The sequence below is a fragment of the Bacillus sp. EE-W1 genome, assembly GCF_009760835.1.
Lineage (GTDB): Bacteria > Bacillota > Bacilli > Bacillales > Bacillaceae_G > Bacillus_A > Bacillus_A wiedmannii.
This window is the reverse complement of the sequence record NZ_WIPE01000020.1, coordinates 1-49,829: the sequence shown is the minus strand read 5'-3', so window position 1 is coordinate 49,829 and position 49,829 is coordinate 1. Positions and strand designations below refer to the sequence as shown.

General features: G+C 35.7%; 41 protein-coding genes, 3 pseudogenes and 1 riboswitch. Of the genes and pseudogenes, 17 read left to right on the top strand and 27 right to left on the bottom strand.

What is annotated here, in order from left to right:
• Positions 1–201: 201 nt before the first annotated feature.
• A complete protein-coding gene (gene topB / locus GFJ36_RS01765; RefSeq protein ID WP_157349435.1) occupies positions 202–2,391 on the top strand; it encodes a DNA topoisomerase III in 2,190 nt (729 codons plus the stop codon).
• A gap of 41 nt (positions 2,392–2,432) precedes the next feature.
• On the opposite strand, the gene GFJ36_RS01760 is transcribed toward topB, so the two are convergent.
• The 4 genes from GFJ36_RS01760 to GFJ36_RS01745 all read right to left on the bottom strand — a co-directional run bounded on the left by GFJ36_RS01760 (position 2,433) and on the right by GFJ36_RS01745 (position 10,018).
• Positions 2,433–5,408, bottom strand: coding sequence for a YhgE/Pip domain-containing protein (locus GFJ36_RS01760; protein WP_098082088.1), 2,976 nt, complete (start codon positions 5,406–5,408; stop codon positions 2,433–2,435).
• A 306-nt stretch (positions 5,409–5,714) separates the two neighbouring features.
• Positions 5,715–6,506 (bottom strand): endonuclease/exonuclease/phosphatase family protein, encoded by a 792-nt coding sequence (locus GFJ36_RS01755; protein WP_075311954.1) that lies wholly within the window; start codon positions 6,504–6,506, stop codon positions 5,715–5,717.
• A gap of 4 nt (positions 6,507–6,510) precedes the next feature.
• The gene (locus GFJ36_RS01750; protein WP_000705549.1) at positions 6,511–8,148 is read right to left on the bottom strand and encodes a PTS transporter subunit IIBC; all 1,638 of its coding nucleotides are present in this window, start codon (positions 8,146–8,148) and stop codon (positions 6,511–6,513) included.
• A 205-nt stretch (positions 8,149–8,353) separates the two neighbouring features.
• Entirely contained in the window at positions 8,354–10,018 is a 1,665-nt protein-coding gene (locus tag GFJ36_RS01745; RefSeq protein ID WP_060486900.1) for a glycoside hydrolase family 13 protein, read from the bottom strand.
• Between the two features lie 196 nt (positions 10,019–10,214).
• Here GFJ36_RS01745 and GFJ36_RS01740 point away from each other — a divergent pair.
• A pseudogene (locus GFJ36_RS01740) lies at positions 10,215–10,382 on the top strand (BBE domain-containing protein); the annotation flags it as partial.
• Here the strand turns inward: GFJ36_RS01740 and GFJ36_RS01735 are convergent.
• Together GFJ36_RS01735 and GFJ36_RS30160 are read right to left on the bottom strand one after the other, a co-directional pair.
• On the bottom strand, positions 10,374–11,300 hold the full coding sequence (locus GFJ36_RS01735) for a methyl-accepting chemotaxis protein (protein ID WP_407707385.1): 927 nt from the start codon (positions 11,298–11,300) through the stop codon (positions 10,374–10,376). The pseudogene GFJ36_RS01740 and the gene GFJ36_RS01735 overlap by 9 nt on opposite strands.
• Positions 11,301–11,315: 15 nt before the next feature.
• Positions 11,316–11,501, bottom strand: a pseudogene (locus GFJ36_RS30160) (HAMP domain-containing protein); the annotation flags it as partial.
• Positions 11,502–11,875: 374 nt separating this feature from the next.
• On the opposite strand from GFJ36_RS30160, the gene GFJ36_RS01730 reads away from it, so the two are divergent.
• The 3 genes from GFJ36_RS01730 (at position 11,876) to GFJ36_RS01720 (ending at position 14,300) form a co-directional block, all read left to right on the top strand.
• The gene (locus tag GFJ36_RS01730) at positions 11,876–12,598 is read left to right on the top strand and encodes an amino acid ABC transporter ATP-binding protein (protein ID WP_097889289.1); all 723 of its coding nucleotides are present in this window, start codon (positions 11,876–11,878) and stop codon (positions 12,596–12,598) included.
• Positions 12,599–12,719: 121 nt separating this feature from the next.
• A complete protein-coding gene (locus GFJ36_RS01725) occupies positions 12,720–13,514 on the top strand; it encodes an ABC transporter substrate-binding protein (protein ID WP_046953749.1) in 795 nt (264 codons plus the stop codon).
• Positions 13,515–13,607: 93 nt separating this feature from the next.
• Complete coding sequence (locus GFJ36_RS01720; protein WP_000461606.1) at positions 13,608–14,300, top strand: amino acid ABC transporter permease; 693 nt, start codon at positions 13,608–13,610, stop codon at positions 14,298–14,300.
• Positions 14,301–14,352: 52 nt separating this feature from the next.
• Here the strand turns inward: GFJ36_RS01720 and desB are convergent, their stop codons facing one another.
• A complete protein-coding gene (desB, locus tag GFJ36_RS01715) occupies positions 14,353–15,438 on the bottom strand; it encodes a Delta(10) desaturase DesB (RefSeq protein WP_157349433.1) in 1,086 nt (361 codons plus the stop codon).
• Between the two features lie 580 nt (positions 15,439–16,018).
• On the opposite strand from desB, the gene GFJ36_RS01710 reads away from it, so the two are divergent.
• Together GFJ36_RS01710 and GFJ36_RS01705 are read left to right on the top strand one after the other, a co-directional pair.
• A complete protein-coding gene (locus tag GFJ36_RS01710) occupies positions 16,019–17,545 on the top strand; it encodes an FAD-dependent oxidoreductase (protein ID WP_097889288.1) in 1,527 nt (508 codons plus the stop codon).
• 142 nt (positions 17,546–17,687) lie between these two features.
• The gene (locus tag GFJ36_RS01705; RefSeq protein ID WP_097889287.1) at positions 17,688–18,989 is read left to right on the top strand and encodes an MFS transporter; all 1,302 of its coding nucleotides are present in this window, start codon (positions 17,688–17,690) and stop codon (positions 18,987–18,989) included.
• Positions 18,990–19,004: 15 nt separating this feature from the next.
• Here the strand turns inward: GFJ36_RS01705 and GFJ36_RS01700 are convergent, their stop codons facing one another.
• Both GFJ36_RS01700 and GFJ36_RS01695 read right to left on the bottom strand, forming a co-directional pair.
• The gene (locus GFJ36_RS01700; protein ID WP_097889286.1) at positions 19,005–19,787 is read right to left on the bottom strand and encodes a nucleotidyltransferase domain-containing protein; all 783 of its coding nucleotides are present in this window, start codon (positions 19,785–19,787) and stop codon (positions 19,005–19,007) included.
• Between the two features lie 121 nt (positions 19,788–19,908).
• Positions 19,909–21,018, bottom strand: coding sequence for a PRK06851 family protein (locus tag GFJ36_RS01695; protein ID WP_048541970.1), 1,110 nt, complete (start codon positions 21,016–21,018; stop codon positions 19,909–19,911).
• 149 nt (positions 21,019–21,167) lie between these two features.
• Positions 21,168–21,280, top strand: a riboswitch (SAM riboswitch).
• Between the two features lie 84 nt (positions 21,281–21,364).
• On the opposite strand from GFJ36_RS01695, the gene GFJ36_RS01690 reads away from it, so the two are divergent.
• Positions 21,365–21,997, top strand: coding sequence for a cyclase family protein (locus GFJ36_RS01690; protein ID WP_046958871.1), 633 nt, complete (start codon positions 21,365–21,367; stop codon positions 21,995–21,997).
• 27 nt (positions 21,998–22,024) lie between these two features.
• On the opposite strand, the gene GFJ36_RS01685 is transcribed toward GFJ36_RS01690, so the two are convergent.
• The 7 genes and pseudogenes from GFJ36_RS01685 to GFJ36_RS01655 all read right to left on the bottom strand — a co-directional run bounded on the left by GFJ36_RS01685 (position 22,025) and on the right by GFJ36_RS01655 (position 26,800).
• Positions 22,025–22,405, bottom strand: a complete 381-nt coding sequence (locus GFJ36_RS01685; protein ID WP_097889285.1) for a hypothetical protein — start codon at positions 22,403–22,405, stop codon at positions 22,025–22,027.
• 220 nt (positions 22,406–22,625) lie between these two features.
• A pseudogene (locus tag GFJ36_RS01680) lies at positions 22,626–22,787 on the bottom strand (ATP-binding protein); the annotation flags it as partial.
• Between the two features lie 209 nt (positions 22,788–22,996).
• Positions 22,997–24,262, bottom strand: a complete 1,266-nt coding sequence (locus tag GFJ36_RS01675; protein ID WP_088061581.1) for an S-adenosylmethionine decarboxylase related protein — start codon at positions 24,260–24,262, stop codon at positions 22,997–22,999.
• Between the two features lie 236 nt (positions 24,263–24,498).
• A complete protein-coding gene (locus GFJ36_RS01670) occupies positions 24,499–25,167 on the bottom strand; it encodes an LSm family protein (RefSeq protein ID WP_001004279.1) in 669 nt (222 codons plus the stop codon).
• A gap of 163 nt (positions 25,168–25,330) precedes the next feature.
• Positions 25,331–25,780: a spore coat protein gene (locus GFJ36_RS01665; RefSeq protein ID WP_088061577.1), complete on the bottom strand. Its 450-nt coding sequence runs from the start codon at positions 25,778–25,780 to the stop codon at positions 25,331–25,333.
• A 20-nt stretch (positions 25,781–25,800) separates the two neighbouring features.
• Positions 25,801–26,325 carry a spore coat protein gene (locus GFJ36_RS01660; RefSeq protein ID WP_088061576.1) on the bottom strand — a complete coding sequence of 175 codons (525 nt, stop codon included), beginning with the start codon at positions 26,323–26,325 and terminating at the stop codon, positions 25,801–25,803.
• 235 nt (positions 26,326–26,560) lie between these two features.
• Entirely contained in the window at positions 26,561–26,800 is a 240-nt protein-coding gene (locus GFJ36_RS01655; protein ID WP_002006755.1) for a helix-turn-helix domain-containing protein, read from the bottom strand.
• A 179-nt stretch (positions 26,801–26,979) separates the two neighbouring features.
• Here GFJ36_RS01655 and GFJ36_RS01650 point away from each other — a divergent pair, with 179 nt between their 5' ends.
• A complete protein-coding gene (locus tag GFJ36_RS01650) occupies positions 26,980–27,348 on the top strand; it encodes a hypothetical protein (RefSeq protein WP_046953739.1) in 369 nt (122 codons plus the stop codon).
• Positions 27,349–27,606: 258 nt separating this feature from the next.
• Here GFJ36_RS01650 and GFJ36_RS01645 read toward each other — a convergent pair whose 3' ends face one another.
• Positions 27,607–28,656: an NAD(P)/FAD-dependent oxidoreductase gene (locus GFJ36_RS01645; protein WP_001070939.1), complete on the bottom strand. Its 1,050-nt coding sequence runs from the start codon at positions 28,654–28,656 to the stop codon at positions 27,607–27,609.
• 331 nt (positions 28,657–28,987) lie between these two features.
• Here GFJ36_RS01645 and GFJ36_RS01640 point away from each other — a divergent pair, with 331 nt between their 5' ends.
• From GFJ36_RS01640 to GFJ36_RS01630, 3 genes are read left to right on the top strand one after another with little or no spacing between them, the layout of a single operon-like run.
• Positions 28,988–29,905: an iron-hydroxamate ABC transporter substrate-binding protein gene (locus GFJ36_RS01640; RefSeq protein WP_000732569.1), complete on the top strand. Its 918-nt coding sequence runs from the start codon at positions 28,988–28,990 to the stop codon at positions 29,903–29,905.
• Between the two features lie 48 nt (positions 29,906–29,953).
• The gene (locus tag GFJ36_RS01635; protein ID WP_142293504.1) at positions 29,954–30,994 is read left to right on the top strand and encodes a FecCD family ABC transporter permease; all 1,041 of its coding nucleotides are present in this window, start codon (positions 29,954–29,956) and stop codon (positions 30,992–30,994) included.
• Complete coding sequence (locus GFJ36_RS01630; protein ID WP_088061572.1) at positions 30,991–31,998, top strand: FecCD family ABC transporter permease; 1,008 nt, start codon at positions 30,991–30,993, stop codon at positions 31,996–31,998. The genes GFJ36_RS01635 and GFJ36_RS01630 overlap by 4 nt, the downstream gene beginning before the upstream one ends.
• A gap of 40 nt (positions 31,999–32,038) precedes the next feature.
• Here GFJ36_RS01630 and GFJ36_RS01625 read toward each other — a convergent pair whose 3' ends face one another.
• The 3 genes from GFJ36_RS01625 to mtnK are packed head-to-tail and all read right to left on the bottom strand — an operon-like array spanning position 32,039 to position 35,020.
• Positions 32,039–32,680: an L-fuculose-phosphate aldolase gene (locus tag GFJ36_RS01625; RefSeq protein WP_000926561.1), complete on the bottom strand. Its 642-nt coding sequence runs from the start codon at positions 32,678–32,680 to the stop codon at positions 32,039–32,041.
• Between the two features lie 54 nt (positions 32,681–32,734).
• Positions 32,735–33,778: an S-methyl-5-thioribose-1-phosphate isomerase gene (mtnA, locus tag GFJ36_RS01620; RefSeq protein ID WP_142291663.1), complete on the bottom strand. Its 1,044-nt coding sequence runs from the start codon at positions 33,776–33,778 to the stop codon at positions 32,735–32,737.
• Between the two features lie 12 nt (positions 33,779–33,790).
• The gene (gene mtnK, locus GFJ36_RS01615; RefSeq protein ID WP_088061569.1) at positions 33,791–35,020 is read right to left on the bottom strand and encodes an S-methyl-5-thioribose kinase; all 1,230 of its coding nucleotides are present in this window, start codon (positions 35,018–35,020) and stop codon (positions 33,791–33,793) included.
• 589 nt (positions 35,021–35,609) lie between these two features.
• Between mtnK and ahpC the strand changes: the two genes are divergently transcribed.
• Together ahpC and ahpF are read left to right on the top strand one after the other, a co-directional pair.
• Positions 35,610–36,173 (top strand): alkyl hydroperoxide reductase subunit C, encoded by a 564-nt coding sequence (gene ahpC / locus GFJ36_RS01610; protein ID WP_000924420.1) that lies wholly within the window; start codon positions 35,610–35,612, stop codon positions 36,171–36,173.
• Between the two features lie 14 nt (positions 36,174–36,187).
• Complete coding sequence (ahpF, locus tag GFJ36_RS01605; RefSeq protein ID WP_000599491.1) at positions 36,188–37,714, top strand: alkyl hydroperoxide reductase subunit F; 1,527 nt, start codon at positions 36,188–36,190, stop codon at positions 37,712–37,714.
• Between the two features lie 49 nt (positions 37,715–37,763).
• On the opposite strand, the gene GFJ36_RS01600 is transcribed toward ahpF, so the two are convergent.
• Together GFJ36_RS01600 and GFJ36_RS01595 are read right to left on the bottom strand one after the other, a co-directional pair.
• Positions 37,764–38,372 (bottom strand): SAM-dependent methyltransferase, encoded by a 609-nt coding sequence (locus GFJ36_RS01600; RefSeq protein ID WP_088061567.1) that lies wholly within the window; start codon positions 38,370–38,372, stop codon positions 37,764–37,766.
• Between the two features lie 193 nt (positions 38,373–38,565).
• Positions 38,566–39,681, bottom strand: a complete 1,116-nt coding sequence (locus tag GFJ36_RS01595) for a M20 peptidase aminoacylase family protein (protein WP_088061565.1) — start codon at positions 39,679–39,681, stop codon at positions 38,566–38,568.
• A 276-nt stretch (positions 39,682–39,957) separates the two neighbouring features.
• Here GFJ36_RS01595 and nhaC point away from each other — a divergent pair, with 276 nt between their 5' ends.
• Positions 39,958–41,379, top strand: a complete 1,422-nt coding sequence (gene nhaC / locus GFJ36_RS01590) for a Na+/H+ antiporter NhaC (protein WP_088061563.1) — start codon at positions 39,958–39,960, stop codon at positions 41,377–41,379.
• Here nhaC and GFJ36_RS01585 read toward each other — a convergent pair.
• Complete coding sequence (locus GFJ36_RS01585; RefSeq protein WP_088061561.1) at positions 41,368–42,639, bottom strand: transcriptional regulator; 1,272 nt, start codon at positions 42,637–42,639, stop codon at positions 41,368–41,370. The two genes, nhaC and GFJ36_RS01585, sit on opposite strands and share 12 nt — an antisense overlap.
• 92 nt (positions 42,640–42,731) lie before the next feature.
• Here GFJ36_RS01585 and GFJ36_RS01580 point away from each other — a divergent pair, with 92 nt between their 5' ends.
• Positions 42,732–43,841, top strand: a complete 1,110-nt coding sequence (locus GFJ36_RS01580; protein ID WP_097889284.1) for a mandelate racemase/muconate lactonizing enzyme family protein — start codon at positions 42,732–42,734, stop codon at positions 43,839–43,841.
• Positions 43,842–43,855: 14 nt separating this feature from the next.
• Positions 43,856–44,551, top strand: a complete 696-nt coding sequence (locus tag GFJ36_RS01575) for a GNAT family N-acetyltransferase (RefSeq protein ID WP_097889283.1) — start codon at positions 43,856–43,858, stop codon at positions 44,549–44,551.
• A 201-nt stretch (positions 44,552–44,752) separates the two neighbouring features.
• On the opposite strand, the gene GFJ36_RS01570 is transcribed toward GFJ36_RS01575, so the two are convergent.
• From GFJ36_RS01570 to GFJ36_RS01555, 4 genes are all read right to left on the bottom strand, one after another.
• Positions 44,753–45,460 (bottom strand): M48 family metallopeptidase, encoded by a 708-nt coding sequence (locus tag GFJ36_RS01570; protein WP_097889282.1) that lies wholly within the window; start codon positions 45,458–45,460, stop codon positions 44,753–44,755.
• Positions 45,461–45,555: 95 nt separating this feature from the next.
• Positions 45,556–46,074, bottom strand: coding sequence for a YehS family protein (locus GFJ36_RS01565; protein WP_097889281.1), 519 nt, complete (start codon positions 46,072–46,074; stop codon positions 45,556–45,558).
• A gap of 490 nt (positions 46,075–46,564) precedes the next feature.
• On the bottom strand, positions 46,565–48,583 hold the full coding sequence (locus GFJ36_RS01560; protein ID WP_097889280.1) for a GAF domain-containing sensor histidine kinase: 2,019 nt from the start codon (positions 48,581–48,583) through the stop codon (positions 46,565–46,567).
• A 182-nt stretch (positions 48,584–48,765) separates the two neighbouring features.
• Complete coding sequence (locus GFJ36_RS01555; protein WP_097889279.1) at positions 48,766–49,755, bottom strand: tRNA dihydrouridine synthase; 990 nt, start codon at positions 49,753–49,755, stop codon at positions 48,766–48,768.
• Positions 49,756–49,829 lie beyond the last annotated feature (74 nt).

The following is a 49,829-nucleotide window of genomic DNA, read 5'->3' as shown; positions in this document are numbered from 1 at the left end:
GGTCTTACTGCCCGTTAATGCGGGATAAATAAGTATCTATTTCTCATAGTCTCATCATGGCGCATATTATGTTCTGTCGCCATCATTCACCCTCAAACAGATGTTATCCCACTAAAAAACGTTCAAATCTGGAGCGAAACTGAATCTCAAGAAGATGTATGCTATAGTTAACGTATGGAAATTTGAAAGGATGTTTTAAATATGGTAAAAAGCGTTGTAATCGCTGAAAAGCATTCCGTTGCACGTGATATTGCGCGTGTACTTAAGTGCGATAAAAAAGGAAATGGCTACCTTGAAGGTAGTAAATATATTGTAACTTGGGCTTTAGGTCATCTCGTTACATTAGCTGATCCAGAAAGCTATGATGTGAAATATAAACAGTGGAATTTAGAAGATTTACCGATGCTACCTGAGCGCTTGAAATTAACGGTTATTAAACAAACAGGGAAACAATTTAATGCTGTGAAGAGTCAGCTACTTAGAAAAGATGTAAATGAAATTATTGTAGCGACAGATGCTGGACGCGAAGGCGAATTAGTCGCACGTTGGATTATCGATAAAGTTAAAATACAAAAACCTATTAAGCGTTTATGGATTTCATCTGTTACTGATAAAGCAATTAAAGACGGCTTCGCAAATTTAAAACCAGGTAAAGCATATGACAATTTATACGCTTCGGCTGTCGCACGTTCAGAAGCTGACTGGTACATCGGTCTTAACGCGACTCGCGCTTTAACGACTCGCTTTAATGCCCAGCTGAATTGCGGCCGTGTACAAACACCTACTGTCGCTATGATCGCTAATCGTGAAGATGAAATAAAGAACTTCAAAGCTCAAACTTACTACGGTATCGAAGCACAAACAACGAATCAGTTAAAACTAACTTGGCAAGATGCAAATGGTAATAGCCGCAGTTTTAATAAAGAAAAAATTGATGGTATTGTAAAAGGTTTAGATAAGCATAATGCTACCGTTGTGGAAATTGATAAAAAACAGAAGAAGTCATTCTCTCCTAGTCTTTACGATTTAACTGAATTACAACGTGATGCAAATAAAAAGTTCGGTTACTCTGCGAAAGAAACATTAAACATTATGCAGAAATTGTATGAGCAACATAAAGTTCTAACGTATCCTCGTACAGATTCACGCTATATTTCATCTGATATCGTTGGAACACTTCCAGAGCGTCTAAAAGCATGTGGCGTTGGAGAATACCGTCCTTTAGCACATAAAGTATTACAAAAGCCTATCAAGGCTAATAAATCATTTGTTGATGATAGTAAAGTAAGCGATCATCACGCAATTATTCCGACAGAAGGATACGTTAATTTCTCCGCCTTCACAGATAAAGAACGTAAAATTTATGATTTAGTTGTAAAACGTTTCTTAGCCATTTTATTCCCAGCATTCGAATACGAACAACTAACGTTACGCACAAAAGTTGACAATGAAACGTTCATTGCACGAGGAAAAACAATTTTACATGCCGGCTGGAAAGAAGTATATGAAAACCGCTTTGAAGATGATGATGTAATGGATGACGTAAAGGAGCAACTTCTACCTCGCATTGAAAAAGGCGATACATTAACTGTAAAGTTAATTATGCAAACATCAGGTCAAACGAAAGCACCTGCACGTTTTAACGAGGCAACTTTACTTTCAGCAATGGAGAATCCTACAAAATATATGGATACGCAAAACAAACAACTTGCTGATACGTTAAAATCAACTGGTGGATTAGGTACTGTAGCGACACGCGCAGATATTATCGACAAGTTATTCAATTCGTTCTTACTTGAAAAACGTGGTAAAGATATTCACATTACTTCAAAAGGCCGTCAGCTACTTGATTTAGTGCCAGAAGAACTGAAATCTCCTACACTAACTGGTGAATGGGAGCAAAAACTCGAAGCAATTGCAAAGGGTAAACTGAAAAAAGAAGTATTCATTTCAGAAATGAAGAACTATACGAAAGAAATTGTTTCTGAAATTAAATCGAGTGATAAAAAATATAAACATGACAACATTTCAACAAAGTCTTGTCCAGACTGCGGTAAACCAATGCTAGAGGTAAACGGCAAAAAAGGAAAAATGCTTGTATGCCAAGACCGTGAATGTGGTCATCGTAAAAATGTATCTCGTACAACAAACGCTCGTTGTCCGCAATGTAAGAAGAAGTTAGAATTACGTGGTGAAGGTGCAGGACAAATCTTTGCATGTAAATGTGGCTATCGTGAGAAATTATCCACATTCCAAGAAAGACGTAAAAAGGAATCTGGAAGCAAAGCTGATAAACGCGACGTTCAAAAATATATGAAACAGCAGAACAAAGAAGAAGAACCATTAAACAATCCGTTCGCAGAAGCATTAAAGAAGTTAAAATTCGATTAAACAAAAAGGTTCCTACCACTATCGGTAGGAACCTTTTATTTTTAATGAATAATTTTACTTCCTTTAGCGTTCTCAACAAACTTTTCACTCGATTTGTTAATTGGTGTTTTCAGTAATAACGCAGCAACAATCATAATTACTACGAAAGCACTTAACACAAGTAAATCTCGCGTTACGATATCCCAAAGCATTCCACCTACTGTTTCACGAATTGCACTAATTGCATATGTGAACGGTAAGAACGGATAAATTGCTTGGAAGAACGCTGGTGTCATTTGAATTGGGAATGTTCCGCCCGATCCTGCTACTTGCAGTACAAGTAAAATAATCGCCATCGATTTCCCAACGTTTCCGAAAATAGAAACAAGTGAGTATACAATACAAACGAAGACTCCACCAATAAATAAACTAAATAACACAAACCAGAACTTATCGACTACGTACGTACCGAGCAAGAATATATCTCCCATCGATACGATAAACGCTTGTGAAAGACCTATCGTTAAGAATGTTAATAAACGTCCGAAGTAAATTTCATGGCTCTTATAATTCGCGCCTTCTTCATGTACTTCTACTGTTAATAATGAAACCATTAATAATGCGCCTACCCATAATGCAAGCACTGTATAGAATGGTGACATCGCTGAACCGTAGTTTGGCATCGCAAATAACTTATTCTCTTTTAAATTGACTGGATTCGCGAAGTAATCACTTTGCTTTTCAACATCATTTTTCAATAAGCGTATGATGTCTTTTATATCCTCTTCAGATTCAAAATCACGAATTTTATTTGCTAAGTCTTTAATCTTTTTCTCAGTTTCCGGCATGTCAGCCTTAATGTCTGTTAATTTCTTTTTACCGTCTACTAAGCCTTTTGATGAATCTTCTAGTAGCTTTTTAACATCTGGAAGCTTTTTGTCTGCTTCTTTTAAAATTTGAGATGTGTTTTTAGACATCTCTTTTGTACGAGCAATAGCTGCATTGAAATTTGGAGTGATTTCTGAGTCATATTTAGCTAAAATGTCACCAATTTGGCCCGAAACACTTTTAGATACTTCATTAATACTTTCAATCACATCTGCTGCTGGTTTTTGCCCTTTATTAATAGAGTCAATTCCTTTATCAGTTAAATCGATTCCTTTTTGAAGACCATCTTTTACTTTATTCAATTTAGAAATCGTGTTATTCGTGTTCTTATCACTATTTACATCTGCTAAAACTTTATTTGTACTTTCCAGAACTGGAATCATGTCGTTAAATAAATTCCATGCTGCTTTGAACTGTCCATTTAAATCATTTAAGGCTACTTTTGTAGAGTCTAATCCATTAACACCTGCGTTGCTTAAGTCTTCTCTTGCTTTTCCAAGTTCTGTTTTTAATCTGCTGTAATCACTTACAGCCTTATCGTACTTTTCTCTACCATTGTCTAATGCCTCATTTGTTTGATTTACTAACTCATTCGCTTTTTTTATATCTTGATTTAAATTACCTCTAAGTTGTTGCGCATCTTCTTTTACACCTTCAGCCTTATCTTTCAATTGCTCGGCTGTACTTACTGCTTTTTCAAAATCAGTTACGAATGTTGCATTATAATCTGCTTCTGCTTGATTTACCAAGTTATTTATTGAATCTAACTTTTTATTAGTAGCATCTCTTACATCTTGTTTCACTTCTTGCCCTGTACCAATAATATTGGCAATATCTTTAACGCCACCATTTGCATTTTCAATAGCTGATTTAAGGTTTGTTAATCTTTCTATTCTCTTTTGGAAGAATTCTTTTCCAAAATCAGTTGATGCCGACTCTTTAAATTTAGTAAAGACATCAATTACATATGAAACACTATCCGCACGTCCTTGCAGCGTCTCAGAAACATTATTAAGATCTTGTTTCGCTTTTTCCGGATCAAAATTACCATTTTGTAACCCGTTTATAACACCTTGTGCGTAAGTTGTTCCAACACGTATTGAGCTGAAAACATTATTTACAGTTTGATCAATATTTTTAGCAATATTCTTATACCCATCACCATTCACTTGCGGTAACGCTGGAATTTCTGGTATTTGCGGTATTTGTGGAAGAGTTATATTAGGTAACACTGGTAATTTAGCTGGATCTGGAAGTGTCAGATTAAAATCAAATGAAGGATTTTTTAAGTAATCCGTAATTTTCGCTGCAGCATCCAATCCCTGCTTCGTTACAATTAAATTATTCTTAATAGTTCCCGGAGCACGATTCAATGTTTCATTATTTCTCGCGAAGAACTTATCTAAATTCCCTAATGCTTCCTGCCCATCATTCATAACACTTTCTACAACCGGTAACTCTTTTTGCGCTACTTTCACAATATCCTCTGCTCGAGTTGCATCATCTAACGCCTTATCCATTAATGTATTCATTTCTGGGAACTGCGCTTCTAACTTAAAGACAAGGTCTTTTACTTTCTCGATACTTGGTAAGTTTGTTTCTAAATCGATTCCAAGGTCATTGAAGATTTTAAAAATCTCACCGTTTGCTGTTTTAACGAAGTTTTTACTAATTTCTTCCGTAATACCTGATGCACCTTTTGCTGTAATTTTCGGTGCAATCGCATTTACTTTTTCATTTACATAGTAATCAAGTTCTGGCTTTTGTGGATTTTCATCCAGAACCGTTGCAATTTTTTCAGAGAAGTCTTTTGGGATTGTAATACTTGCATAATAATCCCCACGCTCAACTCCGTAAATCGCCTGCTTTTGGTCTACAAATTTCCAACCAAGATTCTTGTTTTTCTTTAGAGAATCTACAATCTCGTCCCCGATATTAATATCTTTCCCTCTTAAATTAGAGCCTGCATCTTGGTTAGAAACGGCAATGGGAACCTCTTTTGTATTTCCATATGGATCCCAAGAAGCTTTAATGTTAAACCATGCATATAACGATGGTAAAATCATTAATCCTAAAACAATAACAATTGCAGCCCAATGTTTAGCTACATTCCGTAAATCTGTCTTATAAATACGCCAAATTTGTTTCATAGAAGTTATCACCTAATTATATATTTTTCCTTCTTTAGAAAATGATACATACATTTTGCAATTATATCACTTTCTACATCGTGGATTAAACGAAAATACACTATTTTTCCCATTAAATATTTCACTTACTTCATTATATAACGAAGTAAAAAAAGTATGCATACAAAATGACCAAATTAGTTTTACATTCAATAATAACAAATATATAGGAAATGTCATAAAAAATACAAGTATTTTATCTTGGCAATACTTGTATTCCTCAAAAAAATCCTCACAGCTTTTCATCATCTGTGAGGATTTCTTCTATTATATATCTACTTGTACTTCTACACCGAAATGATCTGAAATTACATTTCTGTTCGTACCATTAAAAATGACTTTTGAAGAACGAACTTTTTCACTTTGGTTACACAATATTAGATCGATTCGTAAGTTATGTTTATTTTCATCCCAACCAGCAATCTCACCTTGGACAGTTGTTCCTTCATCCTTCTCTATTGCTAGTTCATATGTGTCATACAAACCTTTTTGCATCATATATTCATAACCTTCACCTTGTAAACGAGCGTTATTATTAAAATCACCCATTAAGAAGGAAAGTTCATTACTATCTACACGCCCCATCAAACGATTAACTTGATCTTTGAATGATTCTTCTTCATCATTCCACCAACCGAGGTGGCAAGAGTAAAACGTTATATTCTTATCATTATAAGCAATTGTCGCACTTACAATTTTGCGTGTTTTCCAATACGTTGTATCCTTATTTTCTGAAATAAAGAACGTATCTTCTTTTACAACATTATGCTTCGTTATAATCGCTAATCCTTCTTCATACACATCATAACCAATATGAGAGAAATCCCAAGTAATATTGTAATCTTTTACATGTAACGCTTTTAACTCTTCTAATAGTAAAAGTCCAAAATTATCTTCTTTCTTGTTACCGCATACATTTTCAGCTTGTATCGACTGACTTACTTCTTGCAATGCGATGACATCGTACTCTTCTTCTTGAATGACTTTAGCAAGATATTTTATCTTTTCCATTTGATTCTCTTCTTGCCAAGAGTGACAGTTTAAAGTTAGCAATTTCATCTTATTACGCACCTAACATATCTTGAATGTCTGACTTTAATACGTCAGCTTTCGGACCATATACTGCTTGTACACCTTTATCTTTTACGATAAGTCCTAAAGCACCATTTTGTTTCCACTGTGCTTCTGGTGCAACAACATCTAAATCTTTTACTGTTACACGTAAACGCGTCATACAAGCATCTACGTCAGCAATATTTTCTTTACCACCTAATAAATCAATAACTTTTGTTGCTAATGAACCATCCTGTACATTTCCTGTTCCTTCTGATGACTCATCTTCATTATCAATATAGTTACCTGCACGTCCTGGTGTTGGTAAATTGAATTTTTTAATTAAGAAATTGAATAATGTAAAGTTCAGACCGAAGAACACTAATGAAACGATAACGAAGTTGATTAAATCTCTTGTTAGTCCTGCATTAACCATCATCGGTGTACGAGTAATTAATTCAATAAATCCAAATGCGTGAACACGTAAGTTAATTAAATCTGCTAATGCGAATGCAAGTCCTGTTGTAATTGCATATACAACATATAATACTGGAGCAATAAACATGAACATGAATTCAATTGGTTCTGTTACACCTGTTAAGAATACTGCTAATGCAGCCGATAAGAACATTGGTTTATATTTTGCACGTTTTTCTTTATCAACATTACGGAACATCGCGAAAGCAATACCCATTAACGCTGCTGTTGAGCCAATAACTTGTCCAGCTTTGAAACGAGCTGGTACAACGTTATTTAATAAATCGTTATATGCTTTCGTATCTCCATTTGCTAGTAAATTATTTAAGTCTGTAATCCATGCAAGCCATAAAGGATCTTGTCCTGCTACAATTTGTCCAACTTTTGAACCAGTTAACATCGTATATGTTCCGCCTAGCTCTGTGTAGTTCATCGGAATCGTTAACATATGATGTAAACCGAATGGTAATAGTAAACGCTCTAACGTTCCATATACAAATGGTGCAACAACTGGTGCACTATCTTTAGATGCTGCAATCCAGCGACCGAATTCATTTAATCCACTTTGGATGAACGGCCATAAAAGTGATAATACAATTGCAGTGACTGTAGACCAAACAATTACAACGAATGGTACGAATCGTTTTCCGTTAAAGAATGCTAATGCCTGTGGTAGTTTATTATAGTTATAATATTTGTTATATAGAGTAGCTCCTAAAAAACCTGTGATAATCCCTACGAAAACTCCCATGTTTAATGCTGGTGCACCAAGTACAGAAGTAAAGTAATCTTTTACAACTAAATCTCCTGCTAATACTGAAGAAACTGTCGCTTTTGAATCCGCTAACATTTCAGCGTTTACGCCAAATATAGCTCCTGTAATTCTGTTCGTTAAGACGAATGCTAATAGCGCTGCAAATGCACCACCTGCGCGATCCTTCGCCCAAGATCCCCCAATTGCTACTGCGAATAAGATGTGTAGATTTGTAATGATTGCCCAACCGATGTCTTCCATTACGCGAGCGATTGTATGAACTGCGTTAATATCCCCAGCAGACATCCCAATTAACTTACCGATAGAAATCATTAAACCAGCTGCTGGCATTACAGCTACAACAACTAATAATGCTTTCCCGAACTTTTGCCAAAAATCAAAAGACGTAATTTTCATCTGTTCTTCCTCCCCTTTATTTATAACAACATAATGATTTAAATGATAATTTCTGTTTCTATTATGAAAACGATTCCTTACGTTACTTTATTTTTATCTTTACGCAACCGTTTTCATAAATCTATTTTAATAAAAGCGTTTTCACTTTGCAATAGAAATTTATTTTTTTTCATAAAAAAAGATGCTCTAAGAGCATCCTTTTTTATTATGAAATGCGATAAACCCTTGTTTCATAAGGTTTTAACGTGATTGAAGTTACTTGTTCATTTTCCGCAACTTTATAGTTATTTAAAAGCAAACGTTTGCGTTCTAGTGCAAATGAACCTTCATTATACACAGCTACCTCTTTTGAGATATTACTAATTACAACGATTTTTTCATCGTTTAATGTACGAGTATATGCATAAATTTGCGGATCATCTTCTAAAAGTAAATCATACGTACCGTAATTCAGTACATCGTGCTCTTTTTTCAAGGCAATCATTTTCTTATAGAAATTGAAAATAGAGTTCTCTTCATTCTTTTGCTTTTCAACATTAATTTCTTTATAGTTTGGATTCATACCAAACCAAGATGCACCTGTTGTAAAGCCAGCATTCATCTCATCGTTCCACTGCATAGGTGTACGTGAATTATCGCGGCAAGAAGCCCATATAATTTCCATCATATCTTGATGTGATACGCCCTCTGCAATTTTCTCTCGATATAAATTTTTAATTGCTACATCATCATAATCTTCAATATTTGGGAATTGAACATTTGTCATCCCAATTTCTTGTCCTTGATAAATAAACGGTGTACCGTGCATAAAGAAATACATTGCTCCAAGAGCTGTTGCACTTTCACGCCAATATTGTTTATCGTCTCCCCAAGTTGAAACGATACGTGGCTTATCGTGATTCTCAATATATAAAGCATTCCATCCTTTATTTTCTAACCCTTTTTGCCATTTCGTTAATACCTTTTTCAAACCTACAACATCAAGATCTTTCTTCTTTTCTGCATCCCATAAACTTAAATGTTCGAATTGGAATACCATATTGAACTTACCTTGCTCTTCTCCAACCCAAAGCTCAGCATCTTCAATCTTAACGCCATTCGCTTCACCAACAGTCATAATATCATACTTAGAAAACGTATTTTCTTTTAACTCTTCTAATAAAGGTTGAATACCATCCACATTCATATGTTTATCAAAAGATGGTACATACTTTAGTTCTTTTGGATTTGGCATATCTTTGAAACCATCTTCTTTTTTAATATGGCTGATTGCATCCACTCGGAAACCATCAATTCCTTTATCAAGCCACCAATTAACTGTATCGTATAACACTTCGCGAACCTCTTTATTCTCCCAGTTTAAATCTGGTTGTTTACGCGAGAATAAGTGTAAATAATATTGTCCTGTTACTTCATCATATTCCCATGCCGAACCATTAAAAATACTTTCCCAGTTGTTTGGTTCCGCACCATCTTTACCATCATGCCAAATATACCAATCACGCTTCGGATTGTCTTTAGATGAACGTGACTCAATAAACCATGGATGTTCATCACTCGTATGATTAATAACTAAATCAATAATAAGCTTCATATCACGCTTATGAACTTCATCTAGTAAAGCATCAAAGTCTTCCATCGTACCAAATTCATCCATGATATCTTGATAATCACTAATGTCATAGCCATTATCATCATTAGGTGACTTATACATTGGACAAATCCAAATTACATCTATACCTAAATCTTTTAAATAATCCAGTTTTGCAATAATACCTTGTAAATCTCCAATACCATCACCATTTGAATCCATAAAGCTACGCGGATAAATTTGATACGCAACCGCTTCTTTCCACCATGTCTTTTTCATAGTCATTCTCTCCTTTTGCATCCCATCAGAAATTTATGCAAACGTTTTCGTAACACTATCATAACAAAATATGAATAGTTTGCAACTGTTTTCATTGAACTCTATGTAGATTCCTTATTCTTATGCTTTATTTATTTCTCACAAAAGCAAATCTCATTCCTCACCTGCTCTTGTCCACGCACTTTACATATGCTCGGTTAAAGATTTACGAGACAGCTTTATCAATTGGCCCGATATCGACATTAAAAATTGGCAAACTAGTTATTACGGCCCTAACTTTCAAAGATTGCGTAAAGTGAAAACCATATATGATCCTTGCAATGTTTTTCGTTTTCAACAAAGTATCCCACCCTTTTTACATTGAAAATCGTTCAATTGTTTGTTTCAAGTCTGCTGCTTGCTTTTCTAGATCCTTTAACAATTGATCGATTACTACCATATTTTTAGATTGTTGCAACGTCACACGTGCTACTTCTTGTGAACCAGCTGATGTTTCCTCAGCAATTGCTGCTACAGCCTTCGTCTGTGCTCCGGTTTGATGAATGTGACTCACTTGTTCGTTCATATAGCCACTAATTTGCTTCGTTGCATCGGCAACTTCCATAATACTTGATGACATTTCTTTTAAAATTAATTCAGTAGCTTCCCCACGTTTCGCCTCTTCTTTAGCCGTTTTCACTTGCTCTGTCATTTTCAATGCGACTTGTTGCACTTCTTCTTGCATATTCCGTAATAACTGCGATATATTTCTTGCAGAATGATCGCTTTCATCGGCAAGTTTACGTACTTCTTCAGCTACAACTGCAAAGCCCCTTCCATGCTCTCCAGCACGAGCTGCCTCAATAGAAGCATTCAGTGCTAATAAATTCGTTTGACTAGCAATCTCACTCACAACAGAAACAATATGTTCTACTTGTTTCATTCGTTCTTCTAATTTCTGTACATTTTGCATCGAATTTTCATTTTCTTTTGCCAATGTTTGAATACCTTGAATTAAAGAAGTAAAGACTCGTGTACTTTGCCCTAAAGCTTGAACCATTTCTAAAGACAGCTCGTCAGACTGTTTTGCTTTTTCTTCTACTTCACTCGCAATAGAAGTTGTTGTATCAACAGCAGAAACAATCGCCTGAATGGAAGCTGCTGATTGCTCGGCGCCAGAAGAAATCTCTGCAAGGGTTTCAGACACACCTCGTGCTTGCTTTGTTGCTTCCCCTGTTTGCCTTCTAATTTGCTGAACTTGATTATTTGTATACGAAAATGTAGTATCAATATTTTTTACCATACCTCTTAAGTTCCCTAGCATCATATTAAATGCAACACTTAAAGATTTAATCTCATCATCTGTTTTTGGTAACGGGACATCTTCACGAATATCGCCATCGGCCGCTTTCCTTGCAGCCTCCTCCAACTTTCGAAGTGGTTTAATTAAAAAGATTGCTGCTCCATACGCTAAAATTCCAGACCATACTACACCTAATAACATAACGATAATATTATAAACAGTTTGACTTACATAACTTTGAAAATAATCGTATATCACGTAAATAAAAAATATACTTGTTGAATATGTAATAAAAGCTAAAACTGTAGTAAATAGCATAAGTTGTGTACGTAAGCCAAAGGAAAATGTCTTCCTTTCTTTTTCCATCTCTTCTTTCCCCCTTTTTATAAGCAACATAAGTACTACCTATATATTATTATCCATATTTTCGTTATAGAAAGATATAGGGATTTTTAAAATCATTATTTCTTTGAATATCAAATTACCCGAAAAAAATAAAGGATTCTGACAATTTATGACTAATAACAGAAATAAGGGGCAACATTTGTAAAATATATTTTGACTGGGGGTTTTGTATGATTCAGGTTCAAAATCTAGTAAAATCATTTGGCTCACTTGATGTTTTAAAAGGAATTGATTTAGAAGTAAAAGAAAAAGAAGTTGTTGTTTTAATTGGTGCCAGTGGTTCCGGTAAAAGTACATTACTTCGCTGTCTTAACTTTTTAGAAATGTACGATGAAGGTGAAATTCACTTACAAGGTGAACGAATTGATCCACAGCATTCAAATTTAAACAAAGTCCGTGAAAATGTCGGTATGGTTTTTCAACACTTTAACCTCTTTCCCCATATGACCTCACTAGAAAACATCATAGAAGCACCTATTCATGTAAAGAAATTAGAAACAGCAAATGCAAAAGAGATTGGAAATCAGCTTTTGCAAAAAGTCGGTCTACAAGATAAAGCAGATGTAACTCCCCACCTCCTGTCAGGTGGTCAAAAGCAGCGCATTGCCATTGCACGAGCTCTTGCCATGAATCCTAAAATTATGCTATTTGATGAACCTACCTCAGCCTTAGACCCTGAACTTGTTGGAGAAGTATTGCAAGTTATGAAAGAACTTGCTGAAGAAGGAATGACCATGGTTATCGTTACTCATGAAATGAATTTCGCAAGAGATGTAGCTGATCGCGTCATATTTATGGATGACGGAAAGATTGTAGAGGACGCTCCGCCAGCACAATTCTTTTCAGCTCCATCACATGAACGAGCAAAACAATTTTTACGCAACGTTTTATAATGTAACTTCTGTTTCAAATGAAAAGAAATACATTCATACGGTGCACAACTAATTGTCCAAATAAAATATCTCAGTAACATACTTAAAACCATCCGTATGATCAATATATAGGAGGGGTTTTATGAAAAGAAAACTATTAACCATTGTTGCGAGTATTACATTATGTACATCCTTCATACTAGGAGCCTGTAGTAAGGAAAGTGCTACTACTTCTTCAAATGGTAAAAAAGAATTTCGTTATGCGATGAGTGGCTTATATAAACCTTTTAACTATAAAGAAAATGACGGAAAGCTTGCCGGTTTTGATGTGGAAATTGGCGAGGCACTTGCGAAAAAAATGAATATGAAACCCACTCCTATTACAAATCCATGGGAAACGCTAATTCAAGGTCTACAATCGAAAAAATATGATGCTATATTGGGCAGTATGGCAATTACAGAAGAACGCTTAAAAGCTGTTAGTTTCTCAAATCCTTATTATCGTTCTGGTGCCCAAATTTTTGTGGCTAAAAAGAATACATCTATCTCTTCTCCAGAAGATTTGAAAGGTAAGAAAATTGGTGTTGTAAAGGCTAGTACCTTTAAAGACCTTGTTGCAAAACATACAGATCAAATCACAGAATATGACAGCGATATTACTGCACTTATGGACTTAGAGCCTGGACGTATTGATGCAGTAATCACTGATCAAATGGTTGGTTTACGTATGATCAAAGAAGGTAAATCAAATATAAAAGAAGCTGGAAAACCATTAAATCTTGATGAAATGGGAATTGCTATTCGTAAAGATGATAAAGAAATGGTTGAGAAAGTAAATAAAGCTTTAGATGAAATCATTAAAGATGGTACGTATGAAAAGATCAGTAAAAAATGGTTTGGGCGTAATATTCTCGGTGAAGAAGAAAAAACGAAGTAAATTAGCTAGTCAAATGTTTCATACATTATGCCCCACTTTTTATGTGGGGTATTTCATTCCCTACCAAAATCCATACAATATGAGGTGACACATATGTTTGAAATTTTTATGTCTACTTATCCCACACTCTTAAAGGCTACTATTGTCACATTACAATTAACACTAACATCCCTATTACTTGGTTCACTAATTGGATTACTATTCGCTTTTTTTCGAATCTCTAACAATAAGATTTTAAATAGTATTGCTCATGTATATATCGCCATTATTCGTGGTACACCTTTAATTGTTCAAATTGCCATTCTCTATTTCGGTATTACATCGATTATTGTCTTCACTCCTTTTTGGGCAGGAGCAATTGCTTTAGCAATCCATAACGGTGCATATATTACTGAAATTTTCCGCGGTTCCATTCAATCTGTCGACCGTGGACAATTGGAAGCCGCTCGTTCTTTAGGTATGCCTTATCCTTTAGCAATGCGCCGTATTGTATTACCGCAAGCATTTCGTCAATCTCTTCCTCCTTTAGGAAATCAGTTTATTATTGGATTAAAGGACTCCTCTCTCGTTGCATATGTAGGATTGTCCGAATTATGGGGATCAGGTTTATCAATTGCTGCAAGTAACTTCCAACAATTAGATACATACATAATCGTTGGTTTATATTACCTCGTACTCGTTCTTCTATTTACTTATTTTGTTAATCTTTTAGAGAAACGATTACAAAGAAAAGAAACAAATTCAGTTCAATTTAGCAAAAAGAATAAAAAAGAAGTCTCTTTATAAAAAAAAGCAAGCCTGAAATGGCTTGCTTTTTCACTGCAAAATATATCAATTTTTACTGATTTATTTTTTTAATACTCTCTTCTTCCTCTATATGTTCCTCACGATATGAAATATTATGAGGATCTAGTCCATTTCCTAAAGAACCATAGAAATGCTCTCTATGCGGATCCACTAATTCACTTCCTTGATAATACACACGTGGTGTATTCCATAGCGCTGCCAAAGCTTTTGTCATTGGCATCTCATGATAGCGTTCCGGCCACATTTCTTTAATTTTCTCTTTTACTAACGGATAGTATTTAGAGCTCATAGCAGGGAACAAATGGTGTTCTGTATGATATGAGAAATTGAAATGTAAAACGTCTACCCAGCGCGGCACTGTTACTGATAAACAGTTCGCTAACGGATCATTTACTGGAACAATTGGATTTAATCGATGATTTGTTGCGATATATGCCATTACAATAAAGTTAGCAATTAACAATGGAATTACATATGCAAATAACCATTTTCCAGGTCCCATAATAAACAATAAACTAATCCAAACAGTCCAAGGCAAAAGAAGTTGAAGCCATACAGATTTTTGATTGGATGACTTAAATTCCTTTATAAAATGAAAGAACATTCGAGTCGAATGTAACGTAAATTGAATGGTTAGTGACAGAAAACTAAAGAATGAACGAACATGAAGAGGCATGCGATATACCCACCTTAAAAACTTACTCTTTTTCAGTTTCTCAAGTGTAGGCCATGCATCTGGATCATTTTCTTCATGTTGTGTATGAACATGATGCGTTGCATTATGCCACTTTCTCCAAAGCTTCGGGCCAGTTGATAATGGCATAAATGCTATCGCGCCTAAAAAATCACGAAGCCATGCTTTTCTTACAACAGTTCCATGTAAAATTTCATGTCCTAAAAATCCAAGTGAAGCAAAACATAATCCAAGAACAATCGCAATTCCTAGATTCGCCCACACATTCAATTCAAATACACCAATCGATATTAACCCCGCCAATGCCACAAGCAAATAAGCCAGTCCACCAAATAAACGTGTAGGAACTGGTTTAAATGCTTTTTTCGGCAAATGTGGTGATACACGTGCTGCATACCACCCAAACGTATGAAGCTCCTTCATCCTTTTGCCCCTTTCTTATGCCGCGTCTTGCGCAACTTACATATATCAATTCTTGCTTCCAGATTGATTTTACTAGCTGATTAAAAAGCATCTATGTATAAGGAAAATATACTCACTCTATCGTCACTTATCTTTTCGCTTTTATTATCAATGAAAAACATTTCTCTTTTTACTCTCTATCAACCTTTCCACATGATGAATCATATCAATAGAATTTCCATATTGTCAACAACTTTTATGACCTAGTAATAAAAGTTGGTTATATTTTTATAATCATACTTTATTCCACTAAAGAAAAAACATAGATTTTATAAGGTTTTACCCATTATGCATATATATATGCTGACATACTATAGACTCTATCTTATTCAAGAACTCTCTGTGTAAACAACAAATAAACTCACCTGAATCTAGCTTTGCACAACTCCTATCTCTTCATACCGACAACACCAAAATTATATTAAAATAATTTTATCTTTCTTTTAATAAAAATAGGCTCTCTCTAAAACAGCACACATGAATTTCATATCTTATGGAAATATTAAAAGGAAAATTGTTCTAAAATCGGGAGGTTTCTATAATGACAAGCGATACATTTCCACAATTCCCATTATCTTATTGGATTGAATCTACTCAAATCCCTGCTTTTCCCCCTTTATCTGAAAATATAAAGACAAAAGTTGCCGTTATCGGTGCCGGTATTACAGGTATTACTACTGCCTATTTACTTGCGAAAGAAGGCATCGATGTTGTTTTAATTGATTCTGGTCTTATTTTAAATGGAACGACTGGGCATACAACAGCAAAGGTAACAGCACAACACGATCTTATTTATGATGAATTAATAAATCATTTTGGTTTGGAAAAAGCGAGGCTTTACTATGAATCAAATAATCATGCTCTACAATTTATAAATGAGACGGTGAAAACATATAAAATCGACTGTAATTTCTCAAATGAAGATTCATATTTATATACAACTACTGATAATGGATTAAGAAGTTTATCAAAAGAATATGAAGCCTATCAAAAATTAAATATACCTTGTGACTATGTTCAATCTCTATCGATTCCGATTCCAGTACAATCTGCACTTGTCATGAAAAACCAAGGACAATTCCATCCCCTCCTTTATTTGAAAACACTTTTAGAAAAGTTTGTAGAGATGGGTGGAAAAGTTTATGAACAAACAACAGCTATTGATGTGGAAAAGGGTGATTATCCACAAGTCATTACAAAGAGCGGACATCGCATCACTTGTGAATATGTTGTCTCTTGTTCACATTTTCCTTTTTATGATGCGAATAGCTTTTTCTTTACGCGAATGTACGCAGAACGCTCTTATGCTCTTGCCATTAAAGCAAAAACAGATTATCCAGGTGGCATGTATTTAAGTATTGATGATCCAAAACGCTCCTTACGCTATACAACAAACAATGGAGAACAATTAATTTTAATTGGCGGAGAAAGTCATAAAACAGGACAAGGAATAAACACGATGCTTCATTACGAAGCACTGTATTCTTTTGCGGAAGCAACGTTTGGAGTAGATGAAGTTCCCTATAGATGGTCAGCACAAGATTTAATCACGCTAGATAAGCTTCCTTATATCGGACATATTAACGAAAGAAATCCAAATATATTTGTTGCAACTGGATATCGTAAATGGGGAATGACAACTGGAACTGCTGCCGCTCATTTACTGAAGGACTCCATTCTAAAAGTCCACAATCCCTATAAGGAGCTGTATGCACCATCACGCTTCCATGCAAATCCAGATATAAAAACATTCCTCTCCCAGAACATTGATGTTGCGAAACATTTAATTGAAGGAAAGATTGAAACCGCATTACGTAAGCCAGAAGATCTCGAAGTTGGTGAAGGATCTGTCGTACATGTTAATGGGAAACGAGCAGGTGCTTATAAGGACAAAGATGGGAAATTACATATTGTCGATACAACTTGTACACATCTCGGCTGCGAAGTTGAATGGAATAATGGTGATTGTACTTGGGACTGCCCTTGCCATGGTTCCCGCTTTTCAATTGAGGGAGATGTTATGGAAGGTCCAGCAGATCAACCGTTAAAACGAGTTGATAATGAGTAAACAAATAAAGAAGTTCAACAGGATTCCTGTTGAACTTCTTTATTTGTTATAAAACCTTTTCAGATAAACTTCGACATAAGAAGGGAAATATTAACATCAAATAAAATAATATATTTATCTATAAATAAAAGGAGGGAATACTATGCAAACTTCAGCTCCACCTCATCTAGAATCTACAAAAACTATCTTTTCAAGCTCTATTACAAAACTTGTTGTTTTTATTTGTTGGCTAGCCATTCTAGCTGATGGATATGATTTAGGTATTTACGGTGCCGTTCTGCCAAAGCTCCTAGAAGACAAAAGCTGGGCACTTTCACCGGCACACGCTGGTACAATTGCTAGCTATGCTTTATTTGGGATGTTTATTGGCGCTATTCTAGTTGGAACCATTACAGATCTAATTGGACGAAAATGGACGCTTATATGCTGTTTAGCACTTTTCTCCATCACAATGGGCCTTGCTGCACTTGCTCCTTCCCCTGAATTATTTGGTTTATCTCGATTTATCGGAGGAATCGGATTAGGCGGTGTTATTCCAACAGCTTCAGCACTTACTGTTGAATATTCACCAAAAAAGCGACAATCTTTTATTTATGCTCTTATGTTTACTGGCTATCCTTTAGGTATCGTGTTAGGTGCTATTTTGTCTATGTTTATGTTAGAAGATTTCGGATGGAGAATTATGTTTGGCATCGGAATGATTCCACTACTCCTCATTCCTTTCATCATTCGTTATTTACCTGAATCCATTCAATTTTTGTTATCACGTAATCGACAAGAAGAAGTGGAACAAATCCTTAATCGTTTTCAAATTGAATTCAATGCAAAAGAGGAAACTCATCAAGCCCCACCTAATATACGAAAGAAAAATGGATTTCTTACGTTATTCTCAAAAGAGTACATAAAAGCGACGCTGCTTTTTTGGATTACTTATATAATGGGAATGTTTTTAATATACGGTTTAAACACTTGGTTACCGCAGATGATGCGCCAAGCAGGATACCCTCTTGGATCTAGTCTATCATTTTTACTTATGCTAAATATTACTGCCGCTATCGGTGCATTATTTGCTGGAGCAATCGCGGATCGTATAGGGGCTAAAATTGTTATTAGCATCTCCTATCTTATGGCAGCTATATGTATTGGACTATTAACAATTAAACCATCTGTTACAATCATTTATCTTTTAATCGGCCTTGCTGGAATTGGATCAGTCGGTATTACTCAAATATTAAATGCATATGTAACACAATACTTCCCATCCCATATCCGAGCTACCTCCTTAGGCTGGGGACTTGGACTTGGCCGAGTTGGTGCGATTGCTGGTCCTATTCTTGTCGGTATTATTATGACAATGCAATATGACTTAGCATGGAATTTTTACTTATTCTCATTCGCGGGTCTTCTTGCAGCTATATCTGTTTTCTTTATTCCTACAAAATAAAAAAAGAGCACAAACTCACTTGTGCCCTTTTTCATATACTTCAAACAACATATCTCGAAACAATGTATTTAAACTCTCAATATCGATTCCTGATCCCTTTTCAATTCCTTTTACATATTGCTGATAGTAATGAATTTGTTCTTCTAAAAATTGATTCAACACCTCAATTTTTAATCCAACATCTAATTCAGTACCTGCCTTTTTCTTTATTAACAACTGTTCAATTTCATCTAATACGCTACGTTCTAACGATAATTCTGTAATCAATCGATCGAATTCTACAGGTGGTAAAGTTGTTTTCTCCTCTAGCCACTTACAAGCTAAAATCGGACGCAATACATAAAAGTATTTTTTCAATTTTACGTCCTCACCTTGCAAAAATTCACGATAATTTTTTGAAGCCATATGTAAGTAATGATATATCGTTGCTTTTGGATCAAAGTGCTTATCACTCATTTGCTGAAGCTGTTCTGGAAAATGAGAGTTTTTCGAATAGAAAATCGGTGATCGAATCCATTCGAGTAAAGCTGGGTTTGACTTTGCGAATAACTGTAACGCCTTTTTAATATCCCACCCGCTTATATCTAAATCATCACTAATCGGATACTCAATTACATCTCGTTTATCATGAATTGATAAATACCACTCTACCGGATGCATATAAACAAATCTAACATCATAATCACTATCTTTCGATGGAAATCCCCAAGCACGACTCCCTGATTCCACTGCAAATAAAATTTTCACATCATTCTCTTGTTCAATTCTTGCTAACTCCACTCTAATTTTCTCTCTCATTTCATACCCTCTCCATTTTTTGATTATTTCCTTGGAAATTCGACAAATATACTCCTAATTTTACTACATACTAAAATAGCTGTCAGAAAATTCCCGACAGCCTACCAAAATCCTTTATTTTTTACTTGTTCTTTTCTTTTACACTAACCGCAATTCGTTCAAACTCTTTTTGAATCTCCTCTTTATATGCATCTACTTTTGAAAAATCCATAGCAGCAATATATATTCGTTCTAATTTATCACGAACTGATTTCGCTTTCGCTAAGAAAGACATCGCCTCATTCATTTTTGCTTTATATTGAATCGACACGTCACGAATTTCTGTCGCATACTTCTCATCTGTCCCTGGTGTCACAATCAAGGCATACATATCTATAATTTCATCACCTTCGCGGCTCGGAAAATATTCATGTGGTGCGGTGCTATCAAAAATTGCAAACCCTAATTCTCTTACGATAACCATATCAAGACTATTTGGATCAAATCCACAATGATATACTTCAACTTCAAATCCTTTTTCTTCTGCTGCCTTAGCTAATTTTTTAAGCATTGTTGATTTCCCAGATCCTGGGCGTCCTTTTATAAAATAACGATGTGGTAATCCCTCTGTTAAATTAGGAACAAAATCAACTGCTCCTTTCGGTGTAGCTGCCCCTAAAAACCGATGTTTCACAAGCGATTGTTTCCCGCCTTTATCTGTAAATAACTTCTGAATCAGCTGATCAGTTAGTTCATTTGCTTTATTAAAATCAATATTATTAATATATATTTTCTCCCACTCGTCATGTATAACTAGTGCCTCGTTAAAACAAGCGTAAGCAGTTTGAAAAGCCTTGCTTGCTTCTGAAACAAATCGTTCAATTTCCACCTTCTGCTTTCTTAATTTATCTGAGTCCCAAGCAACCCCTAAATTAATATACTCTTCGACAACTCCTGGCATTTTCGGCTCAATAACATGCGGTGATGTTCCATCAACAATTCCTACTTTTAACTTCGGGATAATTACACCATCAACCGATTTATTATCAGAAGAGCAGTGTAAAAATTCAATATCATATCCTTTTTCAACCCACTCGCGACCTATTGCTTTGATTAAAGAAGATTTCCCGGTTCCAGGACCACCCTTTAAAATAAATAACCTGTTTAGCCCTTTTAAATTCTCATCGTATAAATTATGAAATCCTCTAGCTGTATTTCCACCAGCGTAATAATTCAATACATTCCCTGTCACTGCACTCACTCCTTCGCAGCATTCTATTTACATAAGCTACAATATGCGAGCAACTTTATTTGGGTGAATACCTATTTTATATTGCACGAAAAAAGGAAATGAATTACAATTTAAAAGTAGTGAATATTCAGAAACGAAAACTTAATATGTCTTTATCAAGAGAGGCAGAGGGACCGGCCCTTTGACGCCCAGCAACCTCAGTTTATACAAACTGAATAGGTGCTAATTCCTGCAAAATGCATTGCATTTTGAAAGATAAAACGTAACTATTGTGTACAAAACTCATCTTTCTTGATTATGAAAGGTGAGTTTTTTTATTTCAAAACATATATTGGAGGTATTTAAAATGAAAGTAATTGACCTATCACAAACATTTGAAAACAATATGTCCCAATTCCCTGGAACACCAAAAATCAATTTAGGAGCCATTACAAGCGTTGAAGAGACAGGCTATCAAGTTACAGATTTTCATTCTGTCGTTCATGTTGGCACGCATTGTGATGCTCCTGCTCATTTCATTTCAGGCGCAACGACTATTGATCAATTACCCCTAGATCAATTTGTAGGCGAAGCTGTTCTTATTGATGTAACTCATGTACAAGAACGAAAACTACCTAAAGAAGTATTACACAACGCTGACATAAAAGAAGGTGATATTGTCATTTTCCATTCCAATCTATCTACGAAATGGAATACAGAAGCATATGAGAAAGAAGCTTTTTATCTTTCTGAAGAATTAGCTGAAGAACTAGTTCAATTAAAAGTAAAATCTGTCGGTTTAGATTTCATCTCTCCTGATGAGGTAACGACAGAAACATCGCCAATTCATCACATACTACTTGGGAATAATATTTATTTAATCGAAAACTTAACAAACTTAGATGCAATTAACACGAAACGTTTCTTTTTCTCAGCGGCACCTTTAAAAATTAAAGATAGCGACGGTGCTTTCGCAAGGGCATTCGCTGTAATTTTTTAAACAAACTATACAAAAAAGCAAAGATCATCATTGACCTTTGCTTCTATTTTTTTTATTTAAACTAAGAAAGAATTGCTCAACACGAGGACATAACCAAGCTAAATAATCTTTCTCTTTCTTCTTTGTACAAGCTATTTCTTCGCCATCTACCATTCCGACAAGCTCTAGCTCTAACAGTTGCCTCGTAAATGCTAACATATTTATTTCTTCGTCTGGATACTCTTCTTTTAATTTCTCCTCAATTTCCCCCAATAAAAAACCGTCACGCATCATTGCCAATGCATCAATCCAAAGTGGCGGCATTTCATATTTTTCTCCTGTAATTGTATCTTTTACAATATAATTCTTTTGCTCTTTTCGAAATTGAATCGTGTGTAAACATACAGTCGAATTTAATGTTAATTCCATCATACCACCTCTTTCATAATATCTGCATAGAAAAAAGGATGCGCGTGCACCCCTTCTTTCTCTAACACTACCGAACCGTTACATGAATAACAAATCTCATGTCGATATTTTCCTCCATTATAAACGAAGTATTTTATAAAAAAAACCCTTCTTGAAACATTTTATAAAATGTTTATATTTACACAACAAGAACACTTTTCTGAATTTTTTCTCTAGCACATTATGCTGTCGGTAAAAAAATTTCCTCTTTCGTTCCTATTCCCATGCTACTTTGAATCGCGATACTTCCTTGATGTTCCTCAATGATTTTATATGTAATCATTAACCCAAGTCCCGTACCATTCTCCTTTGTTTTGTAAAAAGCTTTACCGATTTTCTCTAACAAATCCGTTAATTTTTTTAAATAATTTAAAAGCTTCTCTTTCCTCATATATCAAGCTTTTAAATTTGTTCATATAAATACTCCTCATACTCAATACAAAAGCTCTACATATTATCTCCTTAAATTATAAGTATGAAATTGCTTTCAGGGTAAGATGTAACCTTATCATACGAAAAGGAAGGAGATTTCCCCTTCCTTTTCGTCACAACTTATATCCATCTTACCCGATCATGTAGCAATCCATCCGTAAAGTCATTTCCGCCCACTACAAAATCCTTCATATATAAATTCAAATATTCTCCGTACTTACTCTCTGTATTTAATAATAATTCCTCTACATAATAGGCACCTTGTTTAAAGTTATCGAACAGTAAACTACACAAGCCAGCATAAATTCCGCATCCTACTTGGAAGTAAGTCGCATTCGTTTTATATTTATGAAAAACTTGACTGCTATTCATCACGTTATACATATATGTCTCACTATTTTCATAAACGAGTAATACACCTACTAGATCCTCGCCGGCAATCTCTTCTTCGGCTGGATTAAATACTTTACGATTCCAACTCCATAAATCTTCTACTTGATCTAAGTTCTGTCTAATTACATTAGTCGTATACTCATTAATTCGGTAAAGAAAACCCACTTCCATATTGAAGTTTTTTCCTAAAATTAAAACTTCCTCATGTGGCATTAAACAGCCATAAAACTCTTTCTCTCCTAACTTTACTTTATACTCTGAAGCATATACATCTTCATAAAAATAAAGAGGACGATGATGACTCATATACATCGGATAACTCCATATCGCTTCATCTAGAAATCGCTCTACTGCCCATGAAGCATAAAGTGTATGAGGCTTTATAAGTGCTGTATCATTTAAAAATGACGTATCATGTTCTACTATATAACATGCTCTTGGCTTTTCCTTTGGACGTTCCTTCATAAGTTCAACAACCATCCATTGAACAACACCTGGATTCATACCTGAGCCTATAATTGCTTTTGTATTTGTAAATTTCTCTTTCTCCTTCTCAAACCTCGTATATCTTTCCGTAAGCTGAAAACCGATTAAACTATCGTCCTGATCTACTTCCTCATTTTCCAAAGCTGAATTAATATAACAAATTCCAAGTTCATTACAACAACTTAATACTCTGATTGTATCTGCCCCCGAAACATCAATAACAACACCCGTGCTTTTTTCTTTCAAATGTTGTTTGAATTTCACTACATCTTGAAGGTCAATTTCATATAAAAACAATTGATCTTTCAAATTTGGAAACAACTCACCATAATAAGCCCTATCTTTTTGTTTTATGTCAACCAAATGAAATGTAACATTCTTTATCGCTTCATAAATCGGGTCTTTTTCATTTGCTATCGCTTGATTTAAAATTGCTAAAACTGCTTTTGCTGCTCCACCAGCACTACCAAGTAATGTAATCGATAACGAATTTGGAAACTGCTCCACAAACAAAACCCCTTTAATATATTAGTTGAGCAGTTCTCCCACAAAAAAATAAATTGAATATATAAAAAATGGCTCGTACATATTTTTTATAATTTTGCACAAGATTTCCTCTTCAAAGGTCACACTAACACATTTATATTCAATTCATTTTCCCTCTCATATTCAAATCGAGCTAAACAAATAGGCTCGACCTTTTCTTCTGCATATAAAAGAAAAAGCCAGCCCTTTCAACTAGATTACGGACAATGGACAGATTTCACATGTTGAATATTCACATACATTTTTGCATCACGTGCTTTTAATATTTCAATATGCCCTTCATCAATCTTTGCCATCTTTCCGATTTTATTAGATTCCTCACCTAAATCGAACACCATGATTTTGCCGGACATTTTTATAAGCTGTTCTTCGAATGTTCTAGCTAACGTAATATTTAATGGATTCACGGGGAGTTCATTTTTATTGAGGGCGTACGGGACTTGGTTTTCTTTATACGGAATTAACCATTTCAAATGCTTTAAAGATATATATACTGTTTTATAAACTGGGCTATAAAAAACAATATAATCGTTCATTACACTTGTAACATAACCATGTATTGGAGCATTTCCTGCTACATAAACCTCTGTAAAAATCCCTTTAGAAGTGCTTAATACTTTTCTTAAAGAAATAGAAGGCGATTCCCTCTTAATTACAGAGTCAACATCTGGTTTTGATATTTCCTCATCATATGGTCTTAAAAATTTATAATATTGTACATGGTATAAAGATATATATACGTAGTCTTGTCCATTGTAAAGAACAACAATATCATTTCCTACGTCTATTAATACACCTTTAAATCTTTTTTCACCGATTAGTTTAACATATATATTTTCTCCAATACTTTTGTTTAACTCATTCATCTATATCCTCCTTCCTATAAATTTTTTGCTTTCCTATTCTCCATTCAAAAAAATAATCAGGGGCAATGTTCCGTCTTAATAGTAAAGACTTCCTTTTCATACTATCCGAAATAAGAAATCGTTCTTCACCTTCAACCATAATGCCCCTCTTATTTATCAAACATTATTCTTCTTCATTCTTTTTACATTTCACTACTTGGCTCACACTCTTAATATGAGACTTAATTACATAAATAACTTCATCGCAGTTTACTAGTGTAATACAGTCATGGTGTACCTCACTTAACAAACCTTCTACACATTCTGGACCGCCACGATTAATCTTTACCCACTTATACTTCAAGTCACGTAATACATCGACAAAAGTATCATCATCAGAGCAGAAACTTGAAACATAGCAATCGCCACATTTACTTTCTTTCACTTTCTTAACTAGACTCTTCACATGCTTTAGTTGGTAATATACTAATTCACCAAGAGGAAGTTGTAATGTAAGGTAATCTCTTCCTAACGATACAAGTACCCCCACTCGACTCTCTGGTCCACGAAGATTTACTTTTACAGTCTCACCGACTAAACACTTAATTTGCTCACAGCATAATATGCTCTCCAATTTCGTATCCCCCTTTCTTATTATCTTCCTCTACTTGATTGTCTTTGTGCACGAGCGCGACCTGAATTATTGCTACTACTTTCCTTACTACTACTATCGTCGCTCTCATCGCTCTCTCCGCATGCTAATGCATTATAGTTAACGCTTTTAATATGCTTTATTGCAACTAATATAATTTCTTCTTTTACGATCAATGTTACGAAATCACACGAAACATCTTGTAAGATGCCTTCTACTTTCTCTGGACCACCGCGATTAATTTTCACCCAGCAATATTTGAAGCTTTGAAGTAGTGCTTCAAAGTCTTCTGCACATGCACAATCTTCCCAATCGCAATCACTTGATCCACAGTCTTTCGCATTTTTTGTAATACTTTTTAGATGACTAAGTTGATAGTAATAAAGCTCACCTTTTTCATTCTGCAATACGAAGTAGTCCGGACATACTGATATTATTGTTCCTTTTTGAGATTCTGGACCACCCCTGTTTACTCTCACAAAAGATCCAATTAAGTCTTTCAAAAAATCACAATGAAATAAACTCACGAGAAAACCCCTTCCATTAATTTATAAGCATTTGCACTGATAGTATATGTATCTGTACAGGTTACGTTCTCTATGTTTGTCCTAGCTAGAAAAAAATATGCTTTTAACATGGTAGACTACTACCTATCAAAATTCGAAGAAATGCTAAACGCTCCTTAGGCTTTTAATATCTTTAAACAAAAAATCCCGTATGAAGATACATTTCTGCATATCTTCATACGGGATTTCCCATAGTTTAATCTTCGTCTTTAACATCCATATCTTCTGGAATTGGTTCATTCAATATATCTTCCACTAATTGCTTATATTTCTCCATTTGTTCTAAATGTGTATTGAATTGTTCTTTATTTAATAAATATTGCTCTCCATCAAATAGTGCACGAATTTTCTTTTGCTGAATTAGCTCTTCAATATACGACTTTGGTAAATTCAAATACTCCGCAGCTTCTTCTACTGTTATATACAACGCGTTCATTCCTTTATTATTTTTTCATATATACTGTATCTTACTTTATTTTTGTAAACAAATAAAAAAGATTTTGTAAATGCAATTTAAAAAGAAGGTGGATGCATTCCATATATTGTATAATAATATAGTAAGGATTTTTTAAATATAGAATGGTATTACCCATTTACACAAAGGAGAGTTAACATATGGCTACTCGTCACATCATTACAATGTTAGAAAAAACATTACAATTTGAAACAGAAAACACAATTTCTCATTTAACTACATCTTTATCTGATCGTATTCTTTCTCAAAGCGCAGCAATACATGAAAACAATTGTTACCATACAATTGGGGAATGGTACAAAAATCATTTTTTATTCCAACAAGATGATTTCCTTTGGGCTAAATACGCTTTCTATGACGCATATTGTGAAGCTATAAAGGAACAAGGACATCTTACAAAACGCGTCCGTCAAATATTAGAATCATTAGCTCGAATGCATGGAAAACAGTACATTGCCTCTATATTAAATATGCCATTTCCTAACGAACGAGCTAAAGGGACAGCATAATGTAATACTGTTCTGCGGCAGTAAAACATAGATTCATTGTTTTCTAGGAAGATTTACAAATAAAACGTTCATATCACATGAACTGATGAAACCGGTGTCATTACAATGATTGAAAATATAGTAAACAGGAAAACCCCCATTTACCTCTCTCGTCACTCGAGAAGAGAAGTAAATGGGGGTTACTTGTTTCTTTATCCCGCTATTAGTGCGCGGCCATACTCAGCTGGGAATAGCCCCACTGATTACAGTTTAACTTTATTATTTCATCATCTGCTTGATCAATTCACGATTTCTCTTCTTAAATACTTCATTATGCGAAGAAACCATTCCGTACTCACTTGCATCTGGTTGAATAAATTGTTTCGCTTTATTTACAGCATTTCCAGCATCTTGGAATGCTCCCGCAATTAAGTGTAATTTCCCTTCGTGCTTTAAAATATCTCCCGCAGCATATAATCCATCTACAGAGGACTCACTATTCGCATTACCTGCAATATAATAATTATCTATAATTGCAACGTCTAACTCACTATTTTCTAATAACGTAATGTCACGTTCATATCCATGGTTAATAATCACTTCATCAATAGGTAAATGTGAAATTTCACTTGTTTCATGATTCGTTAATTCTACATATTCGATCGCTTCATGATTATCACCAGCAATGAGTTTTGTAATCGATGTATTAAAGAAACACTCCGCCGAGCTGTTCAGCAGTTGTTTTACTTGTGCTTCATGACCAGATAATTCTTCTTTTCTATATGTTACATACACTTTTTTCGCAATTGGTTCTAATTCATTTGCCCAATCAACAGCAGAATTTCCTCCGCCGGAAATAATGACCGTCTTACCTTTGAAACGCTTTAAAGATTTCACTGTATAATTTAAATTAGATACTTCAAATCGCTCAGCACCTTCAATTGATAACTTTTGAGGTTTCAATATACCACTTCCAGTTGCGACGATAACTGTTTTTGAAAAATGTTCTTCTCCAGTGCTTGCTTTTAACGTAAAAGTGCCATCTTCGTTACGAATAATCGATTCTACTTTTGTATTTAATACCACTTCTGGCTTAAATGTTAGCCCTTGCTGTACAAGTTGTTCAATTAATTTATCACCTGTAACTGGCAGCAGCCCTCCTACATCCCAAATCATCTTCTCTGGATAAACATGTATTTTTCCACCTAACTGTGGTTGAAATTCTATTATTTTCGTTTTCATCTCTCTGAGTCCACTATAAAAAGCTGAATAAAGCCCTGCAGGCCCTCCGCCTATCACAGTTACATCAAACAATTCTTCTTGATTCATTCGTGTCACTCCTCAGCTACTAGTCATTGATTATCATTCTCAATAAAATATAACCTGTTTCCGCAAAATTTACAATCAAAATTACTATTGACAATACACCTATATAAAATTATATTATTTAAAGAATCAATAGTGATAATCATTATCATTTTGTTAATAATTAGTAAATTTGAGATTACATCTTCTTTTATTAATATGGTTAATACTATATTGTAGAATCTCATATTCAAGATTTTTAATAAGCATTTTGCATTACCACTACTCTTTCAAAAAGATTGCAGTTAAACAAATTATTATATACAAATATCATCTATGTTAAAGGAGAAAGACAATGAAAAAGTTATTTATTTCACTAACAGTTCTTTTCGTTCTTGTTATGAGCGCTTGTAGCAATGGCTCTACAGACAAAAAGAACGATGCAAAAGGTAGTAAATCAGAAACAATTACATACCAATCTGAAAATGGTAAAGTAGAAGTTCCTGCAAATCCAAAACGTGTTGTTGTTTTATCATCATTCGCTGGTAACGTAATGTCATTAGATGTAAATCTTGTTGGGGTAGATTCATGGTCTAAACAAAACCCACGCTTTGATAGCAAACTTAAAGATGTTGCTGAAGTATCAGATGAAAACGTTGAAAAAATCGCTGAACTAAATCCAGATTTAATCATTGGTTTATCAAATATTAAAAATGTTGATAAGTTAAAGAAGATCGCTCCTACTGTAACGTACACTTACGGAAAAGTTGATTACTTAACACAGCATTTAGAAATCGGTAAATTATTAAACAAAGAAAAAGAAGCAAAAACTTGGGTTGATGACTTCAAGAAACGTGCACAGGACGCTGGTAAAGAAATTAAAGCAAAAATCGGTGAAGATGCAACAGTTTCTGTTGTAGAAAACTTCAACAAACAGCTTTATGTATACGGCGAAAACTGGGGCCGTGGAACAGAAATTCTATACCAAGAAATGAAATTAAAAATGCCTGAAAAAGTAAAAGAAAAAGCATTAAAAGAAGGTTACTACGCATTATCTACTGAAGTATTACCTGAGTTTGCTGGTGATTACTTAATCGTAAGTAAAAACAAAGATACTGATAACTCATTCCAAGAGACAGAATCATATAAAAACATCCCAGCAGTAAAAAATAATCGCGTATACGAAGCAAACATGATGGAATTCTATTTCAATGATCCACTTACATTAGATTTCCAACTAGACTTCTTCAAGAAAAGCTTTCTTGGTAAATAATACAAACATGAGGAATTCTTAATTTAAGAATTCCTCTTCCTTTATTCTATGAACAGAAAAGATGTGAAACGAATGACAAAAGATCACGACAATCCACGTTCTATAGCTTTTACATACAAACTAATTTTGAGCATAATTGCATTCTTTCTTATTTTTATGGTAGCAATGGTATTAGGTGCTGCAGATACTTCAATAAAAGACGTATGGTTAGCACTTACTTCCTCCGCTAAAGGGGACAAAATATCTATTATTCGCGAAATACGTTTGCCACGTGAAGTTGCTGCTATTTTTGTAGGAGCTGGACTTGCTGTTTCTGGAGCAATTATGCAAGGATTAACACGAAATCCACTTGCAGATCCTGGATTATTAGGGCTATCTGGTGGAGCAAATGCTGCGCTTGCACTGACACTTGCTTTCAATCCTTCCATCAGCTATCTTTACTTAACATTTGCTTGCTTTATTGGTGCTGCAATTGGCGCAATTATGGTATTTGGAATTGGTATGGTGAAAAAAGGCGGGCTATCCCCTCTTCGAATTGTATTAGCCGGTGCTGCCGTTTCAGCATTTCTACTCGCAATTTCAGAAGGAGTCGGCATTTACTTCAAAATTTCACAAGATGTATCACTTTGGACTGCTGGGGGCGTAATTGGAACTACTTGGAGCCAATTAAAAATTATTATTCCAGTCATTTCAATTAGTATCTTTATCGCTATCTTACTAGCAAAAAAATTGACAATTCTTAGTTTCAGTGAAGAAGTGGCTATTGGACTAGGTCAAAAAATTATTGTTATTAAAACCATTCTATTTATCATTATTATCTTACTTGCTGGTGCTTCTGTAGCGCTTGTCGGAAATATGGCATTTATCGGTTTAATGGTACCTCACATGGTACGCCCAATTGTCGGTCCAGATTACCGATTTGTTATACCGATGTCAGCAATTGCTGGAGCTTCCTTTATGCTACTTGCAGATACAATCGGACGTACTATTAACGCTCCATACGAAACACCAGTTGCCGCTATTGTCGCAATTGTAGGGCTGCCATTCTTCCTATTCGTTGTACGTAAAGGAGGAAAAACATTCTCATGATGCAATCTATTCTAAGAAAACAACGTCTTATTATACTCGCTTTACTAATACTGACCATCACCACCATTGTAGTTGGAATGGGACTTGGTTCAGCATCTTTATCTTATGATCGACTACTCCCAACATTAATGGGACAGGGGACTTTTAAAGAGGAGTTTGTTTTATACTCTTTAAGACTACCTAGAATTGTTATTACATTATTAGCTGGTATGGCTCTCGCTTTATCAGGGGCTATTCTGCAAGGAATTACTCGAAATGATTTAGCTGAACCTGGTATTCTCGGAATCAACTCTGGGGCCGGTGTTGCTGTTGCTATTTTCTTTTTATACTTTCCAATAGATGTAGGTTCATTCCTTTATTTACTACCTGTCGTTGGATTTATCGGGGCTTTTCTGACAGCTGTTCTAATTTACGTATTTTCATATAGTAAATCAACTGGACTTCAGCCAATACGATTAACATTAACTGGTATCGGTTTTGCATTTGCACTATCTGGAATGATGATTGTCCTTATTTCATCCGCTGATCGTATGAAAGTGGACTTTATTTCAAAATGGATTGCCGGAAATATTTGGGGAGATGACTGGATCTTCGTTTTAGCAATGCTCCCATGGTTAATCGTATTAATTCCGTTCGTTTTCTATAAAGCAAATCGATTAAACATTCTAGCATTAAACGAGCCAGTCGCAATCGGTGTTGGAATTGAAATTGAAAAAGAACGCAGATACTTATTAGTTGCAGCCGTTGCGCTTGCAGCTGCAGCTGTTTCCGTAACAGGAGGAATTAGCTTTATCGGACTAATGGCTCCTCATATCGCGAAATCTTTAGTAGGTCCAAGACATCAAATTTTCATGCCTATCGCCGTTTTAATCGGCGGATGGCTATTGCTATTAGCAGACACAATCGGACGAAACATCGTTGATCCTAATGGCATCCCAGCAGGTATTGTCGTTGCTTTAATTGGTGCTCCTTACTTTATGTATTTGTTGCTTAAGAAGGCATAGAAACACCCTCAAGAGTGAAATCTTGAGGGTGTTTCTTCATTTACTGCTGCCCATACCCTTCAAACTTCTTCGCCAAATTCGCCATCTCATCTTCTGGCAATAGCTTCGGCTCTCCGACGCTTTTCGTTTGATAATAAATTTGCGCACAAAACTCAATTTCTTCTGCAACAGTAAACGCCATTTTTATGTTATTTGCACCTGCAATTAAACCGTGGTTCTCAAGTAAAACGGCACGGCGATCAATCATGCCTTCAAAAGCAGCATCTGCTAATTGCTTCGTACCAAATGTTTCATACGGTGCACAGCGTACATTCGGGCCTGCGAAAGCAATTAAATATGATACAGCAGGAAGCTCCCACCCTAATGATGCAATTGTCTTCGCATAAGGTGAATGTGTATGCACAAGCGCATTTATATCTTCACGATTTCTATAATATATAAGGTGCATATCGAGCTCGCTTGACGGTTTTCTCTCTCCCTCTACCACTTCACCATCTAAGTTTAATATAACTACATCTTCAGGTTTTGTTTCATAATACTCTAAACCACTTGGGCTAATCGCAACAAGACCTTGTTCACGATTGAAAATACTAATATTGCCGCCTGTCCCCTTTGTTAAACCGCTAGAAATCATTTTCTTTCCATACGCTACAATTTCTTCTCTTTCTTTTTGTAATAACATATACATCCCCCTAAGTATGAAGCTTATGATGACTGACTTTTTAAATCTATCTACTTATTGAAATAGCTTTTTTAAGTTCTCCGTAAACGGTGCTTTTACAATCCCTTTTTCCGTAATAATCGCTGTTACATTTTCATGTGGTGTGACATCAAATGCCGGATTATATACTTTACTTTCTTTCGGAGCAGAATATTGTCCGAAGCGATTAATCACTTCAGAAGCATCTCTTTCCTCGATTGGAATTTCTTTTCCTGCCTTTGTTTTTAAGTCGATTGTCGGTGTTGGTGCTGCTACATAAAACGGAATGTTGTAGTATTTTGCTAAAATAGATACGCCTAATGTCCCAATTTTATTTGCTACATCACCGTTTGCTGCCACACGGTCGCACCCAACGATTACCGCCTCAATCTTCCCTTGTGACATGACCATAGCTGCCATATTATCCGTAATGACAGTAACATCAATCCCCGCTCGCTGTAGTTCTAATGCTGTTAACGTTGAACCTTGTAATCTAGGACGTGTTTCATCCGAAAAGATTTTTAAGTCCCATCCTTTTTCTTTCGCTAAGTACATTGGAGCTGTCGCAGTCCCATACTTAGTCGTCGCTAACGCACCAGCATTACAATGTGTTAACACTCCCATTCCATCATGGAATAACGTTAATGCATGTTCTCCGATTTGACGGTTAATTTCTTCATCTTCTCTATGAATCTCTTTTGCCTCTTCTAGTAATCTATCTTTCAACTGGCCGATTGATAAATGTGAGTTCTCTGTCGCGACTGTCTCCATTCTTTCAAGTGCCCAAAATAAATTTACTGCTGTTGGCCTTGATGTTGCCAAATATGCACATACCTTTTTGACTTCCTCTATAAAGTCTTCCATCTTACTTTGAATAACTTCCTTTATTCCTAAACACACACCATACGCTGCCGAAACACCAATCGCTGGTGCTCCTCTTACTTTCATTACTTGAATGGCATCCCACACGCTTTCAGCTGTCTTGAAAGATTCATAGACAACCTCATTCGGTAATAATGTTTGATCTAATAAAATTAAAGAATCATCTTTCCACTGAATGGGTATTAATTGCTCTTCCATCATCTTCTCCCCTTACTTCGCGTAGTGCATTGACTGTTCTTTTAACGTTTCTACAAAACTTGTGCCTGTTTTATATTGATTAGCCCGTAAAATAAATTTCTTCGCTACTTGAAGACAAATACGTTCTGCTCTGGCACGTGCTTCCTCATTCTCGATACAAGTAATATCCTTTACTTTCGCTAGCCCAACAATACGACGAATTAACTCAAGGCCCGTCACTGCAGCTGTATCCTCTAATACAGATTGTAAATATACTTCGTTAAAGCCTTCTTCCTTCGCCATAATCTCGGTCACATGAATATTCCAAGCATTTAAAAACTTCTTCTTAAATAAATCAATTACCTCTACCATTGTCGATTGTAGCCAACCCATATACGCATCTTTCTCAGCCCCAGGCTTCATAGTCGCATCTGCATTCACCCAAGCAAACATTAAATTCGCCATTACATTCCCAACGTCATATCCCATCGGTCCATAAAAGGCAAACTCAGGATCAATAATCTTCGTGGAATCATTTTTCACAAAAACGGAACCAGTATGCAGATCACCATGAATAAGTGCCTGTGCATTCGTCATAAAAGAAAACTTACGTTTTGCTACTTCCATACGAAGCTCTTTATCACTATAAATATGCTCTCTAATCCATCCTTCATTTAGCGGAAATAACTCGTTACGCTTATTATGATTTGTAAATGGCTCAGCGTATACGAGGTCTTCTGTAATCTCACATAATTCAGGATTTATATAGTTTTTTACAAGCTCCTTCTTCTCTTTATGATTCATTACAACATCCGATGTTAATAAAAGTGTGTTTACCAAAAAAGTCGTTACATCGTCAGCAAGCCTCGGAAATATTTGATGATTTATAAGTGCTGTACGTAATATTGTGTGGTCTGATAAATCTTCCATTACGCAACAATTCATCACACTATCAAACAAATATACCTTTGGAACAAGCCCAGGTGCTAACTCCTCCTCTAACTGCAAAACATCTGATTCTATACGAATACGATTCGTCGACAACTTAAACTCATCTGAAATCCTTGCTGTATCCCCAGCTTGCTTTACAATGACAGAAATATTCTTCTGCTCATCCCAAACGCGGAATACATAATTTAAATTACCATCGCCTATTTCTTTACACTGTAACCCCTTTGCATCCTCAAACTCACATAATTTCTCTTTCACATATACAATCACATCGTTAGCTTCCATTAAAAAATACTTTGTGAACTTAGACATGGTTTCCCCTCCACACTAATTGTAAGCGTTTTCTAAAAGCTATAAAAAATAATAGGTTGAAAAATTTTTATCCTATATTATATCTTCTTCTTTTTGAAAGGTATATCTAGATTTTATTATATCTTGTTAACATCTTGAGTCAATGTTTCTATATCACTGCAATATGCTTCCTAATTATATATTTTAGATGACAAAAAATGTTCAAAAAGATTCTAATTCATTTTATTTTATTTATCGCACAATTCTTTGTAAAATAGAAATAAGCAATCCCTTTTCAAATCCACAACTTCTAAGAAATATTCCCTTCCTAACAATTTATACTTACACCATGTCTCTAACATACGCACTACTCTTTTACATACTCGTTGAAAATCGATTACATGAAAACTACCTTTTAATTCTCTAACAACCTTAATTGAGAATAAATATTAATTAAATTGATATAAAGTTGGTTTATTCTCTTGACAAAATAACCACTTCTATATGATAATTAATATCGAATTAGAATTATTATAGTTAATTAAAAAATATATTTTATGAGCACACTATTTTTTGATGCTCAAAACCAACATTTAGGAGGAATTTTAATATGTTATTAATCGGCACAGAAGTAAAACCGTTTAAAGCTAATGCTTACCATAATGGAGAATTTATCCAAGTTACTGACGAAAGTTTAAAAGGAAAATGGAGTGTAGTTTGTTTCTACCCAGCTGACTTCACATTCGTTTGCCCAACTGAACTTGAAGACTTACAAAACCAATATGCAACTCTTAAAGACTTAGGCGTTGAAGTATACTCTGTATCTACAGACACTCACTTCACTCACAAAGCATGGCATGATAGCTCAGAAACTATCGGCAAAATCGAATACATTATGATTGGTGACCCAACTCGCACAATCACTACAAACTTCAACGTTTTAATGGAAGAAGAAGGTCTTGCTGCTCGTGGTACATTCATCATCGATCCAGACGGCGTTATCCAATCTATGGAAATCAATGCTGACGGTATCGGCCGTGACGCAAGCATTCTTGTTAACAAAATTAAAGCAGCTCAATACGTACGTAACAACCCAGGTGAAGTTTGCCCAGCTAAATGGCAAGAGGGTTCTGCAACACTTAAACCAAGCCTTGACCTTGTAGGCAAAATCTAAGGAGTTCGATCAAAATGATACTAGATGCAGATATAAAAACACAACTATCCCAATACCTTCAGTTAATGGAGAACGATATTTTACTTAAAGTAAGCGCTGGAGACGACGACGTATCTAAAGATATGTTAGCTCTAGTAGACGAATTAGCTACTATGTCATCTAAGATTACAGTAGAAAAAGTTGAATTAGAGAGAACACCAAGCTTTAGCGTAAATCGCCCTGGTGAAGACACTGGTGTCGTATTCGCTGGTATTCCATTAGGACACGAATTTACTTCATTAGTGTTAGCTTTACTACAAGTAAGTGGACGCGCTCCAAAAGTTGAACAAAAATTAATCGATCAAATTAAAAACATTCAAGGCGAATATCATTTTGAATCTTATATCAGCCTAAGTTGTCATAACTGTCCTGATGTTGTACAAGCTCTTAACGTAATGAGCGTTCTAAACTCTGGTATTACACATACTATGATTGATGGCGCTGCATTCAAAGAGGAAGTAGAAAGCAAAGACATCATGGCAGTACCAACAGTTTTCCTAAACGGCGAATCTTTCGGAAGCGGTCGTATGACACTTGAAGAAATTTTAGCTAAAATGGGTAACGGTCCAGATGCATCAGAGCTTTCTGATAAAGATCCATACGATGTTCTTGTTGTTGGTGGCGGCCCTGCTGGTGCAAGTGCAGCAATTTATGCAGCACGTAAAGGCATCCGCACTGGTATCGTTGCTGAGCGCTTCGGTGGTCAAGTAATGGATACTATGGGCATTGAGAACTTCATCAGCGTAAAACGCACTGAAGGTCCTAAGCTAGTAGCAAGCCTTGAAGAGCACGTAAAAGAATACGACATCGATGTAATGAATCTACAACGTGCAAAACGTTTAGAGAAAAAAGAACTTATTGAAGTGGAACTTGAAAACGGCGCTATTCTGAAAAGTAAAAGCGTAATCGTTTCAACAGGTGCTCGCTGGCGTAACGTTGGCGTACCAGGTGAAGCTGAGTTCAAAAATAAAGGTGTAGCATACTGCCCACACTGTGACGGTCCATTATTCATCGGAAAAGACGTAGCAGTTATCGGCGGAGGTAACTCTGGTATTGAAGCAGCTATCGACTTAGCAGGTATCGTTAAGCACGTAACTGTTCTTGAATTCATGCCAGAATTAAAAGCTGATGCTGTATTACAAGAGCGTCTTAACAGCTTACCAAACGTAACTGTTCTGAAAAACGTTCAAACGAAAGAAATCACTGGTACTGATAAAGTAAACGGTATTTCTTACATCGATCGTGAAACTGAAGAAGTTCATCACGTTGAATTACAAGGTGTATTCGTACAAATCGGTCTTGTGCCAAACACAGACTGGTTAGGCGAAACAGTTGAACGCGCTCGCGGTGAAATCGTAACAGACAAGCACGGCGCTACAAACGTACCAGGAGTGTTTGCTGCAGGTGACTGTACAAATAATCCGTACAAACAAATCATCATCTCTATGGGTTCAGGTGCAAACGCAGCTTTAGGTGCATTTGATTACTTAATCCGTAACTAATTATATAGACGTGAGTAAAAAAAAGCAGGTGCCTTGGCACCTGCTTTTTTTATAATCTTAATGTATAAACTAAAAACCTCTCATTCCCATTCTTCTCATAAGCACCTGGCAACCTTACTTCTCTCTTCAGCTCAAACGTAGTCTGGTTCTCTAAGAAGAAAATATAATCTTCAGAAGGATAGTATAAAATAATATCTACTTCTCTCTCTGTTTCCTCTACCGAAAGCAAAATGTTATTTACTACGTTCATAAACACTTGTACAGAAAATGGATTAAAAAAATAAAACCGATTATCACGTGGATCAATCTCATATTCTTGCGCTAAACAGCATTCAAACCCAATTTTATCTTTACTGTTTCTTACCTTTCGTGCATAGCGCTCAAAATTATCCATTGCTTCTTTATAAAACTCTTCATTCATTTCAATTCCAACTGCTGAAGCACCACACTTATGGTGCATGTAAAAATTTAATCGTCCTTTTCCGCATCCAAAATCTACAACCCGGTCGCTACTTCTTATTTCATATTGATTCAATAACTCATCTAATCCGCTATATGGCGTCGGTTCATAACGGTGATAATGCATAGACTTGTTAAAACCCTTTTGCTCACCGACAGTTTTTATATGTAATACTGCATCGTAATATTGTTCGTTCATTCGTCTTCTCCTATTAGAAAATGGTACTTATTATTATACACCATGTACTGAAGACTCATTTTGCATCAAGTTAACTGATACGTGAAATTATATGAATGATTTTCTGAATATATCTATCGTAACTTAGAATATATCAACGATTTTTTCAATATATCGACTTAACGACACATTCCTACAAAAAAACAGGAGCTATCTAGCCCCTGTCCTCTAATACTTTCAATACAGTTTGTTTCAATATTTCTACTCCATCCATAATACAACTATGATCGAACTTCATATACGGATGGTGTAATCCAGGTTGTAGGTTGGCACCTAGTCCAAGCATGACAGCTTTTAAATGTGGTCTCTTCACTGTGTAGTAATGGAAATCATCGCTTCCTGTCGTATACAGTGGTCCAGTGCATCCCTCTTCCCCGTACACTTCAAGAATGCCTTTTCGCATAAAGCGCTCAGCTTCTTCTGACACTTCAGCTCCTGGTGCAAGGTCGATCCATTTGTATGAAGTTTTCGATCCCATAGATGCGGCCGATTCTATTACATGTTCTATTTTTTTCTTCAATTCTTCTAATAATGTATTACTCTCTGCCCTAACATCTAAGCTAAAATGGCCGTTACCCGGAATAATATTCAAATTATCCCCGCCAGCCTGGCACCTTGTCATCTTCACTGAATATGAGCTTTGCGGTGGTAGCCATATATTTTTCAAACCGATATTGATCATAGAAATGACATCAATTGCATTTATCCCTTGATGTGGGCGTGCCCCATGTGCATCATCTCCATGAATCGTTCCTTCTAAAAATCCTGCTGCTCCGTGACGAATAGATGGGGCAGCTTGTTTCAAAGGTAGTTCTTCAATCGGTCTTAGATGAACACCAAATAAGAAGTCAGCATCATCCACGGCACCCTTCTCTACCATCTTTAAAGAACCATTTCCTTTTTCCTCTGCCGGCTGAAAAATAAATCTAACCGTTCCACTATCCCATCTCATATTTTTCAATTGTAAAATAAGCCCCATCACAATTGTCATATGAGCATCGTGACCACATGAATGATTCGCTTTAAACTCTCCGTCCACTTCTTGCCAAAGTGCATCCATATCGGCACGAATTGCAATAACTGGATTTCCGCTTCCAATTTCAGCAATCACGCCTGGGCAATCATCAAATATTTTATATGAAATTCCTTCTTCTTTTAAAAAGTTAGTAATATACGCTGTCGTTTCATACTCTTTCCAACTCACTTCAGGGTTTTCATGTAAATGCTGAAAAATTTCAGTTAACCGCTCTTGTAGTTCTAATGTTTTCAAAGCTACATTCTCCTTCCCAAATTCCAAAACCATTCAGGTTAATTATACTTATGAAAAACAGATGTTTTTATGAACATATTGAATTTTAAGAAAAAAGTCAATTATTTATTTTTAAATACGATCGACAACTTATTTCCACTCACTTTATAACGATAGAACATTCCTTATTTTCTGTTTTTTATTGACGCTCATATCAATTTTTAGTTATTATAATTTAATAACGTCTATTTTGCGACAATTCTAAAAATACAAACATACATAATGAGGAGGCAATTTATGAAAAAAGAAATACCTTTTGGCGTAGCAATAATCCCTATTATCATTACAGTTGCAGTTATGATGGTTACAATTGTTGTATTAAAACAAAGCCCTCACGTCCCACTTATTATCGGTACAACCGTTGCTTCTATCGTCGCTTGGCGTTACGGTTACAAATGGCACGACATTGAAGAAGCAATGTATAAAGGAATTCGCCTCGCATTACCCGCTATCGTTATCATTATTCTAGTAGGTTTAACGATTGGTGCTTGGATTGGCGGCGGAATCGTCGCAACAATGATTTATTACGGTTTAAATCTTTTAACTCCATCACTATTTTTAGTTTCAATTACAATTATTTGTTCTATTGTTGCATTAGCTATCGGTAGCTCTTGGTCTACAATGGGAACAATTGGTGTTGCAGGAATGGGAATTGGCCTAAGTATGGGAATCCCAGCTCCAATGGTTGCCGGTGCTATCATTTCCGGTTCTTACTTCGGCGATAAAATGTCACCGCTTTCAGACACAACAAACTTAGCCGCAGGATTAACAAATACAGATTTATTCACACATATTCGTCATATGTTATTTACTACAATTCCAGGTTTAATTATTACTCTTATCGTTTATGCATTCTTAGGAAGAAATTTTGGCGCTAACAATATTGATGCAAAAGGTATCGATCAAACGTTACAAGTATTGCAACAAAACTTTGTTATCTCCCCTTTCCTACTAATCATACCTGTAGTCGTTATGGTATTGGTCGCTAAAAAAGTTCCTGCTATACCAGCTATTCTCGTAGGTATAATTTTAGGATTTTTATCACAAGTCTTTATTCAAGGTGGTTCTGTCTCCGCGTCTGTCGGTGCACTCCAAAATGGATTTGTCATAGACACTGGCAACAAGCTAGTAGACGAACTCTTTAACCGCGGTGGCTTAAATTCGATGATGAATACAGTTTCGATGACAATTGTCGCTATGACCTTTGGAGGAGTATTAGAACATACTGGTATTCTTCGCGCAATTGTAAATCAAATTTTAAAATTAGCGACATCAGCAAAAGGACTTATCGCTTCTACTATCGCATCTTGCTTTGCAACCAACCTTACTTGCTCTGAACAATATATTTCGATTGTTGTTCCTTCAAGAATGTACGCAAATGCATACACAGAAAAAGGACTACATTCTAAAAATTTATCCAGAGCATTAGAAGATGGCGGAACATTAACTTCTGTTTTCGTACCTTGGAATACATGTGGTGTATTTATACTCGCAACACTTGGAGTTGGCGCATTCGAATATGCTCCTTATGCTATATTGAATTTCATCGTACCTATTATTTCAATCATTTACGGCATAACTGGTCTCACAATTACGAAACTATCAGACATTGAAAAAGCGGAACTACTAAAAAAACAAAAGGCTCAACTAGAAGCTTAGAGATACCGGTAAATTCATTTCATATATTGCGCGAGGGCGCCCTTGTTGATAGGGCATTTCCTCGCCGCAAATATGAGCATACCCATAATCAACTAGTTTCTTTAATAACCTTTCTGTTGATCGGCGAGTCACTTGTAAGTATTCAGAAAGATCCGCTGCTGTAAACTTCAATGATGGATGTGATTGACTAAATTGAATAATTTTTGACAAATTGGCTGGACTAAGTTTCGTTTCCTTCGCTATTTTCATGAGTTCTGGGTTGTCATTCTTCAAACTTTGTACTCTCTGTTCTTTCGGGAACGGACCAAATAGTTCTTTATCACTTGTTAGTATATAAAAACAGTGGTCTATTGGATTATTCTTCGCGAAACTTTGAGCAATTTTAGCATTTTGCTCCGCTTCTTTCACAGTTTTTCCGTAACCAAATCCAATAGCTATTGTTCCTTCTATACTCGCAAATAAATTATTTATCATATTTGTTTTTATAATCGATTCAATATCACCACGAGTCGTATACAAAATGAACGTCATTTCATCAACTTTTTTAAATGAACCCCGTAGTTCTTTTGAAATAGCATCTAATTGCTCAAGCAAACCTTCTCGTAATTCTAAAGAAGAAATCATACAAGCACCAACAGTAGCTGAATGGCTTTTTGCTAACTCAGCTTTTATTTTCGCATCTTTTAACCCATGTATAATGGATTGCTTCGGATCTATCATACGCTCTGAAGGAATACCTATTTTTTGAAGTTCATCATAGACAGCGTGAATACTAGTTAAAGCTAAATGAGCATCTCCAGATTGATATTTAGCTACATGAAAATCAATAACTCTATTTATTTCATCTTTACTCCACAGCATATTTTCATAATCTAACACTTGTGGATTTTCTTTTATACCGATATCATGGAACACATTTGTAATGAATGAGCGGTCTACTAAATCAATTGAAATTTTATGTGGTTGAATACGTTGGTGATACATGACAGAAAGAATGGAAGATGCGACAGTTGTCTCGTCTTGCTGTAAGTACGTACTTGGAATTCGTAATTGTTCTCTTATTTCTTTTGCCATATAATAAGGTAAAGCACCTGAGAAAAAGATGAAATCACAAGGCTTTAAACGCTTTAAAAGTTCAGAAGATTCCGCCGGATGAAGGTAAATATATGGATCAATCTCTATTTCTTCTAGTTTATGAGCAATAGGTAAAAGATTCTCCATAAACTCTTTTGAACCGACAACTGCAATTTTTATCATCATTTCTTTAACTCCTTATCATTAATTAACGACTATTTAACGTCAACTATATCAAATGTACAAAACTATTGTAAACAGGAAGGGGTCTCTACCTAATGAAAATTACAGCTATTCATCTTTACGCAATTCGTTTACCACTTCGCGATCCGTTTGTTATTAGTTATGGTTCTTATTCTGACATGCCTTCTATTATCCTCAAAATGGAAACAGATGAAGGCATTATCGGTTACGGTGAGGGCGTTGCTGATGATCACGTTACAGGCGAATCATGGGAAAGTACTTTCCATACTTTAAAACATACACTTGCTCCTGCGCTCATCGGGCAAAATCCAATGAATATCGAGAAAATACACGATATGATGAACAATACCATTTACGGTGTTCCTACTGCAAAAGCCGCAATAGATATTGCTTGTTTTGATATAATGGGCAAAAAACTAAATCAACCTGTATATCAATTAATTGGCGGACGCTACCATGAAGACTTCCCTGTCACTCACGTCTTAAGTATCGCCGAACCTGAAGACATGGCTGAAGAAGCTGCTTCCATGATTCAAAAAGGTTACCAATCTTTCAAAATGAAAGTCGGTACGAATGTAAAAGAGGATGTAAAAAGAATTGAAGCTGTACGTGAACGTGTAGGAAATGATATTGCGATTCGCGTTGATGTAAACCAAGGATGGAAAAATAGCGCCAACACATTAGCGGCACTTCGTTCATTAGGTCATTTAAGCATCGACTGGATTGAACAGCCTGTTGTCGCAGACGATATTGACGCAATGGCTCACATTCGTTCTAAAACAGACCTTCCGCTTATGATTGATGAAGGATTAAAAGGTTCTCGTGAAATGCGCCAAATCATTAAATTAGACGCGGCTGATAAAGTAAATATAAAACTAATGAAATGCGGCGGCATATATCCCGCTGTAAAACTCGCTCATCAAGCAGAAATGGCAGGCATTGAATGCCAAGTTGGATCCATGGTCGAATCATCCGTTGCCTCTTCCGCAGGATTCCATGTCGCTTTCTCGAAAAAAATTATTACGAGCGTCGAGCTAACAGGTCCATTAAAGTTCATGAAAGACATCGGAAACTTACATTACGACGTACCATTTATTCGCTTAAACGAAAAGCCAGGACTTGGCATTGAAATAAACCAAAATACATTACAAGAACTAACCGTCTTTCAAGACGTTGTACGCTAAAGGAGGACTAACGCATGACAGTTCTATACAAAGGATCATTAAAACAAAATAACGAACCATTTCACGTTACATTACTAACACTAGAGAACATTGAACAAACCTTATCACTACAAAACGTTGTAGTTGAGGCGCTAGAGGATAAAAGTCGCTTACAGCCACTCTCGCTAGAAGAATTTCAATACATTCTAGAAGGAAACGGCATGATGATCGGTGCTTTTATCGAAAACGAACTCATCGCATTTCGTGCCCTACTCGTTCCTCCTATCGACGACGAACATTTAGGACTTGATATTGGCATAGCAGAAAGCGAACTACATCGCGTCATCTATCAAGAAATTTCAAATGTTCACCCGAACAGCCGAGGAAATGGGATCCAAAAAATATTAGCGACAGTCATCATGGACGAATTACAAAAAGAAGATGGCCAGTACGACTATGTTTGCTGCACCGTTGCTCCTTTTAACATTCCAAGTTTAAAAGATAAGTTTTCGCAAGGAATGGAGATTGCTGCATTGAAGGAGAAGTATAGTGGTAGTATGCGGTATGTGTTTGTGAAGGAATTGCGTGGAAGCAAGAAAAGAAATTGGACGGATGTTAAGAGTGTTCCGATGAGTGATGCTGTTGGACAGCAAGCTTTACTTTCGAACGGTTATCGTGGGTATGGAATGGAGAAAGTAGACGGAGATTTTGTTGTGAAGTTTGGACGATGATTTATATACCTGAAAAAAAGGAGATGTCTGCTGTGACATCTCCTTTTACTTTCTCTTCATTGAACATATCGATTGCGACTCCAAATATATCAGCGATTTTCGATATATATCGGTGCAATTTCAAATATATCAGCGATTTTTGAATTATATCGACTTACCGACAAGTATTGACAATAATCGCAACCTATATAAATTTCCCCACTAAACCGTCATCTTCCAACTAGATAACGCTAACCAGTTTTCCATCTCCTTATAATCAGGCATTATCTTCCCGACAAGACGCCAAAAAGAGCGATCATGATTTAAATGAACCATATGGCACATTTCATGAACAACTACATAATCAAGTACTCGCTGTGGTGCCATCGCTAGCTTCCAATTGAATGTTAGCTGTAAATTTGAATCACAAGTGCCCCATGTGCGGCTACTATCTGTAATACGTATAGAACGCGGTTTTGTTTTGAAGTTACTTTGATGTGCTTTAATACTCTTCTCTACTAATGACTTACACTGCTTATAGTAAAATCGTTTTAACGCTTGTTGGATTTTCTCATCCTTAAGCTCTTTCACATAAATATGTAGCTTATCTTCTTCAAACACTGCATTGTCTTGCGTAATACTTGCATCTTGGGAGATCTGTATCGGATACGTATTCCCTAAATACAGAAAACCCTCTCCTTGATCATAATCCTTTTCCTGTGGTCCAAGCGCTCGCTCCTGCATTTCCTTACGTGTTTTCTGAATCCAATCCCACTTCTCCTCCAGCAGCTGGACTAAGTATTCAACAGGTGTCCCTTTCGGAGCCTGCACTTCCACATTTCCATACGAATCTACAAAAAGACGCACGGACTTTTTCTTTTTATAATTTATATGAAAATTAATTGTCTCACCTAAATATGTATGTACCATTTCATCACCTAGCGTATTATTTTTACAAATAAAAAAGAGTAGGATACGAACGCCCTACTCTACCTATTATATCATTTACCGCGTTAACCGACTCATTACCCTCTATACTTTACACCTAATCCCTTAATGAAATTCCTTGCGTATCTATCGCCGCACTCTTTGTAATTTTTATGGCCTTTTTTTCTTAATAGGGCTCCTAGTTCTCCCTTTGTTACCGTAACGCCTACGCTATCTAATATATCAAGTACATCCTCACTCGTTAAAGATAGTGCAATTTTCATTTTCTTTAGAAGAAGGTTATTCGCACTCTCTTTGCTTTGTACAGGTGCCGGTTGTCCTGGTTTCGGATCTTGCTTCCCTCTTTTTAAAGTAATAAATCCATTGAAAAATGCCTCTAACATCATCATATCGCATGTTTTTACGTACTCATCTTCGACCACATCATCATTTTCAGCTTCATACTGAGGTGCTCTCTTTATTTTTGTAAGCATATCAACTACATCTTCTTTCGTTACTTCCATACCACCAAGTTTAAAGATTTCTACCATATCTATATCTCTTATATCTAAAGCGTACCTTACTCTTTTTAATATATCGTTGTTGCTCATTGCCATTGTTTTGCCTCCTGAAATGTTGATTATAGTAATGCTTTTAGCATGTGTAAATTAATGTCGTTAAGTTACTACTTTAACATTTTAGGGGGAGGTTTTGTAGCCTTAGGTGGATTAATGGTTGTGGGGATGATTTTATTTATTATTAAGATACTTCTAATAACGAATTTATTGTATTAGAAATTAAGAAAGATCCTATCAATAGAAACGCCTTCAAATACTGTAAAAAGTATTTTAGTTGGTAGTGGGATAGCTCCTTCATTTAAGGATGATATTAATAAAGCAAAAAAGGATGGGGATTTACTATTAATTAACACACTTAAAAATGGACTAACCTAATATAGGTTAGTCCATTTCTTTTTATGCAACTCTAATTTAGTAGGCAACTCAAACGTGAATGTTACGCAAAATTCAGGTGAAATAGATTGATTATGTTTACTTAGGTTTTACTTTTCATTTGTGGTACGGTTCACCGTAACTAATCTAAATGAGGTTATTGTTCATTATTTTTATAATTAAATTTAACAAAAAATGTAGTGCCCTCCGATCCTGTTTGAATTTCTATTTTTGCATTATGACGGGCAGCAATGGCATAACATACACCTAACCCCAATCCAGTTCCATTATTTTTGGTCGTGTAAAATGGAGTACCTAGTTTCTCTAATACTTCAGGCCTGATACCTGTTCCTTGGTCCCGCACTGCAAGCACGACACAATCTCGACCTTCTTTATAGGTGCTAATGGTTAGAACTTTCTCTTTGTCCATCGCTTCTAACCCATTACGGTATAAGTTTATTAATAATTGCCGTACCTCATTACGATTTAAAAGTAATTCCGGAATGTCATTTGTATCGACTTGAATATATTTATTTTGATTATGCGTATCAATCTTTATTAAAGGAATAATATCGCGGATAATTGAATTTAAATCTAACATCTGCAAATCCGATTTCCTTGTATTACCCATTGAGAGAAATTCAGTAATAATAGAATTGGCACGGTCAAGTTCTTCAATCATTAAATTAAAGTGCTTATTATGTTTCTCATAGGTGGGCTCTTCTTTTAATAACTGCAAAAATCCTCGTACTGTTGTCATTGGATTTCTAATCTCATGGCTGATACCTGCTGCCATTTTCCCTATTAAATCTATGTTCGATAACCTTTTCAATTCCTGCTCATATTGCTTTTTTTCCGTTATGTTTTTAAAAATACAAGAAATACCATCATCATACGGGTATGCAATAACTTCGTACCAATATTCATCAGGGGCAGAAAAAAATTCAAAATACACTGTAGTTCGCTCTGACATTACACGATGAAGTTCCTTATACATGACTTCGTCAATGCTATTCGGGAAAATCTCCCATATATTCTTGCCTAATACATCTTTTGCTGTTTTTCTTTGTGGAAAATATTGATGCTTATTTACATACGTAAATTCCCATGTATTATTCAAAGTAAAAAATCCATCTGTAATACTTTCAATCACACTTGTAATTTTTTCATTAGCAACAGCTAGTTCTTTCGTTCGCTCTTCCACCATGCTTTCAAGTCGATCCATATATAACAAGTTTGAAAACGTAGGCGCTGTGGCATCAACGATAGATTTTGCCAGTTGCATCTGGGAATTATCATAATTATGAGCTTTTCCCTCTTTGTCAACGACGATTACCCCTAATACTTCTCCCATTGAAACCAATGGAATCATCAGTAGACCCTTACTATCTATATTTTTTGTTTGAATAACCTCTTGGATCTTAGCTTCATAGCTTTTCTCCATCCAATCCACTTCTGTCCAATCACAGTCCTTGCTTAACTTCGTTGTTTTAATCGTTGTTTTGTCTAGGGGGTCTAAAAGGTGGGCTGCCATGCTGTTACTCTCTAAAATCTGTCCTAAGTAAAAAAAACATTTATCAAAACTCTCCTGTATCGAGGAACACATTGATAAATCACGGGTAACATTTAGTAACAGCTGCTTCTCGGCAATAAGGTTTTCCTTTTGCGTTAAATTATTTGCGTTTTGAATTGCAACCGCAGCCATATTTACATAAGCTTCAACACTTTGAATTTCTGAATTTGTTAAGTTCATTGGAATTCCATAATCAAATAAAAAAACCAGACCAAATAACTCTTGCCCAAATGAGATAGGTAGAGCTAATAAGGACTTAATTTTGAACGCAGCAACTGGTCTCGGATCCGGCCGATGATCCTTTGATGTATCAGGAATATAAATGGTTTTTTGGGTTTCAATAACTTCTTTTGCCAGTAAATCTATTTCAGGATCAATTACCTGAGTATCGAGCGTTACGCCATTTATTGTCTCTGGTTTTCCTGCAAACCCTCTAAATGTTCCATCTTCCTGGGGTAAATAGATTCCAACAGCGTTGCACTTAACAATCTCCTCTGATATCGCCATTGTTACACGCTGCAATACTTCACGTAGTTCTAATTTTGTATTTATTATTTTTGTTATATTCGCGAGCCTAGAATATCTCGCCTGATCACTTAACATTCACATGGCCTCCAATTATAGGCATAATAAAATAAACATGATACTATCATTGAAAATCAAGACCAACCTACCATTTTCACTTTTCTCCTGTATTCTTTTCTTACCCCTTTTTACATAGAATACCTCACTTACTTATGATACGGTTCACCTTAATTAAAATGAAACAGTGTAACTTTCAAAAGTTACACTGTTTCACTACCTTCTACCACATTCACACTCGCCTCAAACTTATCAAGTAATGCGCGTACTTCATCAGTTGATTTTGTGCTCATCAATTGATTTCTTAGTTCAGCAGCTCCAGGGAAGCCTTTTACATAAATTTTGAAGAAGCGGTGAAGTCCTGTGATGGAGCGTGGTAATACTTCTGCATATTGATCTTGAAGATCAAGTTGTAGTCTTAAAAGATCTAGATGTTCTTTACTGCTATGCTCTCTTGGCTCTTTTTCGAAAGCAAACGGATTTTTAAAGATACCTCGTCCAATCATAACACCATCAATGCCGTATTTTTCAGCAAGTTCCAGTCCGACTTTACGGTCAGGAATGTCTCCGTTGATTGTTATTAGCGTATTTGGTGCGATACGGTCACGTAATTTTTTAATTTCCGGAATTAGTTCCCAATGCGCATCCACTTGGCTCATTTCTTCTCTTGTACGTAAGTGAATAGAAAGGTTTGCGATATCTTGTTTGAAAATATGCGTTAACCAATCTTCCCATTCGCTTAACTCTTTAAAGCCCAGTCGCGTTTTTACGCTGACAGGTAGTCCGCCCGCTTTTGCTGCTTGAATAAGTTCTGCCGCAACGTCTGGACGTAGAATAAGGCCACTACCTTTTCCTCTTGATGCTACGTTCGGTACAGGACAACCCATGTTAATATCGATGCCTTTAAATCCTAACTCTGCCATACCAATACTCATTTGACGGAAATATTCAGGATTATCTCCCCAAATATGCGCCACGATTGGTTGTTCATCTTCTGTAAAAATTAAACGGCCACGTACACTTTTCATACCTTCTGGATGACAATAGCTATCCGAGTTTGTGAACTCTGTGAAGAATACGTCTGGGCGACCTGCCTCACTTACTACGTGACGGAAAACAACGTCTGTCACATCTTCCATTGGTGCAAGTACGAAAAATGGTCGTGGTAAATCATGCCAAAAATTATCTATCATTTCAAATTCAAATCCTCTCACTATGAATACAATTTCAAACTCTCAATAAAGTGAAACTTTAATCAGTGGGGTTT

Coding starts and splice junctions, on each gene's coding strand:
- topB (WP_157349435.1), top strand. CDS start 202: ATGGTAAAAAGCGTTGTAATCGCTGAAAAGCATTCCGTTGCACGTGAT.
- GFJ36_RS01760 (WP_098082088.1), bottom strand. CDS start 5,408: ATGAAACAAATTTGGCGTATTTATAAGACAGATTTACGGAATGTAGCT.
- GFJ36_RS01755 (WP_075311954.1), bottom strand. CDS start 6,506: ATGAAATTGCTAACTTTAAACTGTCACTCTTGGCAAGAAGAGAATCAA.
- GFJ36_RS01750 (WP_000705549.1), bottom strand. CDS start 8,148: ATGAAAATTACGTCTTTTGATTTTTGGCAAAAGTTCGGGAAAGCATTA.
- GFJ36_RS01745 (WP_060486900.1), bottom strand. CDS start 10,018: ATGAAAAAGACATGGTGGAAAGAAGCGGTTGCGTATCAAATTTATCCG.
- GFJ36_RS01735 (WP_407707385.1), bottom strand. CDS start 11,300: ATGGTAAAAAATATTGATACTACATTTTCGTATACAAATAATCAAGTT.
- GFJ36_RS01730 (WP_097889289.1), top strand. CDS start 11,876: ATGATTCAGGTTCAAAATCTAGTAAAATCATTTGGCTCACTTGATGTT.
- GFJ36_RS01725 (WP_046953749.1), top strand. CDS start 12,720: ATGAAAAGAAAACTATTAACCATTGTTGCGAGTATTACATTATGTACA.
- GFJ36_RS01720 (WP_000461606.1), top strand. CDS start 13,608: ATGTTTGAAATTTTTATGTCTACTTATCCCACACTCTTAAAGGCTACT.
- desB (WP_157349433.1), bottom strand. CDS start 15,438: ATGAAGGAGCTTCATACGTTTGGGTGGTATGCAGCACGTGTATCACCA.
- GFJ36_RS01710 (WP_097889288.1), top strand. CDS start 16,019: ATGACAAGCGATACATTTCCACAATTCCCATTATCTTATTGGATTGAA.
- GFJ36_RS01705 (WP_097889287.1), top strand. CDS start 17,688: ATGCAAACTTCAGCTCCACCTCATCTAGAATCTACAAAAACTATCTTT.
- GFJ36_RS01700 (WP_097889286.1), bottom strand. CDS start 19,787: ATGAGAGAGAAAATTAGAGTGGAGTTAGCAAGAATTGAACAAGAGAAT.
- GFJ36_RS01690 (WP_046958871.1), top strand. CDS start 21,365: ATGAAAGTAATTGACCTATCACAAACATTTGAAAACAATATGTCCCAA.
- GFJ36_RS01685 (WP_097889285.1), bottom strand. CDS start 22,405: ATGGAATTAACATTAAATTCGACTGTATGTTTACACACGATTCAATTT.
- GFJ36_RS01670 (WP_001004279.1), bottom strand. CDS start 25,167: ATGAATGAGTTAAACAAAAGTATTGGAGAAAATATATATGTTAAACTA.
- GFJ36_RS01655 (WP_002006755.1), bottom strand. CDS start 26,800: ATGAACGCGTTGTATATAACAGTAGAAGAAGCTGCGGAGTATTTGAAT.
- GFJ36_RS01650 (WP_046953739.1), top strand. CDS start 26,980: ATGGCTACTCGTCACATCATTACAATGTTAGAAAAAACATTACAATTT.
- GFJ36_RS01645 (WP_001070939.1), bottom strand. CDS start 28,656: ATGAATCAAGAAGAATTGTTTGATGTAACTGTGATAGGCGGAGGGCCT.
- GFJ36_RS01640 (WP_000732569.1), top strand. CDS start 28,988: ATGAAAAAGTTATTTATTTCACTAACAGTTCTTTTCGTTCTTGTTATG.
- GFJ36_RS01635 (WP_142293504.1), top strand. CDS start 29,954: ATGAACAGAAAAGATGTGAAACGAATGACAAAAGATCACGACAATCCA.
- GFJ36_RS01630 (WP_088061572.1), top strand. CDS start 30,991: ATGATGCAATCTATTCTAAGAAAACAACGTCTTATTATACTCGCTTTA.
- GFJ36_RS01625 (WP_000926561.1), bottom strand. CDS start 32,680: ATGTTATTACAAAAAGAAAGAGAAGAAATTGTAGCGTATGGAAAGAAA.
- mtnA (WP_142291663.1), bottom strand. CDS start 33,778: ATGGAAGAGCAATTAATACCCATTCAGTGGAAAGATGATTCTTTAATT.
- mtnK (WP_088061569.1), bottom strand. CDS start 35,020: ATGTCTAAGTTCACAAAGTATTTTTTAATGGAAGCTAACGATGTGATT.
- ahpC (WP_000924420.1), top strand. CDS start 35,610: ATGTTATTAATCGGCACAGAAGTAAAACCGTTTAAAGCTAATGCTTAC.
- ahpF (WP_000599491.1), top strand. CDS start 36,188: ATGATACTAGATGCAGATATAAAAACACAACTATCCCAATACCTTCAG.
- GFJ36_RS01600 (WP_088061567.1), bottom strand. CDS start 38,372: ATGAACGAACAATATTACGATGCAGTATTACATATAAAAACTGTCGGT.
- nhaC (WP_088061563.1), top strand. CDS start 39,958: ATGAAAAAAGAAATACCTTTTGGCGTAGCAATAATCCCTATTATCATT.
- GFJ36_RS01585 (WP_088061561.1), bottom strand. CDS start 42,639: ATGATGATAAAAATTGCAGTTGTCGGTTCAAAAGAGTTTATGGAGAAT.
- GFJ36_RS01580 (WP_097889284.1), top strand. CDS start 42,732: ATGAAAATTACAGCTATTCATCTTTACGCAATTCGTTTACCACTTCGC.
- GFJ36_RS01575 (WP_097889283.1), top strand. CDS start 43,856: ATGACAGTTCTATACAAAGGATCATTAAAACAAAATAACGAACCATTT.
- GFJ36_RS01570 (WP_097889282.1), bottom strand. CDS start 45,460: ATGGTACATACATATTTAGGTGAGACAATTAATTTTCATATAAATTAT.
- GFJ36_RS01565 (WP_097889281.1), bottom strand. CDS start 46,074: ATGGCAATGAGCAACAACGATATATTAAAAAGAGTAAGGTACGCTTTA.
- GFJ36_RS01560 (WP_097889280.1), bottom strand. CDS start 48,583: ATGTTAAGTGATCAGGCGAGATATTCTAGGCTCGCGAATATAACAAAA.
- GFJ36_RS01555 (WP_097889279.1), bottom strand. CDS start 49,755: ATGATAGATAATTTTTGGCATGATTTACCACGACCATTTTTCGTACTT.